General features: G+C 31.9%; 44 protein-coding genes. 21 read left to right on the forward strand and 23 right to left on the reverse strand.

Translation table 11 applies throughout. From position 1 onward, the window contains the following. Positions 1-783 precede the first annotated feature (783 nt). Positions 784-1,410: a CatA-like O-acetyltransferase gene (locus tag VW161_RS03815; protein WP_304085622.1), complete on the reverse strand. Its 627-nt coding sequence runs from the start codon at positions 1,408-1,410 to the stop codon at positions 784-786. A 21-nt stretch (positions 1,411-1,431) separates the two neighbouring features. Beyond that, entirely contained in the window at positions 1,432-1,875 is a 444-nt protein-coding gene (locus VW161_RS03820; RefSeq protein WP_304085620.1) for a universal stress protein, read from the reverse strand. A gap of 270 nt (positions 1,876-2,145) precedes the next feature. Between VW161_RS03820 and VW161_RS03825 the strand changes: the two genes are divergently transcribed. Continuing rightward, on the forward strand, positions 2,146-2,922 hold the full coding sequence (locus VW161_RS03825; protein ID WP_325192723.1) for an alpha/beta fold hydrolase: 777 nt from the start codon (positions 2,146-2,148) through the stop codon (positions 2,920-2,922). Between the two features lie 71 nt (positions 2,923-2,993). Here VW161_RS03825 and VW161_RS03830 read toward each other — a convergent pair whose 3' ends face one another. Then, on the reverse strand, positions 2,994-4,136 hold the full coding sequence (locus tag VW161_RS03830; protein WP_325192724.1) for an amidohydrolase family protein: 1,143 nt from the start codon (positions 4,134-4,136) through the stop codon (positions 2,994-2,996). Between the two features lie 86 nt (positions 4,137-4,222). Here VW161_RS03830 and VW161_RS03835 point away from each other — a divergent pair, with 86 nt between their 5' ends. Next, positions 4,223-4,687, forward strand: a complete 465-nt coding sequence (locus VW161_RS03835; protein WP_325192725.1) for a DUF2124 family protein — start codon at positions 4,223-4,225, stop codon at positions 4,685-4,687. 95 nt (positions 4,688-4,782) lie between these two features. Here VW161_RS03835 and VW161_RS03840 read toward each other — a convergent pair whose 3' ends face one another. From VW161_RS03840 to VW161_RS03850, 3 genes are all read right to left on the reverse strand, one after another. Next, a complete protein-coding gene (locus VW161_RS03840) occupies positions 4,783-5,214 on the reverse strand; it encodes a DUF3021 domain-containing protein (protein ID WP_325192726.1) in 432 nt (143 codons plus the stop codon). 36 nt (positions 5,215-5,250) lie between these two features. After that, positions 5,251-5,715 carry a LytTR family DNA-binding domain-containing protein gene (locus VW161_RS03845; RefSeq protein ID WP_304085612.1) on the reverse strand — a complete coding sequence of 155 codons (465 nt, stop codon included), beginning with the start codon at positions 5,713-5,715 and terminating at the stop codon, positions 5,251-5,253. Between the two features lie 86 nt (positions 5,716-5,801). Next, positions 5,802-6,077 (reverse strand): 2TM domain-containing protein, encoded by a 276-nt coding sequence (locus VW161_RS03850; protein WP_304085610.1) that lies wholly within the window; start codon positions 6,075-6,077, stop codon positions 5,802-5,804. A 378-nt stretch (positions 6,078-6,455) separates the two neighbouring features. Between VW161_RS03850 and VW161_RS03855 the strand changes: the two genes are divergently transcribed. Together VW161_RS03855 and VW161_RS08910 are read left to right on the forward strand one after the other, a co-directional pair. Then, positions 6,456-7,049, forward strand: a complete 594-nt coding sequence (locus VW161_RS03855) for a HEAT repeat domain-containing protein (protein WP_325192727.1) — start codon at positions 6,456-6,458, stop codon at positions 7,047-7,049. 199 nt (positions 7,050-7,248) lie between these two features. After that, the gene (locus VW161_RS08910) at positions 7,249-7,854 is read left to right on the forward strand and encodes a zinc ribbon domain-containing protein (RefSeq protein ID WP_442919853.1); all 606 of its coding nucleotides are present in this window, start codon (positions 7,249-7,251) and stop codon (positions 7,852-7,854) included. A gap of 111 nt (positions 7,855-7,965) precedes the next feature. Here VW161_RS08910 and VW161_RS03865 read toward each other — a convergent pair whose 3' ends face one another. Together VW161_RS03865 and iorA are read right to left on the reverse strand one after the other, a co-directional pair. Next, the gene (locus VW161_RS03865; RefSeq protein WP_304085607.1) at positions 7,966-8,580 is read right to left on the reverse strand and encodes an indolepyruvate oxidoreductase subunit beta; all 615 of its coding nucleotides are present in this window, start codon (positions 8,578-8,580) and stop codon (positions 7,966-7,968) included. Position 8,581: 1 nt separating this feature from the next. Next, on the reverse strand, positions 8,582-10,573 hold the full coding sequence (iorA, locus tag VW161_RS03870; RefSeq protein WP_325192728.1) for an indolepyruvate ferredoxin oxidoreductase subunit alpha: 1,992 nt from the start codon (positions 10,571-10,573) through the stop codon (positions 8,582-8,584). 437 nt (positions 10,574-11,010) lie between these two features. On the opposite strand from iorA, the gene tfrB reads away from it, so the two are divergent. From tfrB to glyS, 4 genes are all read left to right on the forward strand, one after another. After that, positions 11,011-12,522: a fumarate reductase (CoM/CoB) subunit TfrB gene (gene tfrB, locus VW161_RS03875; protein ID WP_304085605.1), complete on the forward strand. Its 1,512-nt coding sequence runs from the start codon at positions 11,011-11,013 to the stop codon at positions 12,520-12,522. A 25-nt stretch (positions 12,523-12,547) separates the two neighbouring features. Then, positions 12,548-13,342: a TrmJ/YjtD family RNA methyltransferase gene (locus tag VW161_RS03880; RefSeq protein WP_304085603.1), complete on the forward strand. Its 795-nt coding sequence runs from the start codon at positions 12,548-12,550 to the stop codon at positions 13,340-13,342. A 99-nt stretch (positions 13,343-13,441) separates the two neighbouring features. Next, on the forward strand, positions 13,442-14,317 hold the full coding sequence (locus tag VW161_RS03885; protein WP_304085601.1) for a DUF362 domain-containing protein: 876 nt from the start codon (positions 13,442-13,444) through the stop codon (positions 14,315-14,317). Between the two features lie 239 nt (positions 14,318-14,556). After that, positions 14,557-16,269, forward strand: coding sequence for a glycine--tRNA ligase (gene glyS, locus VW161_RS03890; RefSeq protein WP_304085600.1), 1,713 nt, complete (start codon positions 14,557-14,559; stop codon positions 16,267-16,269). Positions 16,270-16,460: 191 nt separating this feature from the next. Here the strand turns inward: glyS and VW161_RS03895 are convergent, their stop codons facing one another. Both VW161_RS03895 and VW161_RS03900 read right to left on the reverse strand, forming a co-directional pair. Further along, complete coding sequence (locus VW161_RS03895; protein ID WP_304085598.1) at positions 16,461-17,276, reverse strand: helix-turn-helix transcriptional regulator; 816 nt, start codon at positions 17,274-17,276, stop codon at positions 16,461-16,463. A 15-nt stretch (positions 17,277-17,291) separates the two neighbouring features. Beyond that, entirely contained in the window at positions 17,292-18,095 is an 804-nt protein-coding gene (locus VW161_RS03900; protein WP_304094087.1) for a helix-turn-helix transcriptional regulator, read from the reverse strand. A gap of 461 nt (positions 18,096-18,556) precedes the next feature. Between VW161_RS03900 and VW161_RS03905 the strand changes: the two genes are divergently transcribed. Further along, positions 18,557-19,315, forward strand: a complete 759-nt coding sequence (locus tag VW161_RS03905; RefSeq protein WP_304085594.1) for a TatD family hydrolase — start codon at positions 18,557-18,559, stop codon at positions 19,313-19,315. A gap of 119 nt (positions 19,316-19,434) precedes the next feature. On the opposite strand, the gene VW161_RS03910 is transcribed toward VW161_RS03905, so the two are convergent. The 3 genes from VW161_RS03910 to VW161_RS03920 form a co-directional block, all read right to left on the reverse strand. Next, positions 19,435-19,872 carry a C-GCAxxG-C-C family protein gene (locus VW161_RS03910; protein ID WP_304085592.1) on the reverse strand — a complete coding sequence of 146 codons (438 nt, stop codon included), beginning with the start codon at positions 19,870-19,872 and terminating at the stop codon, positions 19,435-19,437. Positions 19,873-20,023: 151 nt separating this feature from the next. Further along, entirely contained in the window at positions 20,024-20,422 is a 399-nt protein-coding gene (locus VW161_RS03915; RefSeq protein WP_304085590.1) for a cell division protein SepF, read from the reverse strand. Between the two features lie 265 nt (positions 20,423-20,687). Further along, the gene (locus VW161_RS03920) at positions 20,688-21,743 is read right to left on the reverse strand and encodes a DUF1611 domain-containing protein (protein WP_298537866.1); all 1,056 of its coding nucleotides are present in this window, start codon (positions 21,741-21,743) and stop codon (positions 20,688-20,690) included. Positions 21,744-22,223: 480 nt separating this feature from the next. Between VW161_RS03920 and VW161_RS03925 the strand changes: the two genes are divergently transcribed. Then, the gene (locus VW161_RS03925; protein WP_304085588.1) at positions 22,224-22,814 is read left to right on the forward strand and encodes a ZPR1 zinc finger domain-containing protein; all 591 of its coding nucleotides are present in this window, start codon (positions 22,224-22,226) and stop codon (positions 22,812-22,814) included. Positions 22,815-22,969: 155 nt separating this feature from the next. On the opposite strand, the gene VW161_RS03930 is transcribed toward VW161_RS03925, so the two are convergent. From VW161_RS03930 to nadC, 3 genes are all read right to left on the reverse strand, one after another. Beyond that, a complete protein-coding gene (locus tag VW161_RS03930) occupies positions 22,970-23,410 on the reverse strand; it encodes a hypothetical protein (protein WP_298537872.1) in 441 nt (146 codons plus the stop codon). Positions 23,411-24,084: 674 nt separating this feature from the next. Continuing rightward, positions 24,085-24,342, reverse strand: a complete 258-nt coding sequence (locus tag VW161_RS03935; RefSeq protein WP_304085585.1) for a hypothetical protein — start codon at positions 24,340-24,342, stop codon at positions 24,085-24,087. Between the two features lie 155 nt (positions 24,343-24,497). After that, on the reverse strand, positions 24,498-25,328 hold the full coding sequence (gene nadC / locus VW161_RS03940; RefSeq protein ID WP_304085583.1) for a carboxylating nicotinate-nucleotide diphosphorylase: 831 nt from the start codon (positions 25,326-25,328) through the stop codon (positions 24,498-24,500). 204 nt (positions 25,329-25,532) lie between these two features. Between nadC and rnz the strand changes: the two genes are divergently transcribed. From rnz to nadA, 3 genes are all read left to right on the forward strand, one after another. Further along, positions 25,533-26,480: a ribonuclease Z gene (gene rnz / locus VW161_RS03945; protein WP_325192729.1), complete on the forward strand. Its 948-nt coding sequence runs from the start codon at positions 25,533-25,535 to the stop codon at positions 26,478-26,480. 23 nt (positions 26,481-26,503) lie between these two features. After that, positions 26,504-27,280 (forward strand): mechanosensitive ion channel family protein, encoded by a 777-nt coding sequence (locus VW161_RS03950; protein ID WP_304085579.1) that lies wholly within the window; start codon positions 26,504-26,506, stop codon positions 27,278-27,280. A 103-nt stretch (positions 27,281-27,383) separates the two neighbouring features. Next, the gene (gene nadA / locus VW161_RS03955; protein WP_304085577.1) at positions 27,384-28,298 is read left to right on the forward strand and encodes a quinolinate synthase NadA; all 915 of its coding nucleotides are present in this window, start codon (positions 27,384-27,386) and stop codon (positions 28,296-28,298) included. A gap of 140 nt (positions 28,299-28,438) precedes the next feature. Here nadA and VW161_RS03960 read toward each other — a convergent pair whose 3' ends face one another. From VW161_RS03960 to VW161_RS03975, 4 genes are all read right to left on the reverse strand, one after another. Further along, positions 28,439-28,723, reverse strand: coding sequence for a DUF5750 family protein (locus VW161_RS03960; RefSeq protein WP_304085575.1), 285 nt, complete (start codon positions 28,721-28,723; stop codon positions 28,439-28,441). 131 nt (positions 28,724-28,854) lie between these two features. After that, positions 28,855-29,859 (reverse strand): alpha/beta fold hydrolase, encoded by a 1,005-nt coding sequence (locus tag VW161_RS03965; RefSeq protein WP_325192730.1) that lies wholly within the window; start codon positions 29,857-29,859, stop codon positions 28,855-28,857. Between the two features lie 86 nt (positions 29,860-29,945). Beyond that, positions 29,946-30,743, reverse strand: coding sequence for an amidohydrolase family protein (locus VW161_RS03970; protein ID WP_304085571.1), 798 nt, complete (start codon positions 30,741-30,743; stop codon positions 29,946-29,948). Positions 30,744-30,911: 168 nt separating this feature from the next. Beyond that, positions 30,912-32,288 carry an MATE family efflux transporter gene (locus VW161_RS03975; RefSeq protein WP_304094177.1) on the reverse strand — a complete coding sequence of 459 codons (1,377 nt, stop codon included), beginning with the start codon at positions 32,286-32,288 and terminating at the stop codon, positions 30,912-30,914. A 215-nt stretch (positions 32,289-32,503) separates the two neighbouring features. Here VW161_RS03975 and nucS point away from each other — a divergent pair, with 215 nt between their 5' ends. Together nucS and VW161_RS03985 are read left to right on the forward strand one after the other, a co-directional pair. Next, positions 32,504-33,289 (forward strand): endonuclease NucS, encoded by a 786-nt coding sequence (nucS, locus tag VW161_RS03980; RefSeq protein ID WP_325192731.1) that lies wholly within the window; start codon positions 32,504-32,506, stop codon positions 33,287-33,289. Between the two features lie 65 nt (positions 33,290-33,354). Then, complete coding sequence (locus VW161_RS03985; RefSeq protein WP_304085565.1) at positions 33,355-33,924, forward strand: manganese efflux pump MntP; 570 nt, start codon at positions 33,355-33,357, stop codon at positions 33,922-33,924. Positions 33,925-33,979: 55 nt separating this feature from the next. Here the strand turns inward: VW161_RS03985 and VW161_RS03990 are convergent, their stop codons facing one another. Further along, positions 33,980-34,480 carry a hypothetical protein gene (locus VW161_RS03990; protein ID WP_298535243.1) on the reverse strand — a complete coding sequence of 167 codons (501 nt, stop codon included), beginning with the start codon at positions 34,478-34,480 and terminating at the stop codon, positions 33,980-33,982. A gap of 231 nt (positions 34,481-34,711) precedes the next feature. Here VW161_RS03990 and VW161_RS03995 point away from each other — a divergent pair, with 231 nt between their 5' ends. Both VW161_RS03995 and VW161_RS04000 read left to right on the forward strand, forming a co-directional pair. Further along, positions 34,712-35,782 carry a hypothetical protein gene (locus VW161_RS03995; RefSeq protein ID WP_304103209.1) on the forward strand — a complete coding sequence of 357 codons (1,071 nt, stop codon included), beginning with the start codon at positions 34,712-34,714 and terminating at the stop codon, positions 35,780-35,782. A gap of 152 nt (positions 35,783-35,934) precedes the next feature. Beyond that, positions 35,935-36,780 (forward strand): carbon-nitrogen hydrolase family protein, encoded by an 846-nt coding sequence (locus tag VW161_RS04000; protein WP_325192732.1) that lies wholly within the window; start codon positions 35,935-35,937, stop codon positions 36,778-36,780. 157 nt (positions 36,781-36,937) lie between these two features. Here VW161_RS04000 and VW161_RS04005 read toward each other — a convergent pair whose 3' ends face one another. Further along, positions 36,938-37,789 (reverse strand): HEAT repeat domain-containing protein, encoded by an 852-nt coding sequence (locus VW161_RS04005; protein ID WP_304103216.1) that lies wholly within the window; start codon positions 37,787-37,789, stop codon positions 36,938-36,940. A 215-nt stretch (positions 37,790-38,004) separates the two neighbouring features. Between VW161_RS04005 and VW161_RS04010 the strand changes: the two genes are divergently transcribed. The 3 genes from VW161_RS04010 (at position 38,005) to VW161_RS04020 (ending at position 41,965) form a co-directional block, all read left to right on the forward strand. Then, positions 38,005-40,605 (forward strand): ATP-dependent helicase, encoded by a 2,601-nt coding sequence (locus tag VW161_RS04010; protein WP_325192733.1) that lies wholly within the window; start codon positions 38,005-38,007, stop codon positions 40,603-40,605. 194 nt (positions 40,606-40,799) lie between these two features. Continuing rightward, a complete protein-coding gene (locus VW161_RS04015; RefSeq protein ID WP_325192734.1) occupies positions 40,800-41,174 on the forward strand; it encodes a DUF5518 domain-containing protein in 375 nt (124 codons plus the stop codon). 260 nt (positions 41,175-41,434) lie between these two features. After that, complete coding sequence (locus VW161_RS04020; protein WP_304093333.1) at positions 41,435-41,965, forward strand: hypothetical protein; 531 nt, start codon at positions 41,435-41,437, stop codon at positions 41,963-41,965. A gap of 306 nt (positions 41,966-42,271) precedes the next feature. On the opposite strand, the gene VW161_RS04025 is transcribed toward VW161_RS04020, so the two are convergent. Continuing rightward, positions 42,272-43,363: a formate--phosphoribosylaminoimidazolecarboxamide ligase gene (locus VW161_RS04025; protein WP_304085551.1), complete on the reverse strand. Its 1,092-nt coding sequence runs from the start codon at positions 43,361-43,363 to the stop codon at positions 42,272-42,274. A gap of 301 nt (positions 43,364-43,664) precedes the next feature. On the opposite strand from VW161_RS04025, the gene VW161_RS04030 reads away from it, so the two are divergent. Beyond that, a complete protein-coding gene (locus VW161_RS04030; protein WP_304085549.1) occupies positions 43,665-44,216 on the forward strand; it encodes a metallophosphoesterase in 552 nt (183 codons plus the stop codon). Positions 44,217-44,318: the final 102 nt, after the last annotated feature.

The following is a 44,318-nucleotide window of genomic DNA, read 5'->3' on the forward strand; positions in this document are numbered from 1 at the left end:
AAAAAATATGTCAATAATGGTTTTTAAAAAATAATTAAATTCTTAATTATTATCTTACAAACAATACAAACAAATTTCTTTTTAATATAATCTAATCATTAAAAATTAAAATTTGGGCTTTATTTGACTAAAGCATCAGTATTTCTTTTTTAATGTTGATTAAAATTAACTGGTTAATCTTATATAAATCTTTTCATTTTAAATCCAAATTTTAAAGGACATAGATTCATTTAAATCAAATAAAAAAGTAGGATATTTGTTAAAAATAAAATCACCCATTGAAAAATATTTCATTAATGTAAATAATACAAAAATTCAAGTTAAACAAAAAATAAATGATTTTTAACAATTAAAGATAAAAAAGATAGAATATTGGTTTATTAGATAAAATAAGGCCAAAATATAATTATTTTAATCAAAAATAAATAAATTACAAGTTTTAAATAAAAATATGCATAAATCATACCCATTTAATTAAAAAAAGCAAGATTTATAGTTTTTTATATATTCATTAAAAAACTCATAATTCAGCAGGGCAAGTTTCAAAAACTAATGGGAAACTAGAATTATTTAAAATTAATATTAGCACTCTAGAAATAAAATAAAGAAGAATTAATGAGTTTTATTAGAAAATAAGCATATTGAGGAAGCAAAAAAAATACTATGTAAATTTTGTAAAAATCAAGAAATATGCAAGAATGAATTAAATAAAAAAATAATGAACAGATAAGAAAAAAGAAAAAAGAAAAAATCCATATGAAAATCTCATAAATGATGCAAAAATTAAAGCAAACTGTCAAAGTTTTCTTGAACGTTCTTATAGAACTTAGCCAATTCCAACCCATTTACAAATATATGGCTAACTGTTATGGATACAGTCATCTCATAATTCTCATTGACCTTCCCCCAAGTGATTAAAGGTTGGATTGCATTTCCCGCAGCAGTTGCATTGGTGATTGAATCGAAATCAACCCAAGGGATGCATGAAAAATTAGCAATGTTTATCTTATCCCTTTCCCTTGTATCCACATCAAATGCCTTATCAACTCCTTCCAAAACATTAAGCTGATAATCCACAACATAATCATGCCATTTTAGAATGTTATAGAATCTTTGAGGACATTCTATCCTTATTTCCTTAAAGACTGTCTCCTCTTTATCCATTATTGGGCAAACTGCATCCAAGGATTCGAATTCAATGACCTTGCCATCAATGATCCTTCTTCTCATTTGAGGAATATCATTCAATGCATTCATCAATGCTCCAAGTGACATGACAAAAAAGGACAAATCCTGCTCCTTTGATTTAATCCACAAGTTTTCAACATCAATCCTTGCAGACATGGAATATCTTGATGACAAGAAGTTTATGAATGGGTTGTTCTCCAAATCAAAATCTATTTCCTTCATTTAAAACTCCATTAAATGCAATCAATGAACAACTAAGACAGAACATTTTGCAGACTTGACAACCTTTTCAGCTACACTTCCCATCAAGAACTTGTCGATTCCAGTCTTGCCGGAACTTCCAATAACAACAAGGTCTATGTCTTCCTCTTCAATTGTTTCGAGAATTACCCTTGCAGGAGAACCCTCCTTAACCATTGTAGTGATTTTCACATCCATTCCACATTCATCTCTAAGCCTTTCAACTTTCTTAAGGTTCTTTTCATTCTCGTCCTTAAGCAATCTGTTCACTTCAGAAATGGTTTCTGAATCTGGAAGACCTATTGAAAAAGAGTTTTCAATAACACTTAAAGCGATTATTTCAGCATTGTTTGTAGCTGCAATTGATAATGCATGTTTTTCAGAAATGTCTGAATATTTTGAACCATCTGTTGGCAATAAAATCTTTTTATATAACTGTTCACCCATTTTAATCACTTAAAAATAATTAATAAACTTAAATTTAGCTAATAACTAAACTTTTATTCTTAATTGATTTAATTTATATAATGCAATGATAATATATTTTTTGGAAAAATTTAAAATAGTTGTTGATGGAAAGGATTGAAAAGAATTATAAAAAATTATCATTTTCCATGAGGGATTATTTACTCTTAAATAAAAAACAATTAACCCATTTAACTTTAAATTAAAAAATAACAACAATAAATTTATATTTAAAATAATAAACTGTAAATCATGACTAAATTTATTGAAGCAAATGGAATTAAACTTGCATATGATGAATCAGGTTATGAAGATGGCAAAGAGATTATTCTTGTTCATGGACTCTCTTCATCCAAGGAAACAATGTTTCTTATGATAAATGGTCTTACTGACAAATATAAAGTATATACAATTGATTGCAGAGGCCATGGAGAAAGCGATAGAATGGGAGACTATACACTTGAAGACCTTGCAAATGACCTTGTAGCCTTTACAAATGAGCTTGGATTAGAAAAGCCAATTGCCATAGGATATTCCATGGGTTCCTTTATTGTGCTTAGAGCGAGCCAAATTTCAGATGCCTTTGAAAAGATCATCCTTATCGGAACAAAAGGGGACAGCTCAGATCCAGCAATAACAAATCTTCTTAAAGAGAATGGATTGACTGTTGAAAACGTTACAAAAGAGGAATACGGCAAAATCATGAGGGCAAACATATTTGCACCTACAACAAAGATTCCTGAAAACATGAAAACAATGAGGCCTCAAGGAAAGGAACTTAGCGTAGAGGACAGAGTTGCTGAAACAAAGGCAATTGCAGATTTTGACAACCTAAAGGAAATCGATAATGTGAATGCAGAAGCATTGGTGATATCTGCAGAATACGATAAGATAGTTCCCCCTGAAAGAGGCCGTGAAGTGGCAGATGCACTAAATTGCAGATTTGAATTATTAAAAGATGCTGGACATATGATGATGGTGGAAAAACCTAAAGAAATAGAAGATTTGATAAAGGATTTCATAGGATAAAAAATAAAAAAAAATAGAAAATCAAAAATAGAAATGATAATTCAAGATGAAATTATCTTGAAAAACATTATTTAAAAAATATTAATGATATCATCCACTTCAGTTCTATTTATTAAACTTAGATATGGATTGTTTGACTTTTGATTTATAATCATTAATTCAGCATTTTGTCCTTCTTCAATGCATGATTTATTGATTTTACCACTGATTGAATCTGTTATACATACATTGGTTGTTGCCATTTTCAATACTTCAACAGGCGCTATGTAATTCTTAGAGAAACCCTTCATTATCTTTAATGTAAATTCCATTTCCCTAAATAGATTAGGCCTATTTATCATTATATTGTCACTTCCAATCAATGGCTTAACTCCAGTTTTCAAAACTTCAAAAAGTGGAATGATTCCAACACTCAATGCACCATTTGACCTTGGACATATAGTGAGAGAGCTATTTGATTTGGAAAGAAGATCAATGTCATTATTTTTTGGATTGGTCATATGGACAACCTGATTGAATCCCGCTTCAAATGCTCTTTGCGGTTCAGTTTTACTTGTCTTTTCCAAAGATACAAATTGGTTATTTTCATTTTCAGCTACATGAATTGAAGATATCTTTCCTGCTGCTTCACATTTTTCACAGATTATTTCAGCAACTGTTGTATCAATTTCACCAAACCCACTTAATCCAATCCCATCTGCATGCTTCAGAAGCTTTCTGATAGCCACTTTCACCTGATGGTAATCAGGATCTTCACCATAAAAGGAGCTATCTCTTCCAAGAATGATTGGAGTTATTGGGATGTCCTTGGATGCCTCCTTGATAAGCTTGACACCTTCAAGACCACCTTCACGATAGTCTATGAAATGGCTGATTCCAAGATTGTACATATCCCACATTGATTCTCTCATTGCTTCAATGAGCTCATCATCACTTGCAGATTCCAATGCAAGATGTTTTATTCCATGAGGAGGCTTTACAACTTCATCAAGACTTAAGCCATCACCCTCGTCCTTTATGATGGAATCTCCAATATGTGTATGTGCATTTATGAAACTTGGGCATACAATCTTATTTGATGAGTCTATGATTTCTCCTTCTTCCGCATCCTTGGAGATTTCAATGATATTATTTTCATCATCAATGACAATGTTCTCCTTTACAGGACTTAAATCAGTGCCTTTTAGGATTAATCCATTTGCTATAGTTTTCATTATTAATAATTTTAAAATAAGTTTTATATATTTTTATTTGAAAATGATTAATTAAGAATACTTAATTATTTAAAGGATGTGAAATCATGGAAACAATTAGTGAATTTAAAGGATTGAATGGGAACATTGTAGCATTTAAGGAAGCTGTTGGTGATGTTGAAAAGGTCACTTTTTTAGGTACTCATGGTGTCTGCACTCCTTTTGCAGCATTATTCTCATATGCAATAAGAGATAAGGAATCTCATTTCATTAGTGGGACTGACATCGATAAATGCCATCAGTTTGAATTCAAACCATATGGAATGCAACTTAATGAAGAAATATCTGACCCTCATGGTTCTGATGCAGTAGTCTTATTAGGTGGACTTACCATGCCTAAAGCCAATACCGATGTGGATGATTTAAATAAAACCATTGCAGAAATCCTAAAGGATGATGGGAAAATCATTGGTGTTGGATACATGGACATGTTTACCAAAGCAGGTTGGCTCGACAAGGTTGACTTTGACTGCATTGTAGATGGAACATTAACTGGAGTTACCAAAAAATAGAATTAAAATAGAAAAAACAATTAAAATTAATACAAAATAATAAAAAAAAGTTAAAAAAAGAAAAAATAAAAAAGAATTATCTAATTTATAGTTATCTATCTATTGGATAATTCCAATTTTTTATTTATATCTCTTGCTTGAAGAGAGTAATAGACAAAAAATCCTGCCCAGAATAATGCAGCAAAGATGCATGCTATTACAATCCAAGTAATTATTGGACCGATTCCTAAGCTGATTGGCATCCATTTCAAGTAAACCGCCACAGCAAACAATACACCCATACCAATTACCATCTGAAATATGACTTGAAGTGAAGATGGAACCTCTTCCTTATCATAAATCAATCCGCTTAAGGAAAATGCCCATCCAACCACTATGGATCCAAAGAATGCATTTATTATTTCCAAACCGCTGAATGATACATTACGAGGACCTGCAATATAAGACCCCAATACCATTACAAGCATTACAACGAAGCATCCTACAAACGCTCCCATTGATAATCTTTCTATTAAATTCAATTTCATATAACCACCTTTACAAATAAGCATAATCAATAAATATCATAAGTTAAGAGCTTCCTTAAAATCGGATAAGTATTTCCTTGAAATATTATCCTTCAATCCGTTCTTAAGCTCAATAAACATCATTCCCCTTAAGGAAGGAGCCACTCTTTTTATCTTTCTCAAATTGACAAGTGTGGTCTTTGAAACCCTTACGAAATTAGAGTCAAGATTCTCTTCAATCTGATAGAGAGGCCTTTTGACCAAATAATCCTTATCCTCTGTATAGGCCTTGGCCTGCTTTTCCTCAACTCTGATCATGAAGATGTCTTCAAAGTCCAAAAGAACAATATCCTGTCCCTTCTTAACAGCCAATATTGAATTGTCACCAATTCCTTCCTCTTCGTATTCCTCTTCATTTTCCAAAAGAACCATTGCCTTTTGAATATTGTCAGTCAATGCATCTGTATAGATTTCTGCATAAGGCTCCTCAAGGTCTTTTGAAACAAACAAATTCACTTTCATAAAATTACCAAACAATTTTTTTAAAATAACTATAATCAATTTAAAATATTGTTTTTAAATAAAATAAACATTTTTAAAATCCATGATTATTTTCTCATCTTTTCCATTTCCTTTTCTATCATTTGATCTCTGTATTTTTCATCAAATTTCTCAAAGAAAACAAAGGTTTTAAGATAATGGGATACTAAACCGATTCCCCAGAAAAGGGTTACCCAATAAAACCACCATTCACCACGAGAAAACAAGACATTTATAATGATAAGAATTATGTTTACTGCAATGAAACTGTATAAATGGTGATAAAATCCCATTTTTTCATCCACTCTTTTTTCTGCTCTACTATATAATTCACTTTCAGACATAAAATCACACTTAATTATAATTTGTTTTTTTTAAATTTCTAAAATGATTAATGAAATTCCATTCGTTTTTAGATAATACTAGTTAGATTATCATTATATAAATGAATACTTATCCAAATTAACAAGATGCAAAAATTGCATGCTGAAATGCAAATAATGAAGATGAAATGAAAATTGAAAAATGCAAAATGCAAAAACGTGACACTGAATGCAAATAATGAAGATGAAAAAATAGATATTCTTAAATATATTCGTTAAGAGAATTTTATTAGTAATTATGAGTGAAAATTAATAGATTTTAATAAGTCCAATCAATGAAGTTTTATAAAGAAGAGTAATAATATGTCAACCCATGCAGATAAAGAGATTTAAAAAGAATTGAGAACCATTACAAAGGATAAGGAAAGCTGGAAAGCAAATGTAGATTTTGTTGCACTTAAATTAAATGAGGATTATTCTGTTGCTGTAAAGGCAAAGGCATTATGGCTTCTTGGAGAAACGGGTTTGAAATATCCTGAAGAAATAGAACCACATATCAATGACATTGCAGGTTACCTTGAAAATGATGAATCCGAATTGAGGGAAAGGTCAGCCAATGCAATTGGAAGGATAGGAAGAGCTGACAAAGATTTGATAATCGATTATATTGACACATTGATGAAACTGAAATATGACAAAACCGAAAATGTCAGACATGCATTTATTTGGACTTGTGAAAACATAGCTGCCAATGCTCCAGAACTGTTTTGTGAAAAGCTTGACATATTTTATGAAATGATTACAGACAGCCATGAAAAGCTTAGGATAGAAGCTCCTGAAATGTTTAGAGTGGTTGGAAAAAGAAACCCCAATTGCGTAAAGCCTTACTTGGAGAAACTGGAATACATTGCAGAAAATGATGAAAACCAAACCGTCCACATTCACAGTGCCGGTGCAATTAGAATTACCAAAAAGGCATTGGAAGAAATTTAAAATATTTTATAAAAGAATTATTAGAAGTATTTAAATTTTTTAGAATTGATTTGGAATGAGTTAAAAATTTAATTAAAAAATTGATTAAAAAATTGATTTAAAAAATTTAATATATTATTAAAACATACTAATATTACTATAAAATTTAATTATTTTTTCTTATTTTTTTAAAAATTTTATAAACTTATAATTTGGCAATTTGCATCTAATCGACTTGAATGGAGGTGTTAGGATAGAAACTAATAATATAAGATATTTTTACAGAAATATTGTAAAGTCAGGTAAGAAATATCGTATCAAATATAACAATAAGGATTACGGAGAATTCAGTAAACTATCCGATGCACTCTATGAAAGGGATTGCTTGTTTTATTGCAAGTTTGACTATGATCTTCTTGTGGAATGCGACTTGCCGAACAAGTATGAAAATATGGATCTTCCCCCATTTCCTGAAAGTCGCCCAAGGGGACGTATTGAAGGAAACCTGAAATTTAAAAAAGACCTTGAAGGGGAAATCGTATTCAACCATAAGGAACGTAAGTTCTGTGTTATAAGAGGGGAAGAAAATTACGGCCAATATGATACTATGGTTGAAGCTTATTTTGTAAAAAAGACACTAATGGAACATGATTGGGATAGAGCTTGTCTCATTCAAAACAGGAAAATCAGAGAAGACATTTTCCTTAATCAGAAAGTCAAGTCAACTAAGCCACAGCTTCCCAAATATTGTCCACAATGCGGTAATAGAGTTAAGGAAGAAGACACAGTATGTAAAATATGCGGTATAAAATTACATGGAAAATAAGAATTATTTATAAAATAATTTTTAAAAAAAAGTTTAAATAAAAATAAAAAAGAAATAGTTGGAAACTCCCAACTAATAAAAAGATTTTTGTCAAGGTTTTATAGCCGAAGGCTATAAAAGCTTGTCTTTAATTGCATTATAACCATTTTCAATAGCTTTTAAATTCATATCATGGAATTTAGGAGCTAAATTGTTTTTCATTGCAGTTTCGACGGTTTCCTTTGAAAGTGGGAAATCATCATTTGCAACACATGCACCTAAAAGCACCATATTCAATGATAAGATGCTTCCAGCATCTATTGCAAGCCCATTTCCTTCAATTGGATAAACTGAATCAAAATTATCCTTAAGATTCTTTACAATATCATCAAGTTCAGGATAGGTCTCTCCAGTTTGAGTTAAGGTTGAAGGCACAATAGGGAAAGTATTAAAGATTAAAGTTGTGTCCTTGTTTGCCTTATTCAATCCCCTTAAGACTTCAATAGGTTCAAATGCAAGAATCAAGTCTGCCTTGGATTCCTCTACAATTGAGGATTTGAAATTTCCCATCTTAAGTTCAGTTGACACAGATCCTCCCCTTTGGCTCATACCATGAATCTCACTCATCACAACATCATAACCTTCAAGCATTGCAGCTTCACCAATGATTACAGATGTCTTAATAATTCCTTGACCGCCTACACCGGAAATGTAAATACTGTAATTGTTATTATCATTATTATCCATCTTAATCACCTTTCTTTACTCCAATAGCTTTATTTGGACAAACTTGTATACAAACTGTACATGATTTACAAAGTGCCTCATCAACAACTACATTATCGTTTAGATAAGAGATTGCAGGACATGCAAGAGTATTTACACAAGTAAGACATTTGACACAATTGTCCTTGATTACCATAGGCGCCTTTTTCTTTTGTCCCTTGATTAATGTACATGGGTATCTTGCAATTACAACAGCAACACCATCGTATTCAAGAGCTTCCTTGTAAATGTCAACAGTCTTCTTTATGTTATGTGGATTTACAATCTTAAGGAACTTGACTCCAATTGCCTCTACAATATCTTCAATGGAAACAGCTGGAGCTTCATCTCCCATTCCATCAACTGGAATACCGGGGTTTGGCTGACCTCCTGTCATTGCAGTGATTCTGTTATCTAAAATTGTAAGCACAAACTTGTTCTTATTGTGAACTGCATTAACAAGAGGAGATAATCCGCTGTGGAAGAATGTTGAATCTCCAATGAAACTCATAACATGCTGATTGGTTGCAATTGAGAAACCGCAACCGTCACCTACAGATGACCCCATTGCAAGCAAGTAGTCTGCAGTTTCATATGGAGGGGATATTCCTAAAGTGTAACATCCAATGTCAGAAGCGAATATCATATCCTCTTTAGCATAGCCAAGTTCTTCATAAGCCTTTACAGCAGCATAATAAGCAGACCTATGGGAACAGCCCGCACATAATGTTGGAGCTCTTGTTGGAATGTTTTCAATCAAATCATTCAAACCATCAGTAAATTCCATCTTGTCTACGATTTCTATTAAATCTCCGTCAAGCTCTTTGCCATTTTCTGATTTGTACTCTTCCTTAAACTCAGCATCATCAGCCAAATCAGAAACAACCTTATTGATGGATTCCTTTACAATGTCTGGATTGTATTCATGAACCATTGGGAAAGTTCCATCGAACTTGCCGTAAACAGGACAATCCAAATTATTCTCACCAAGAACAGCAAGGACATCCCTTTCAAGTACAGGATCAACTTCCTCTACAATAAAGATTCCTTCCAAGTTTTTGCAGAAGTCATAAATCAAATCTTTTGGAGTAGGATAAGACAATGCTATTTTAAGTATATCCATACCTAAATTCTCTTGGGAAACTACATCATAAGCATAGTTGAAAGCACCTCCAGATGAAATAATACCATATTTACCTTGAAGTGATCCATTTTCAAAAGAATAAACCTCATTAACTGGACTTTCATTAGCTGTCTCTTCCATTCTTCCCATTTTTTCTGCAAGTCTTTCATGCATTGCAAGAGCATTTGCAGGAACAGGAACAAATTCCCTTGGATTTTTAACGAAATATCCTCTTAACCAATGTCCATCAGATTCAGTTTCCTTGGTTGTGGATTTAGGTTTTTCAATCTCACCGCATTCCACAATTCCTCTCATATGAGATACACGAGTGCTTGTTCTGAGAATCACTGGAATTCCAAACTGTTCAGACAAGTCAAATCCATAAACCATCATGTCCTTAATTTCCTGAGGGGAAGATGGTTCTAAAATCGGAATGGAAGAAAGCCTTGAATAGTTTCTTGTATCCTGTTCATTCTGTGAAGAGAAAAGTGAAGGGTCATCCGCTACAAGGATAATCATTCCTCCCTTAACACCAGAGTAAGCAGTTGTCATGAATGAGTCAGCAGCTACATTCAATCCTACATGCTTCATGAAAGTAAATGATCTAAGGCCACTTGCAGCTGCAGTAGCTGCCACTTCCATAGCCACTTTTTCATTTGCAGAAAATTCAAAGTACATTTCTGCATTTTTAGCAACAACAGATAAAATATTTCCTATTTCTGAAGAAGGAGTCCCAGGGTAAGTTGCTGCAACTGATACGCCAGCTTCAATAGCTCCTCTAACAGCAGCTTCATTACCTAAAAGGAAAAGCTTATCTCCTTTTTCACTAGTTACTAATTGATCATAAGCCATATAAATTCACCACACACGAGACCAATCAATTAATATCATTCTCTAAAATAACGATGAAAAATCATAAATCGATTAATCTCTAAAGTTTTAATTAAATTGTAAATATAAGATAATAATTAAAATTCGCTAAAATATCATAAAATTTTATAAAATTTCATAAATTATCATAATAAGATATTAGTTTCTTTATATATTTAATACATGGCATTTTTAAGAAATTTTAGAGTGGTTGCTAAGGATTAGATAAAAGAATTGTGACATAAAAAATGTGAGATTAAAAAATACTAAACTTTATAATTAAATAAATAAAAATATATAAAATGATTTATTATTTTATTATATAAAAATAAATAAATGCAATTTAAGGAAAAATATAAAATTAATTTAAAAATCATATTGATAAAATAATTATTTGATAGTTTTAAAAAGGGATTGCTATGATTACCGTTTATGTAAAAAGATTCAACAGAGAAACTGATGAGGAAGCTCATATTGAATCTTATGAAATTGAAGAATATCCTGGAATGAAAGTGCTTGATGCATTGGAAGAGATCAACAGAAAATATGATGCTGACATAAGCTTTAGAAGCTCATGCCTTGCAGGACAATGCGGTTCCTGCGGAGTGAAAATCAATGGAAACGGTGCACTTGCATGTAAGGCAGAAATTAGTGATAATGTATTGATTGAACCATTGGATTTCCCAGTCATAAAGGATTTGATTGTGGATAGAAGTTCAGCTGATGAAAAGGTAAAGCAATTGCAGTTAAGCTTGGATTGTGACAGCGAAACTTCCCATGAAAAGCTTAAGCCTGAAGACATCAAGGATACCAAAAAGGTTAGAAGCTGCATTGAATGTTATACCTGTTTATCCAGTTGTCCGGTGGTAAAGCACTTCAATGAAGAATTCCTCGGACCTTACTACTTAAGATACATCTCCAAGTTTGACTTTGATCCAAGAGATGAATATGACAGATTGATAGAAGCTCTTGACAGCGGAATGTATTCCTGTACAAGCTGTGGAAAATGTGGGGAAATCTGTCCTAAAAACATCAACAGCTTTGGGGATGCAATCGAAAAACTCAGAGCAATGGCTTATGCTGGAAATCTTGGACCTCTTGATGCTCATAAGGTCTTCAAGGATAATGTTGTAGCAAGCGGAAGAAGCGTGAGCAAACCTGAAGAGCCATTCATTGAAACAATCCATAAGAAATGGGATGAAGAAGGCAAATATTATACTGATGATAATGAAGATAAGGAAAAAGTTGCATTATTCACAGGATGTATGGTGGATTACAGAGCCCAAGAGGTAGGATATGCACTACTTGATGTATTAAAGGCAAACAACATTGAGATAGACATTCCAGAAGGACAAGTCTGTTGCGGTTCACCTCTTTTAAGGACAGGCCAAGTTGATGTAGTCCAAGAGCTTGTAGACAAGAACAAGGAGATCTTCAAGGATTATGATAAAGTTATCACTATCTGTGCAGGTTGTGGGGCAACCCTCAAAAATGACCATCCTAAATACGGTTCAAATCTCAATGTTCAAGATATCAGTGAGTTCCTCATTGACAAGCTTGATACAAGCAAAATGAAGGAAGTGGATACCAAAGTGACTTGGCATGATCCGTGCCATTTGTCAAGGGGGCAAGGCATTAGAGAAGAGCCAAGAAAAATCATTGAAATGATTCCTGGAGTTGAATTTGAAGAACTTGAACTTCCTAACCAATGCTGTGGTGCAGGTGGAGGAATCAAATCTGGAAAACCTGAAATCGCTTTAGGGCTTGCTAAAGACAAAGCAGAGATGGTTAAAGCAACAGGTGCAGATTATGTTACTACAATCTGTCCATTCTGTCAAATCAACATCCAAGACGGTTTGAACGAAATTGGTCTTGAAAACGTAAAAATATTAAATCTTATTCAATTGCTTAAAATGGCTTATGACGAATAGGCAATAAAATCAACAGAAGATTATCATGAAAAACAAAAACAAATCAAGCGATAGAGGCAAAGTTAAGGAAATAGTTGAGGATGAAGAAACTAAACGCCTAAAGGAAAACATTTATATTGTTTTTGTAGAATGTGAATCTCCTGGAAATGTTGGATTTTTAGCAAGAACCATGGGTAACTTCGGACTCCATAAATTAGTTCTAATCAACCCATGCACCCTTAAGGATGAAGCTTATTATCAAGCTATGCATGCAAGGGAAACTGTTGAAAATGCATTGATTTATGATACCGTTGAAGACTTTGTAAAAGACAATGAAATTGACTTTATTGTCGGTTCAACAGGAGCCCCTGGGGGAAGTTATAACCTCTCAAGGATTCCAATAAAACCGGAAGAACTTGGAAAGTCAATGAACTACAACGATAAGATAGCCATTCTCTTTGGAAGGGAAGGAAACGGATTGACCAATGCAGAAATAGAAATGTGTGACATCACTGTAAGCATTCCAACTGACCCAAGTTATCCTATAATGAACATTTCACATGCCGCTGCAGTTATCATTTATGAAGTCTTTAAAAACAGAAACAATTATCCAGTTGAAGGATTGGAAGAAAGCACTGCACTTGAAAAGGAATATTTGTTAAGTGATATGGAAAAGCTAATCAGCACATTATCCATTCCCGATCATAAAAAGAAAAACGGATTGAAAGTGTTCAGGAATATCATCAATCGAGCTTTCATTACTGGAAGAGAGGCACATACATTAAAAGGCATTTTAAGACGATTGAATAAAAAGATAGAAGAAGAAAACAATGATAAATAATAAAAAAAATTTATACTTTAAAAATTATCAAAAAATTTAAATATTAATGAATTATATCTATATTAGACTTATAAAATAAAAAATTCAAGGTACTAAACTATGGACGATAAAGACAGAAGAAAAGGATATTATGAAGATGTAACTACATTTTTAGTTGGGCACACATTCCATACACGATTTTTCCTTTCTAGAATGACAAGAAGATCAAGGATATTTAAAAAAATCATTGATAAAATCCTTTTCGAAGATGATGAAGTTTATGTCCTTCCAAACAAAAATGCCGTCAATAAGACCATCACTACAAACATTGAAGTCAACCAAAGCTTCCAAAAAGATGACTCTGAATTTGTGCCGAGCCAAATAATCAAGGAAGTTATAAAAGAAGCTGAAGATATTGTCATTATGCACAAATGCCTTTGCAGAACTTCTGCAAATTGTGAGGATTACCCTCAAGACTTCGGTTGTATTTTCATTGGCCCTGCAAGCAGGAAAATAGCTTCAAAATACGGTAGAAGCGCAACTGTTGAAGAGGCCTTAGCACATGTTGACAAGGCAGATGAATTAGGATTAAGCCATGTTATCGGTAGAAACAAAATAGATGGCGTTTGGATGAATGTAAGGCCAAAGGAAAAACTCTTGACAATTTGCCATTGCTGCCCTTGCTGTTGCCTATGGAAAGTTCTTCCAGACTTGGATGATGACATCAGCAATAAGGTGATGAGGCTTGAAGACGTTGAAGTGCATACAGTAAGCTATAACTGTAAGATGTGCAGAAAATGTTTAGATGATGACGTTTGCTTTGGAAATGCAATCTATATTGAAGATGGAAAAATAAGCATTGATCAAGACAAATGTGTTGGTTGTGGGCACTGTGTTCAAACATGCAAGTTCGATGCTATTGAATTGAATTACAGCCAAAAATCTATTGATTCTGTATTAAATAGAATTGGAGAATTAGTTGATTATAAAAAATAATTAACTAATACTTTTTAATTACTTTTTTTAATTTAACTTATTTTTTTAATGATGGAATTTAATTTTATAAAAACTTATAATAATAATTAAAAAGAAAAATTAAAATGTTAAATTATTAAGTTAAATTATTTGATTATAATAACTTATTTCAATAATATTCTAATTAAATATTCTAATTAAATATTCTAATTAATTATTCTAATTAATTTAAAAAATTATTTTATTATGGAGAAATATTAATGAATCATGAAAAAATGTTTAATATTGCACGTAAAAGAGGTTTCTTATGGCCATCTTTTGAGATTTACTCAGGAGTGTCTGGATTTACAGATTATGGACCTCTTGGAGCAAGCTTAAAGAATAACATCATGCAAAAGTGGAGAAAGCAATACATTGCAGGAGAAGGTTTCCACGAAATTGAAGGACCTACAGTAATGCCTAAAGAAGTATTGAAGGCATCAGGTCACGTTGACAACTTCACTGATCCTATGACCAAATGTCTCTCTTGCGGTGAAGTGTTTAGAGCAGACCACATCATTGAAGAGGCAATCGGCGAAGATGTTGAAAGCTTGGAAAATAGCCAAATGGATGAAATCGTGAAGGAAAGCAATATCAAATGTCCAAGCTGTGGTGGAGACTTGGCAAACATCTGGAACTACAATCTAATGTTCAAGACTGAAATCGGAGCAAAAGGTGACAAAGTAGGATACATGAGACCTGAAACTGCTCAAGGAATTTTCATTCTATTCAAAAGATTATCCAGATTCTTTAAAAACAAGCTCCCATTCGGTGCTGTGCAACTTGGAAAAGCATACAGAAATGAAATCTCACCAAGACAAGGAGTTATTCGTTTAAGAGAATTCACTCAAGCTGAAGCGGAAATATTCCTAGACCCTGAAGACAAGACTCATCCTAAATTCAGCCAAATAGCTGATGAAATATTATACTTATCCTCTCAAGATGTTCAAATGAATGATAAGGAAACCTTGGAAATCACTGCTCAAGAAGCTTTAGACCAAGGTGTCGTGTCCTCTGAAACATTGATCTATCAATTATATCTTGCAAGAAAATTCTTGAAGGAATTAGGAATTCCTGATGAAGTATTGAGATTCAGACAACACTTGCCTGGAGAAATGGCTCACTATGCACTTGACTGCTGGGACGTTGAATGCTTGACTGACCAATACGGTTGGGTTGAAATCATCGGTATTGCAGACAGAGGAAACTATGACCTAACTGCACACAGCCAGTTCAGTAATGAGGAATTAAGCATTTACATGGAATACGATGAACCTAAACTCGTCTCAAAAACTATCGTAAAGCCTAACTTAAAGCTATTCGGACCTGCATTCAAAGGAGATTCTCCAAAAATAAAAACTTACATTGAAAACTTATCAGATGATGAAGTCTTGGCACTTAAGGAACAAATCGAAAGTGAAGGAAAATTCATCCTTGAACTTGACAGCACATTCGAGATTCTTGAAGAGCACTTGATCTTTGAAGATATTGAAGAGGAAGTTAAAGGGGAAAGAATCATTCCTCATGTAATTGAACCTTCATTCGGTATCGACCGTATCCTTTACTGCACATTATTGCATTCATTTAAGACTGAAGAAGACGGATTTGAAAAGGAATACTTCAAGTTTGCAAAAGAGATTGCACCAATTCAAGTAAGTGTCTTCCCATTGATGAACAAGGAAGGTCTCGGTGAAATAGCAATTGACATCACTCACAAACTTCGTGAAGCGGGTTTCACTGTAGACAATGACACTTCAGGAACCATTGGAAAAAGATATGCTCGTGCAGATGAAGTAGGTGTTCCAATAGCTATTACAGTAGACTTTGATACAAAAGAAGACAATACTGTTACAATAAGAGATAGGGACACTGAAGAACAAGAAAGAGTAAAAATAGAAGATTTAAAAGAAGTTATTGAAGCAAAACTTCAATAAACTTTTAAATTTCTTTAACTTTTTTTATTTTTTTAATAACTTACGCTTTTTATTAACTTGTATACTTTTTACTATTTTTTTACTGTTTTTTACTATTTTTTACTGTTTTTTACTATTTTTTAGCTTTTTAAAATTAATAATTTAACTTTAAATTGCACTAAGAAAACTACTTTTTTTAACCTATTTTAGCCTTAAAGCACTCTAACTGACTTTTCAAAAAACTTTTCAAATAATGTCTTTGCCCACTTTATACCCTCAGAATGCTCATTGAGAATAAAGCATGAATTGTCAAAAAGTCCGTCCTTAAAGAAGAGACTCAAGGACATGAAATCATCACAGATTGTCAAGAACACCTTTAAGTCATAATCCACCTTTCTAATGATAACCTGTCCCTTTTTAGAGAAATCAGCTAAATCCCCATAATACTTTGAGTTCCTTAAGGAAGTGAGAACCTCATCATTTGTAATCAGAAGCAAATTATCCCCATTTTCCAGATTTTCCAAGATGATCTCCAAATGTTCCTCTAGGAATATAGGCAGAATGATTTCCATATTTCCGCAATTGCTCAACAATTCCAGATACTTTGTGAATGACTTTGACAGGTTATGCTCATCAGATTCTACAAAAACAGAATCCTTAAGCAAATAGGTGTTTCTAAAGGAGTCACTTGGAATTGATTCGATTGAATGATTGAGCCAAAAATCCCTATTGATTTCGAAAATATACAAATCCATAAAAAGTTTCTTCAAGCTTGCAGAACATAGGACACCTTTAGAGGATAATGAATACCTTTTGAAATTCTTTTTGATTAGATTAATGCGTTCCAACTCCTTCAATCCATGCAATATTGAAGCAGAAGGCTTATCCAATTCCTCCCTAAAGTCATTTAAGTCATATGCCATATCAGACAACAGTAACAAAAGCAAAGGCCTCATTTTAGAAGCCAATAAAAAGCGAACAGTAATGAAATCATCGTATCTATTTCGTGAATCCTCTTTATCAAACATAAAATCACCTGAAAATCAATCCAAAATCAAAGGCAATGCATTTTCATCATATGAGTCAAAAATAGTCAATCCCCAACTAATTGCCCTTTTCCTATTGGAGAGCAATAATCTGTTTTGGTCATAAGTTCCATCTAGCTTAAACAATCCCACTGTAACGAATTCATGTGAAATTGCAAGAGCAATCTTAACATCCTCATTAAAGTATTTTATGGAAAAATTGCCATCATAAATTCCTTTTTTAACAACATCCTTTCCAATATCCCCAATAAAACCATCCAAGATGTCTTTAGAAACTATCAATTCAACCTTGATTCCCTTTAAGACCAATCTTCTAATCAATTTAGGATATTCTGGGTGAAGGTATGGGAAAATGACTTTCAAGTTTTTAGAATTTTTAAATAATCGCTTGAACTCTTTATGTGTCCTATAAATATCCATTGAATTGCATCTAATCAATTCAGAGCCCTCCAAAGAAGATAGTCTATTTAAATCATCAAGGGACAAAGATGAGATATCATGATCTAACCAAAAATCTGAATTATTGGTAATTGTTGAGATCACATCCCTAAAATCCAGCAATATTGTTATGTAAATCAACCCTAAATTTGTCAATTGAAAGCTGTTATGAATCTTCTCTACGTATCCCTCATCACACAACTTATGAATATTGCTTGAAATTGAGCTGTAGCTCAATAGAGACTTCCTATTTATATCCCTTATTTTCAAAGGCCCATCCAATAAATCCACCAAGACTTTTATCCTAATATCAGAATTATTTAAAAATTTCAACTCTTCTCCAACAACTGAGAAATAATACATATTACCACCATTTATAGATTATCAAACCAATTGATAAACTAAACAAACCATAATTTTAAAAAAATGTAAAATTATTTATTGCCCAATAAAACTAAGCAAATAAGAACAAGAACAAAACAAACAAAAATGCAAAGCCCCTAACTCAAAACATCCCTACATTAAATAAATAACGTGAAAAAGTTATAAATTTAATCATAAAATCTGTTAACGGATAGTTAACTCAATTTATTATTTTAATAAACACATATATAAACATGCTAGAAAAACATGAACAACAATTACAAGATGACATCAATATTGATGTCAAACTGTAAATTTTTTTAAAAATATTGAATCTAAAAGTATTTTAGAAAAAATAATATATAAAACAAATCAAATAATAATTAGAAAGTGATTTTTTAATATAAACATGAAAAATATCTAATTGCTAAATTCCAAAGAAAAAAAATAATGGTGAAAATATGATTGATACACATATGCATGCTGATTCAAGAAGCAGTGAAGACTTTGAAAAGATGTTCATTAGCGGAATAGACACCGCAATTACCTGCTCATACTACCCATATAAAATTGATAATGACCCTAAAATACTTTTAAACCACTTGAATAGAATCCTAAACTTTGAACCCGGAAGAGCCGGAGAATATGGTCTTGACTTAAGGGTTGCACTGGGAATTCATCCAGTTAATGCATTGGAGGATAATGACATCATATTTGAAGCATTAGAGACTTGGATAGAAAACAAGGAAATTATAGCGATTGGAGAAATAGGATTGGATGAAAATACTGATTTGGAAAAGGAAGTCTTTAAAAAGCAATTGGAATTGGCAGATAGAACAGAATCAAAAGTAATCATCCACACTCCAAGAAGAAATAAGCTTGAAGTCCTAAAGGACATTAAGGAAATCGTGCTTGAAAGAATCAACCCAAAACTTGTTGTCATTGATCATATAAATCTTAACACCATTGAAGAGATAATTGATGAGGAATTCACCATAGGATTGACTGTACAGCCTCAAAAGATGGAAGTCGAAGAGGCGATTGAAATATTGGACAAATACGGCTTTGATAAATTCCTATTGAATAGTGATATTAGCAATAAGCCATCTAATCCACTTTCTGTTCCAAAAACAGTAAGAACACTAAAAAGATTAGGATATGATAAAAAAGAGATTGATAAGGTAGCATTTGAAAATGCTAAAAAGTTCTTTAATATTTAAATTAAAAAAATTATCATAAATCAAAAGTTTTTTCAATATTTAAATAGCAAAATAAATAAATAAATAAATAAAAAAAAAAAAAAAATAAAAAAATCTTAATGAATGGAATAACTTAATAATTATTCCTTAATTAATTTTTCTGCAATCAATGTAGCAGACTCCACCATTTTAGGGCATAATTCAGTAAAAAGCTTATTTTCCACTGCATATTCCACTCCTTCTTTAGTTTTTATATCGCATCCCAATAATTCATTGCATATATAAGAACCATTTTTAGATTCAAATTCCTCTAGGAATTTAACGCAAACATCATCAGACTTTAGTTTGCTATCGGCATCCCCGACTTCACTTTGACCATACTTTAATCCTAAAGCCATTAATGCACCAGTGCATGCTCCACAAACCTCACCTTTACGCATTCCGCTTCCAAAGCATCCACCAATTTTAAGTGCCTGTTTTTCATCAATTCCAAATTCTTTAGAAAAACTTGCAAAAACAGCCTGTGCACAATTGAAATTCAATCCGAATAATTCCGCTGATCTTTCCACATGACTCATAATACCACCCTAAAAGTAAAATTGAAAATAATAAATTAAAAAAATTAAATAATTGATAAAAATTATAAAAAAAGATTTAAAATAGTTGAAAAAAATTAAAAAAATAGAAAAAGAAAAGTAAATAGGAAAAACAATATGAGTATTGTCCCAATTAATCTTTTCTAACTAATTTAACTCTGGATGGAGTTACAATAATTAGATTTTTGTCTTCAGATTGTGAAAGCAAGATTGCTTCTGCACCATATTGGTGTCTTAAAATCTTTAAGATTTCTCCAGCTTGTCTGAAGTCTTTTTGACTTTGTTTTTCAAGGAATTTTAAATCAAGAATTACAGGATTGTTTTCTTCAACGATTTGGTCAAAGATGTAATCCATATCATCAACGGATTTTGGTCTGATTAAAACGATTTCATAAAAAGTTTGTTCTGGAGAAATGCTAGTGAATTCCTCTTCAAAAAATTCATCTTCTCCATAATCGCTAATTCCGTATGCACTGCCAAAGTCATCTTCTTCAAAACCAAGGCTTTTCTTTAAATTATCAGTAAAACTCATTTTGATCTTCCATTAAATTCGATAAATAAAATTGATTAAATTAATTTTAAATAAATTTAAAAAAATTTTAAAAATTTTATAATATTCTATAAAAAATTTGTTTATTAATTTAAAAGTTTAATAAATTAAACTTTGTTACATTAAAGTATATATTTTTTTATAGATATAAAAGTTATTATTTTTTTAAGAAAAATGGATTTAAAAAATAGAATTCAAAAAAGATTTAAAAGAATAATAAAAAAGAAATAGAATAAATGACTAAAAATTAATTTTTATCCAAATATTCTAAGATTGCATCCAATATTTTTGCTGCTCCACCAGAATACATATCTGCTGCAGGCAAGCCGTATTTTTCTTCAAAGCTTTCTAAAGTCATGTCTTCATCAGCATTTCTTAAGTTAATGGATAATCCGACGACTTTAGTGGTAGGTACAACAGCTTCAATAGCTTTTACCTCATAATCGATACCCCTTGGTTCACGATATGGGTGGTTTGGTCTGTGACCTACAACAACTGCATCAGGGTCTGCACCGATTAGGATACATGCAGACAATCCTCTTGGGTGAGGGTTTCCATCTTCAGTTAAGCTTGATTGCCCTTCGATAAAGATAATGTCCGGTTGGTCATTTTCCTCAACATACTTGATTGAACTTAAGATAGCTGAAGGAATGTCCATTGCAGATAAGCTTCCTGCTCTGAAGTTGAATGCAGTAGGCTGTTCCAATCCCATTTCATCAGTGGAAATGATTGAAGCTTTCATTCCTCTTTTCATAGCTTCAATTCCTAAGGATTTGGTAGTGGTTCTTTTACCGCATTCTTGGGAAGTACCTCCAACAAAGATAACAGGTGCCTTTGCTTCATATGAGATTTTAGGCAATACTTCACAGCATTTTTCAGGTGCTACACCACATATTTTACGTACAACATCCAATCTTGGACTAATCTCTTTAATGCAAACATCATTTTGTTCAGCAAGTTTTAATAAAGATTCATTTTCAGATAAAGATAAAGATCTAAATGAAACAACTGCATTCTTACCATTTGCCAATGCTTGAACTGCATATTTTAAAGCGGTTCCTTCAGCTCCAATAGGCAACATGATTGCTACAGTATTTGCTTCAGTAGATTCAAATAAATCTGATAAGTTTGATGCCACTTCAAGACCACAGAAAGGTTTTCCTTGTTTTGCAGGGTTATCATCAAGGAATCCTACTGTTTCAATCCCTTCGAGGTTAGAGAACTTTTCTCCTCCACCTCCACATCCTACTATAATATAAGGATTTAATTCTTGAAGATCTTCAACAGAATTTATAGAATACAAGTGATCACTCCTCTTTTAAAAATTGTGTAATTTTGATAAAAATATAATATGATAAATTGTTAAACATTGAATTTTTTCAAATAAAATATATTAAATACTAATGCAATAAATAATACAATATCCAACATTATAGAATTTATCCTAATGTATTTATATATTTATTATTATTAATAAATATTAGCATAAAACTTATTAAATTAATATTTTTGATAAATTTTCATTAGGATGCTGAATTTAAGTAAAATTCATTAAAAATTATAAGTATTAAAAAAATAAAAATATTATAGAAAATTAAAAAATATTATAGAAAATAAAAAAATATTGAAAATTAATTAGTTTTTAAAATATAGTTAACTATATCTACATCAATGAAATCTAAAATAGATAGTTAATATCAACTATTCAAATTATACGATTTAGACTTAATAATTATCAATAGCTATTGCACAAGTATGAAAATTAATAAAGGAGAGAATTAATATGAACACAGATGATGTTACAACTGGAAAAAGTGCAGAAATGAAAATGGATTGTCCAGTATGTGGAGGAAAAGGAACTGCAACTTACACTACTCAAACTCATGAACTTGCTTATTTTGGAGAGGTTGTTGAATCAACCATACAATGTGAAAAATGTGGATTCAGACATAATGATGTTTTGGCAACTGAACAGAAAGACCCTGCCAAACATAGTTTGCTAATTACCAAAAAATCTTTGGACTCAAGAGTGGTCAGATCCCAGTCAGCTACAGTTTCACTTCCAGAAGTTGGAATCAAAGTTGAACCTGGTCCAAAGTCTGAAGGATACATCTCAAATGTTGAAGGAGTTATTGTAAGATTCATAGAAGCAACTGAAAGGGCATTGAATATGTTTACAGATGAAACCTCTCAAAAAAATGGAAAGATTGTTCTTGAAAACCTGCACAAGATTTTAGATGGTAAGCTTGAAACTCTCTTGCTTATCGAAGATCCATTCGGACAAAGCAAAATCATGGATGTTCGTGCAAAGACTGAGCCATTAACTGATGAGGAACTTAAAAATCTGAAAACAGGTTATACTGTAATTGATTAATTATTTAAAAATAGTGAAAATTTTAAAAGATTAAATAATTTGAAAAATTAAAATTTTAAAAAAATTAAATAATTAAAAAAAGTAGTTAAAATTGAATTGATATAAATATTAAAAATAAAATTATTAAAAATAAAAAAATAAGAAAATTAGAAGATTTATTCTTCTATTTCTTCTTCATCTTCTTCTTGTTTTGTCATAGATAATGGAGTGAACTCATCTTCCTCTACGACATCTTTTAATTTGAGAGTCTTTTGAACATCCATAGCTAATGCATCACAATCTGCTTTAATAGCGTTTAAGTGTAATAAAATTCTTTCTTTTTCTTGGTTGATTCTTTTGATGTTAGTGTATGGATAGGTTGACTCTTTAAGCATTTCGTACTCAATGGTTGTGTATGGGTACTCATTGAGTTGTTCACAAACTTGCTTGAGGATGTCTCCTAAAAACTTGTTCATTTCCACTTTTACTCTTTCCCTGATCATTTTGTCATCATCAAGGTTTTGTTTCATTAAACGAACAACTTCTGCTTTAGCGAAAGGTAAGTATTCATCTTCCTCTTCTTCGATTTCAACATTATTGATTTCTTCTTCAGCCATAATAACGTCTCCATAGTAAATATTATAAATTTTATTAATAATTGATTACAACTGAATTATTAACTGGCTAATGCAATAATTAGTTCATAAAAATTTATCATAAGTATGAAAATTACAATAAAAATTTTAATATTAATAAAATTTATCTAAATTTTAAATAAATCATAAAAGCAAGTGAAATGTAAATTTAGATAAGAAATTATTTTTATTTTTTAATAAAAATTGATTTAGAATCTAAAAAATCCCTTTGCTTATCTAGATGTAATAATATATTTGTTTAAAGGAATATATAAAGGTATCGCATTATTTTAATTTTATGATTATTTTTTCATATAGTTTACTCTATAACCATATGAATAATTATAGCAAAAGTCAATAATTTTGATAGCTTATAAAAATTGAAAAATCCCTTTTTTAAAATTATGAATTATGTGAAAAATATAAAAATTATTAATTGAAAAATCAATGAAAATTGTTGTAAAAAATAGGAATAATATACTATTCCTGAAACAAAGTGAAATATGAAAAAAATATAAAAAATATTAAAAATTTAAAAATTTAAAAATTTAAAAATTTAAAAAACAGCAAAAAATTGGGAATGAAATTGATGTGAAAATAATAATAAAAATAATAAATAAGAAATAAATAAAATTTTATTTTAAAAACCAATAATTTTAGTCAGCACAAGGATCCAGATTGAATGCATACCTGTATTCTTGGTTTACAATATTGGAACCTTCAAATCTTCCATCGATAATGCTTGAAATCTTTTCGATTGAATCAAGTGAAAGCTCTTTTCCTTCTGCTATTGGGAAGAAGAAAGTGATTACATCATCAGTTATGAGATAATTCAATTCAAAATCTTCCTTTTCAAATTCACCTTTAAATACTTCAGTGAGTTTTTCTTCTATACTCTTTTCAAGATTTGCCATAATTTCACCTCATATTAAAAGTTATATTTATATTAAGCAATAAGGCATATAAACTTATCCATAAGCCAATAAGCCGAAAAGGTTTTTATCCAATAAAACAAAAATTTAAAAAATTATCAAATTCCAATATGACTAAAGGAAATAAATCCATCAAACTAATCCATATCCAAGCTGAAATTCAAGCTGCTTGCCTGATGAGTAATTGAACCTAATGAAATGATGTCAACATCCAATGGAGCATAATCCAATATGTTGTCTTCAGTGATTCCACCGGAAATCTCAATCAATACATCTTTTCTCAAATCATTTTCCTCTAAAGCATTTAAGGTATCTTGAGCTTCATCTGGAGACATATTGTCAAACATTACAATGTCTGCACCATTTTCACAGGCAATTATTGCATCTTCAGTTGATTCCACTTCAATTTCAATCTTTTTGGAAAAGCTATTGTTCTCTTTAGCCAATTCGAGAGCCTTTTTGACTGAATCGACAACAGCAATATGATTGTCCTTAATCAAAATCATGTCATCCAATGCAGATCTGTGAGGGTCTCCACCACCAATGGAAATAGCTAGCTTATCATACTTTTGAAGTGCAGGCGCAGTCTTACGGGTTCCTGCAACCCTTATCTTAGGATTCACATCATGAACCTTTTTGACTATCCTGTTTGTTATTGTTGCAACACCAGACATTCTCATAAGCAAATTAAGTGCAGTACGCTCCAAAAGAAGAATCTTTCGAGCATTTCCTTCAAGCTCTAAAAGGACATCCCCTTTGGAAATTGCATCCCCATCCTTTTTAGAGGAGATGATTTCAATGCCATAGTCTGAAAACATTTCCTTTATGATTTCAATTCCTGCAAGGATTCCATCATCTTTAGTAATCAATTTAGCATAAAATATCTTATTTTCTGGAATTAATGCATTTGAAGTGATATCTCCAAAACCTTCATCTTCTCTAAGCATGTATTTTATAATTTCATCCATTTTTACACCAAAATTATTGAAAACAATTATAAAAAATCAAATATCAATTACAATAATATATGTTTTAAACTATTAATATATTTTATATATTTAAATCAATTATATATATGTAGATTAACAAAATATAAATTATAAGACAAAAGAATTATTTAATCTGGTTAATTCTATCTTAGAATAGCTGAAAAATTTAATTTAAGTGATTTTATGGAAATTACATTTTTAGGAACCTCATCTGCAGTGCCTTCAAAATATAGGAACCATGCAGGAATCATTTTGAAATACTTTAAGGACACACTGCTCTTTGATTGTGGGGAAGGAACACAAAGGCAATTGACTTACGCTAAAATAAGTCCCATGAAAATAGACAAGATATTCATCAGCCACTATCATGGAGACCATATCCTCGGTTTGGCAGGACTCATTCAATCCATGGGATTTAGAGGAAGAGAAAATGATTTGGACATCTATGGGCCTAAAGGATTGGAAAAGATTATAGGCGTGATTTCCAACTATGGATTTTTCCAGATAAACTTTAGAATCAATATTCATGAAATCGATGAAGGAGTGGTTGTGGAAACTGATGAATACATCATCAAGTCAATCATTGCTGAACACAACATTCCGAATATAGCTTATTCAATTTATGAAAAGAAAAAGCCTCGCTTCTTAAGAGAAAAGGCTATTGAACTTGGTGTTCCCGTAGGCCCTGCCTTTGGAAAGCTTCATAGCGGCCAGGAAGTTGAAGTGGATGGAAAGATCATCAAGCCAGAACAGGTATTGGGACCTCCAAGAGCTGGAAAGAAAGTCACTTACTCTGGAGATACAAGGCCTTGTGAAAATCTTATTGAACTTGCTAAAGAAAGCGATGTCTTGATTCATGAAGCAACATATGAATATGCAGACCAGGACAAGGCAATTGAAAATTGCCATTCCACATCAAAGGGAGCTGCAGAAATAGCTAAAGAGGCAAATGTTAAGCTATTGGTCTTGACTCACATAAGCACAAGGTATACAAGTGATTTAAACATAAAAAATGAAGCAAAAGAAATATTTGAAAATACCATTGTGGCTAATGACTTTACTGAAATAAACATTGGCAAAGACAAGACATCAATAAATTTCAAGAACATACTTACTGTAAACAATGATTAAAAAGACTGGAAGAGGAAGATAAAATGAAATACACAACCCAAATATTGAACGCATTGCTTCATCTCTTTCATTTAGAGAATATCATATATATTCTACTGATTATAATAGGTGGATTTATATGTATAAAAGTGGGAGATAAAATTCTTACAAAACTCGAGCAGAAATTCGATTTGAATCTCACCGCCCATTACCTATTTAAGGACATAGTGAAATACACAGTGATTATTGTAGCCATTGCATGGATATTGCATGTTCTCGGAATCAATTTAGAAAGCATTTTAATCAGTTTAGGTGTTGTAGGTATTGCAATAGGTTTTGCATCACAGGATATTGTTTCTAACTTCATTTCCGGAGTTTTTGTAATCAGCGATAAAAGAATCAAAGTTGGAGAGGTAATTGAAGTCAATAACTTTAAGGGAACCATCAAGAAAGTCGGATTTAGAAATACAATAATGATAAATCAAGACAACTTTGAGATAACAATCCCTAACTCTGTCTTGAGCAAAAACATCTACAAGATGTATAAGCCAACTGAAGACCACAGGCTAAGAATCATAGCGACTTTGCCTCATGGAATGAATATCCCAGAATTCAAAGAAGCGCTTGATAAGATCATGTATGAATACAATTGGGTCATAAGTGGCAAAACCACAATCTTTTCAAAGGACTATACGGAATGGGGCCCTAAAGTTGAGGTAAGCTATTGGATTACAGAATATAAATACACTGATTGCGGTAAAGTGACAATATTGGAAAATATCAATAGACTGATTGATGAGTATAAAAAACAGGAAAAATAGATAAACTATAGAAAATAACAATAGTTAATTTTTTAAGTAAGAAGAATAAAGATAATATAAACAACTAAATTATTTAATAATCCCATTGTAAAGAGGGTTAAAAATGAATGAATTACAGAAAGAAATTATTCAATTGAAAGAAGAAAAGAATGCGATTATCCTCGCACATAACTACCAACCAAAAGAAATCCAGGAAATAGCTGATTTCCTTGGAGACTCTTTAGAATTATGTAATAAGGCTGCAGAAGTGGAAGACAGAGATATCATTGTCTTCTGCGGAGTAGACTTTATGGCAGAAACTGCATATATGCTAAACCCGGATAAGAAAGTTCTAATCCCAGATATTGATGCAGAATGTCCTATGGCACATATGCTTACTGGAGAAGAAGTCAGAGAAGCAAAAGAAAAATATCCTGATGCAGCAGTCTGCTTATATGTAAACAGTCTTGGTGAAGCAAAAGCGGAATCAGACATTCTATGTACTTCTGGAAATGTCAAAAAGGTTGTAGCAAGTTTAGAAGAGGATACAATTCTCTTTGGACCAGACACCAATCTTGGAGAATACGTACAGCCATTTACTGACAAAAAGATCATTCCAATTCCAGGTGACGGCCACTGTTATGTTCACAAGCTATTCCACAAGGAAGATATTGAAGATGCAAGGAAAAAATATCCTAACATAGAAATCTTAATTCACCCTGAATCCAACAAAGAGGTTCAAGAACTTGCAGATCATGTCTTAAGTACTGGTGGAATGCTAGCCCATGTAAGGGATAGCCCAGATAAGGAATTTGTCATTGGAACTGAAGTTGACATGATTACAAGACTCAAATCAGAATGTCCAGACAAAACATACTACCCATTGCTTGAAGGAGCTATTTGTAAAACCATGAAACTCCACACATTGGAAAAAGTAAGGGACTGCCTAATCAATGAAGAACCTAAAATTATTGTCCCTGAAGAAATAGCTGAAAAATCAACCAATGCTGTAGAAAGAATGCTGGAAGCATCTAAATAAAAATAGTAAATAAACATCAGATAAAAAGAATATTTCTTTTTATCATTTTCTCTTTTTTTATAGAATCTAAAATTTTAATAAAAACTAACAAATAAAAAAAAAAACTTTTTTTAAATAATTAAAACTTTTATGGTTAGAACTTAATTCATGTCTTCCAAGAAGCTTGCAATGAAATAAGTCATTTCAATCTCTTCCCTTTTAATGAAATCTTCAAGTTTAAAATGTGCATCATCTGAAGCAAATGGGAAGAATTTTCTAGAATAGAATATATTTAAGAGCAAATCACCATCTTCCACAATGGTTTCCCCTTCCAAGTTATTCAATAAAAAATCCAATTCCTTTTCAGTTAAATCAGACACCCTATAAGTTACATAGTGCATTTGATCTTCAGTTTCGCCATAATCCTCAACTTTAACGCTTAACATATTTATCCCTTTTAATCTCTTAATTAAATTATGTTTTTTTAAATTATAATATTTTTCTAAATAAAAATTTAAATAAATTCTAAATAAAAATTAAATAAATCAATGAAAAATCAGTAAAATCAAATAATTGATTAATTATTCCTAAATTCCTTTATGAACTCTTCCAAATCATCTTTTACCTTAAACAATTCATTAGAGCCAACATGACCCATGCAAGAGTCAAAAATAAGCAATTTGTTATCCTTAATCATTTTGCTCATTGGAATCGCATCAAGATTTGGTGGGAAATATTGGTCCTGATTGATAGCTATAATCAATACTTTAGCAGTTATATTTTCCAACTGGTCTGTCAAATCATAATCGAGAGAAGAGTTATTCATATAAATCAAATCATTAGGATCTTCCTCTAAGCTTTCCTCTGCAAATTCCGCCATAGCAAGGCCAATTTCCTCATTTGTCATGTTGTTTCTGTATTCCTCTCTTGACAATCCATAGCAATACATTGCATCTGATGAAAGCTTTAAGCTTCTCTTCAATGAGTCTGAAAGCGGCAAATCATAAGCTCCATCATTATAATCAGGATCTGATTCCAAAATGTTATTCATGATCTTGCTTAATGCAAAGTTATGTCCACCTACCTTAAAGCTGCTTACAAGAGAAATGATGAAATCAACTGAATCCTGATAAACGCATCCCCAAGTCAAGACTTCAAAACCACCCATTGAGTTTCCAATTAGCCCTTTCACATGAGTGATTCCGAATTTCTCTTCAATGAACTGCTTTTGGAAGTTTACCATATCTTCAATATCATACTCTGGAAACCTATTCATAAGACCAGTTGTTGAGGGACTTGCAGAACCTGGACAGCCAAGAGCACTGACTGAAATGAAGAAGAATTTATCTGTATCAAATATCTCTCCACTGCCCATATCTTCAGAAATGCGTCTTGCAGAGTAACAGCTGCCACTTGAACCGTGGAAGTAAATTAAAGCATTTGAAATGATTCCATTTTCATCATACTGTGGAGTTCCAAAGGTAATGTATTCAACTTTTGCATCCTTCAAGACTTCTCCATTATTGAATTTAAACTCATCTAAAGTAAAATACTCTGCTTCAATAGCTTCTACATCAAACATGATATCAACCATAAAAATTAGAAAAATAAGAAAAAGTAAGAATGAAAATAGCAACTTAACAAAATATTATCGTTTAGCGCTTATTTTTATTTTAAACCTAAAAGTTTAGCTGCATTTTCATAAAGAATTAAATTTCGCTCTTCTTCAGTTAAATCAATTTTATTGAACATTTCCATCTCACTTGTTGATTCCCACATCGGAAAATCAGTTGCCCATAAGACCTTATCTGCACCGTATGCATGAATCAAATCCTTTGCAGTTTCAGGAGACAATGCATATAAGCTTGAACTGCAATCTACAAAGAGATTAGGAGTTCCTGCTAATTCTTCTGTTGCCTTTTCCCACATGCTCCATCCTGCAAAATGAGCGCCAATAACTGTGAGATCTGGAAACTTCTCAAGGAAAGGCTTTAAATGTTCAGGATTTGAATAATCATATCTGAAATCGCCGCAATGAATCATGATTGGCAATCCTCTTTCATTGACTGCCTCTCCCATCTTAAATGCCTTTTCCTCATTTAAGGCAAATTGCTGGAAATCAGGATGAACTTTCACACCTTTAAGGCCAAGTTCAATAATGTAATCCAAGTCACCATCAATGTCTTCACTATCAGGATGCAATGTCCCAAAACCTGTAAAAAGGTCTGGATGGGATTTGACCTCAAAACTGATGAATTCATTGATTGATTGAACCTGCTTTGGAGTTGTTGCCACTGAATGGATAAGATAATGAACAACACCAACCTTATTTCCGTCTTCAATCAAGTCATTTACAGTCCCATTTAAAGACATGTGAAGGTCATAAAAATCACGAATCCCCTTTACAGCTTTTGCTGCAATCTTATCTGGATAAATGTGACAATGAGAATTAATTACTTTTTGCATATTAAATTAACCACCTAATAAAATTATAAAATATTTTTCTATTAATTAATTTGTATAAAATCATTTAAAAAAGTTTATATTACCAGATTAAGTATTTTAAATAAAATAAATGACTTTTAAAGAATACAAATCAAAAAAAAGAAAAAAAATGAATTTGAAAAGTTAAAGCTAAATGTCACTTCCTTTAACTTTTCCATTAATCAATCTGTCCACATAGAGTTCAATGTATCCATAAGCTATTACAGAACCAAGGAAACCGCCTAAAAGCATACCGTAATAAATTCCACGCTCTCCCATATTGAATACAAATCCTAAAAGATATGCGAATATCAATACAAGTACAAATTCCCTGAATGTGGTTAAAATAAAGGAAGTTGTTCCTTTTCCAAGCCCTTGGAATACATTTCCAGCACTTGCACCGAATGGAACATACAATATGAATAGGCACATCAATTGTATGAATGAAGCAATCAACGGTTCAAGATGTGAGCTTGCCTCTGAATATGAGAATATGAATGCCACCTGATTTGCAAATACAAAGAGCAATATGCAAACTATAATGGATGAGATTAGACCTAGCTTAACGGAATATCTGCAAGCAGTTCTAATGTTTTCATACTTTTTAGCACCATATGCAACACCAGCAACGGTAATTGCAGCAGTTCCAACACCAATAGCTGGAAGCAAACCTAAGGATATGATTCTCCATCCTGCAGTATAAACTGCCACTGCAACTGAACCTGAAACCAAAGTGAGCATATAATTGACTGTAACTGCAAGAGCTGCCATGATCAATTGTTCCAAGCTTGCTGGAATTCCTACAACTAGAATATCCTTATACATTTTAAAATTATTATGGAAATCTTTCTTGTTATATGATAAGTATGTATCTTTCTTAATGAAAATCCAGTATAACATCATTAGAATAGCAAATAGAGGAGATAAACCTGTTGCAAGAGCTGCACCTGAAACTCCCCAACCAAATGTGTAAATGAATATTGGATCTAAGACCATATTGATAATAGCTACAATAGCAATAGGCAAAGTGGCTCTTTTTACATCTCCTTCTGCCCTAAATGCCCCTCCAAAAATAGGAGGGATTAAAATTGGAGCAGTGAAAGCGAATACAATTATGCCATAATCCATAGCATATTTCAATACATCACTTGCACCCATTATCTTTAATAGGGATTCTAAAGATAAAAGGAAAAATACTGTAAGAATCAATGAAACAATTACACTTAAAATAGCAGAGTGCATAGCTGCATTATTTGCCTCATCTCTTTTTTCAGCACCAATATAACGAGAAATAAGAGATGTTGCACCAGCACCTATACCATTTCCAAATCCTACAAGCACCATAAACAATGGAGTTACATATCCAAGTGCTGCCAAAGGAGCAGGTCCTAATCCTGCTACCCAAATACTATCCACAATATTGTTTAAGAAAATTAAAAACATACTTGCTATCATAGGCCAAGCAAGCTTATTAATAGCTTTCTTAGGGTCTCCGGTAATCATTTCAACATTTTCATTCATTTCCATAATAATCATTTCCTAACTATTATAAATATATACATAGTCCTATATAAAATTTTAAGGATATTACTAATTTTTAAGGATATTGCTAATTTTGAAAAATTCATAAAAAAGTAATAAATTGATTAAATTTATAAAAAATAAAAACAAATATTGATTATTGAAAATAAAACAAACTATTTGATAAAAATTTACTATTTATAAAACTTAAAACTGATAAAATGAAATACAAAATTTTAGAAAATCCTAATTATGAAGAGACTTATGATCTTATTGAGGAAGGCTTTAGGAAAAAGGCAACCATACTTCTTTTTGCATGCTGTAGAGTCAGCTATGAAGGCCGTGCATTAAGTGAACTTGATTATGGTGAAAGAATAATCATGATGAAGCCAGACGGATGCTTCCTGATTCATCAGGACAATAAAGTGGATCCAGTCAATTGGCAACCTCCTAAATCAAGACCAAGAGCTTACATCAAAGATGAAATACTATTTTTGGAAAGTCATAGGCGCAGCCCTCCTGAAAGATTGGAAGTTGAGGTAAGAAAAGTCCATTACGCTAACTATAACCTAATTGAAGATTATGAAGAGCTTGAAAGAGCAGGCTATGAAAAGGATATGGGTGACATGATTTGGGAAAAGCCTCACATAATTGAGGAAGGATTCCGTCCAAGCGTAAGGGAATATGCAACAGAGCACGGATTCATTGACATTCTTGGAAATGATAGTGAAGGAAACCTAATGATTTTAGAATTGAAGGCCCGTAAGGCAGGAATAGCTGCAGTAAAACAAATCAGAAGATACTTGTCTGACTTTGAAAATAGGGAAAACAAGGAAATCAAAGGCGAAACTGGAGAAAAGCAGAAAATCAGAGGATTGCTTGTAGCGCCTTCAATAGGTGATGATGCACTTGAGCTTCTTGAAGAGGAAGGAATCGAATTTGTAGCTGTAGAACCTCCAAGAGAACTTAAAAAGGATAAAAAAGTTACTTTAGATGCTTTCGGATAAAAATGAATAAATAAATTTGATACTATAAAACTTTCAAAACATCAATTAAACACGTACTGATTATTATGGATTTTATTTCAACATTACTCATTGCAATTGCATTGGCAATGGATGCATTCAGCGTTTCACTTACAAAAGGATTCACATTGAAGAAAATTACCAAAAGCCAAGTCTTGTGGTTTGCAATATTCTTTGGAGGATTCCAGGCATTGATGCCTGTTTTAGGTTGGTTAGGTGGAATTCAGCTGGAATGGCTCATAACTACCTTTGCCCCTTGGATAGCATTTATCCTTCTTCTTTTGATTGGATCAAATATGATAAAGGAAAGTTTCTCCAGCGATGAAGAAGAGGATTCATCCGATAAATTTTCATTTAAGGAATTGACATTGCTTGCAATAGCTACAAGCATAGATGCATTTGCAGTTGGAATAACCTATGCAGTATTAAAAACAGATATCCTGATTCCAGTAATCATGATTGGGGTCACTGCATTCATATTTACAATAATCGGACTCTATTTAGGTAAAAAAATAGGATATTACTTTGGAGACAAGTTCGAAATACTTGGAGGAGTTATCTTAATCTTGCTTGGTGTAAAAATACTCCTCGAAGGATTAGGAATATTGATTTTATAAAAATAGTTAAATGAGCTTTAGAATATTAAAGCTCAAAATCTTTTTTTAATAATAATTAGAGATCTAAAACGAATTTTTGTCCGCTTTCTTTCTTAAGACGTTCAATCTCTTCCTTTTGATGCCTTATAGCATAATCATTATAAGGCTTAGGAGATAATGTATGTCCATCATACTCCAATTTATAAATAACATACTCATCAGTATCTAAAGAAATAGTGTCCTCAGCGGATTTTAATTCAATAGCATTCAATTCTTCCATAATTGATTGATACTCTTTTTCTTCCTGTTGAATGAGCTCATCCAAATCCCTTTTTTGCATGGATTGATTAAGCTGCATGCCTAATCCAATCATTCCATTGACTTCCTTTCCACCAATCTCAAATACAGACACTCTTATATGTTCCATTTGCTTAAGCATATGATCCAAAGTTGGTTGAGTTACAGGTTTTTCTCTTGCAGTTCCAATGATGTTTATTTCATAATCATTTTCCCAATCCTCAATTTTATAAACTGCATAATTGATATTGTCACATTTAATTTCTTTTTCTTCAGCCATATTATCACATTATTCTTAAAGATTATTAAAAGATTATTTTTAAAAATTTTCAATTAAATATTAATTTCTAATTACTAAATAAAATAATTTACCTTAATTTCTTAAAAATATCCTTAAAATATGTTAAATTTTAAATATAAGATTAAATATAAAGATTAATATTAGTATATATTATAATATATTAAAGAATTTTTATAAGTATTTTTAATCTATTGAGTAGGAGGTTAAAATTTGGTAAAATATTGTCAAGAGTGTGGAAATGCAAGTTATGACAGTGCACCAGTTTGTGGTAACTGTGGTGCTAAACTTCCTCCAAAATCTGAAGCAAATGCTAGACATCCTAAGTTAGAAGGAAAATTCAAACCAGGAGTAATCACTAGCACAAATGATTCAATATTCTCCGGCAGTTCATCTAGCTTTGGAAAAGGATTATCTAGCAAGTTAGGAAGCTTCGATTTAAGTAAATTTAGTAGTGTTTCTAGAGAGAAAGAACAAAAAAGTCACACTCAAGCTCAAAGTACTAAACCTTCATTCAGCAAAACTGCAACTGAAGGATTCAAGCAAAAAGATAAGGGAATCAAAGACCCTGCTAAGAAATTCAGTTCTGCAAAAACTGAAAAGATCACTAGGGAAATTAAAAAGGAAATCCCTAAGAAAGATAAAATTAAAATTCCTAAAAAAGAGAAGAAAGCTGAACCTAAAGTCACTAAAAAATCAGACGGCGGTTCCAACCTAAACATTAGAAAAATTGCAATTGTTGCAATACTTGCAATAATCATTCTATTGATTGCAGGAATTGGACTTAATGGACTACAAAACCAAACCACTGATGAAGTTAAGAACTATTCAGATGGAATAATCAGTTTTGATTACTCTGGAAACTGGTCCATGTACAACAATACCGATGGAAACAGCAATTCCAGCGATATTGCATTTAAAACTAAAGACAACACATTAATTGGATTCACTACAATTCAAAGTGATGACATTACCTATGAAAAGATCATAAGTGACATTAACGCAACATCACAATCCTTAAATGGGGAGGTCTTAGATGCTGAAACTGTTGATATAGGTGGAATTCCATCCTTGAGAATGACAATCAGCACTGCAGACCAAGGATATTCAAGATACTACTGTACCTTACGTGATGGAGTGTACTACAGCTTTGTCATAAACAATGGAAAATCAAGTAATCAAGACATAAGCGCTTTGAATACAACTGAAATCCAAAATATGATTAATAGTATTAGTTTTCAAACAACAGAAATTGATGCAGCAGACGGTGCAGAAATAGCTTAAAACTAATCTATTAATTTTTTTATTTTTAACTTCCGCTTAAAAATAAATATTTTTTCTTTTTTATTTTTCTTAATTTTTTTATTTTTTAATTTTATAATTTTTAAATATTAACCTATTTTTAATTTTTATCATTAACTATCGAGGAAACAAACATGAATTCAATCAAAATAGCTCTTTGTCAAATGAATGTGGTGGACAATAAGGAAAAGAATATAGAAAAAGCCATTCAAATGATTAAGGAATCAAAAGAGCAAGGAGCAGATTTGGCTGTTCTTCCTGAAATGTTTAACTGCCCATATGAAAATGAGAAATTCATAGAATATGCTGAAGAACTGGAGAATAGTCAAACCTTAAAGGAAATAGCTAAGATTGCAAAAGAAGAGAACATTCATGTTTTGGCAGGATCCATACCTGAACTTGAAAGAGATGATGAAAATGAAACAGAATCAATATACAACACTGCAGTTTTCTTTGACAATGATGGGAAACAATTAGGAAAGCATAGGAAAATGCACCTATTTGACATTGATGTTAAAGGAAAAATCTATTTCAAGGAATCAGACACATTAAGTGCAGGAAATGAATTCACAATTATAAAGACAGATTCGGCAAGATTTGGAATCGGAATCTGCTATGACATAAGATTTGTGGAGCTGTCAAGAATCATGGCATTGAATGGTGTTGAAATACTAATTTTCCCAGGGGCTTTCAATTTGACAACAGGCCCTACACATTGGGAACTCTTATTTAGATCAAGAGCATTGGACAATCAAGTTTATGCAATTGGAGTTGCACCAGCACTTGATGAGAATGCAAGCTATAACTCATATGGACATTCCATAGCAGTAAATCCATGGGGAGAAGTGATTGAAGAATTGGATTACAGTGAAGAATTAAAAATCGTTGTAATAGATTTGGATGAAATAAAAAGGATAAGAGAAGAGATTCCTGTTTTAAAGAACAGAAGAACTGATTTATACGAAATAAAGAAAAAATAGATAAGATAAAATATGTTCATGAAATAAACATGAAATTTCATGAAAAATAAAAATTATAAAAATAGGCACTAATTTTAAAAAAAATATTAAAAAAGAGAAAACAAATTAATAAAAATAATAAAAATAATTAAAATTTATCTTAATTTATTTTTTAATTTTATTTTAATTTTGCTAATCTCTTTTCAAAGTAAGCTAATTTTTTCTCAGTATCAGCAAACACTTCACATGCTGTTTCCAAGACTCTTACTTCATTGTCATAATCATTTTCCTTTCTATAGAGAACACATAATCTTTTATATGGAGCATCTTTTGGCTGTTTTGATTCAACATACCTTTCATATTCCTTAATTGCCTTTTTAAGATTTGCCGCTTCCATTTCCTTAATGGTGCTCATAGGAATGACTTTAACAATAGCTTTTCCAGAGGCCTTTGCCTTTTTCCTTTTTTCAGCTTTTTTAATTGCCTTATTACAGGATTTCTTGAAGTCCTTGTCATCCTCATTCTTTCTTGCCTGTTTGATGAGCTTAATGGATTCATCACTTCCTAAATCTCCTAAAGCTTGAACTGCAGCTAACTTTACACCCCAATCCTCATCTTCAAGACATTTTGCAATGCTATCCAATTCATCTTCAGCTTGAAGTTCACCTAAAGCCCTTACAGCAACTTTTCTAACACCGAAATCCTCATCATCAAGGGATTCTACGAAATAAGGAATTACCTTTGCATCTTCAGTTTCCTTAAGCGCAAACGCTAAAAATCGTTTATCCTTTCCTTCTGCATTTGCAAACTCTTCAATCAATTTATCTACAGCCACATCTCCCATATTACCTAAGATTTCTGCAGCTTTAAAACGCACTTGAGCATTTTCATCTTTAGTAGCTTGAATCAAATGATCGATAATAGATTCATCATTCACCTTTTCCAAACTTGCTATAGCTGATTTTCTAGTCGCTACATCTTCATCCTTCAATGCTTCAATAGCTTCTTCAATTGATAAATTTCCTACCATAATAAATCCTCATAAAACTAAAATAATTAAAATAATCAATGAATTAAAATTAATTTCTAAACTTAATTCTTAATTTAATAATATTTAAGTTAAAACTAATATTTAAATTAATTTGAATAAGTAAAAACTAAACTATAAAATAAATAAATTACATAAATAAATGGTAACTATTTTAAAATAACACAACACACCAATAAGATTTAAAGATTGATAATATGATAAAAAAACAAACTAAAAGCTATTCAAAAAAGGAAATCTATAATAATCTCCACCCTTATGTGAAGCAGTGGTTTGAGAATATCTTTGAAGACTTTACACCTGCACAAAAACAAGCGATTCCTGAAATTCATAAAGGGAACAACATACTTGTTTCATCACCAACAGGATCTGGAAAGACATTGACTGCATTCCTATCGGTCATTAATGAACTGACTGAACTTGCAGATAAAGGGGAACTTGAAGATAAGGTTTATTGCATTTACATATCTCCTCTAAAGGCATTGGACAATGACATTGAAAGAAACCTTGACCAGCCCCTTAGGGAAATAGAGAAAATAGCTAAAAAGCCATTAGGAATCAGAAAGGCAGTTAGAACTGGAGACACCACCCAATATCAAAGGACAAAGATGTTGAAGTCCCCCCCACATATTCTGATTACAACACCTGAAACATTATCAATCCTCCTTGTCGCGCCTAAATTCCGGGAAAAATTATCACATGTAAAGTATGTGATTGTTGATGAGATCCATTCATTGGCTGAAAACAAGAGGGGAGTTCACTTAAGCCTATCATTAGAGAGATTGCAGCATCTAATTGGGGGATTTACAAGGATTGGATTATCCGCTACAGTAAGCCCTCTTGAAGAAGTTGCAAGATTCCTTGTAGGATATGAATACGGAGTGGAAAGGGATTGTATCCTAGTTGATATCAATTATCTGAAGGAACTGGATATAGAAGTTATCTCTCCAGTTGACGATATTGTAATAGCTGATGATGAGGATACGAGAATGGCAACTTATGCCCTAATCGATGACTTAGTGATGGAACATAAGACAACCTTGATATTTACAAATACCCGTAGCGCTACAGAACGCTATGTTTACAACCTCAAAAAGCTTTACGGAGAACATTTCAATAGCAACAACATTATGGCACACCACTCTTCCCTATCAAAGGAATCAAGATTGGAAACTGAAGAAAAACTAAAGAGAGGTGAGCTTAGGGCTGTTGTATCCTCAACTTCACTTGAACTTGGAATAGATATAGGTTACATTGACCTTGTAATACTTATCAACTCACCGAAATCAGTTTCAAGGGCTCTTCAAAGAATCGGTAGAAGCGGCCACAGATTGCATGAAAAGTCCAAGGGAAGAATAATCGTTACAGATAGAGATGAACTTGTAGAATGTTCTGTTCTCTTGAAAAATGCTAAGGAAGGAAAAATTGACAACATAAAAATCCCTAAGGACTGCTTGGATGTGCTTTCACAACATATCTATGGAATGGGAATAGAAAACCCTTGGGACATCGATTATGCCTACGATGTGATTAGAAAAAGCTATTGCTATAAGGATCTGGAAAGGGATGACTATGAAGATGTCCTAAGCTATTTGGCAGGAGAGTATGTGGAACTTGAAGAGCGTTACGTTTATGCTAAAATCTGGATAGACTATAAGGAAAACACCTTTGGAAAAAGGGGAAAATTAGCAAGGATGCTTTATTCCACAAACATTGGAACCATACCTGACCATTCTGCAGTAATCGTGAAATGTGATGGGGAGCCAATAGGTAAGGTTGAAGAGGACTTTATGGAAAAGCTTAAAAAAGGTGACAGCTTTGTTCTTGGCGGAAGAACATACAAATTCAATTATGGAAAGGGAATGACCATAAATGTCTCTCCAGCATCAGGACCTCCTACAATCCCTTCATGGTATTCTGAGCAATTGCCTCTTGCATTTGACCTTGCAGTAGACATCCAGAGATTTAGATACATTCTTGAAAGCAAGTTCCAGTATGGAAGATCTAAAGAGGAAATAATGGAATTCCTTCATGAATACCTTTATGTTGATGAGTTTGCAGCAAACTCAATCTATGAATACTTCAATGAACAGTTCCTCTATGCCCAAATACCTCACAAACAAAAGCTTCTTGTTGAGTATTACACAGGATTTGGAGGAAGAAAATTCGTTGTTTTCCATAGCTTGTTTGGAAGGAAGACAAATGATGCGCTTGCAAGGGCAGTGGCTTATGTGGCAAGTGACAGAAACAAGAGGAACATTACAATCTCAATTACAGACAATGGATTCTATTTAAGCTCAGAGGGCAAGATGGGAGCATTGGAAGCATTGGAAAGATTGAATCCTAACAACTTTGAAAACATACTGATAAGGTCACTTGACAAAACCGAAACATTGGCAAGCAGATTCAGGCATTGCGCTGGAAGATCCCTCATGACCTTAAGAAGATACAAAGGGCATGAAAAGTCTGTAGGAAGGCAGCAAGTTAGAGGAAAAATATTGCTCAAGTACATTCAGGAAATGGACAATAATTTCCCAATACTCAAGGAATCCAGAAGGGAAGCCACTGAAGATTATATGGACATTAAAAATGCTAAAAGGGTCATTTCATGGATTTCAAGTGGTGAAATGGAAATCAAGACAATAAATACAATAATCCCAAGCCCATTTGCATTTAATCTTGTATCACAAGGATACTTGGAAGTCCTAAAGCAGAACGATAAATCAGAATTTACCAAAAGGATGCATAGGGCAGTTATAGAAAAGATAAAAGAGCAAATGGGAAATGATTATTATTAGTCAACTAATAATTAATTAAAATTAAAATTAAAAATAAACTAAAATAAATTCTATAAACTAAAATAAAGTAAAATAAATTAAAATAAATTAAAAAGCAAAGTTTAAATACTTGATAACTAAACTTAAATACGTGAAAATTATAATAAAAAAGAGATTATTATAATTAAAGAATTAATCTAAAATGAGGTGATAAAATGGCTAAAATGAGTTCAGTTCTAATAGGATTTCTATTGACATTAGTCGTTTACTTATTCTTTGGACGTTATGAATTCTGGGGTCTTTTAATCGTGGGATTCATTGTCGGATACATAGCTCACGAAGGAATATTCGGAGGAATGTGGAATGCGGCACTTGCAGGAGCATTCGGAACAATTGTGGCATCAATCCTATTCATACTGCTTGTTACCGTAGGTGGAACCGCATTGATGGGACCTCTTGGAGGGCTTACTGGATTCACCGTTTCTGGAGTTTCAAGCTTATTTGTGATTATCTACAATATAATCAAATATATGATCACTATGGGAATAACTGGTGCTCTCGGTGGAGCTTTAACTAAACAGAAAAATTAAATTTTTTAAATTTTTCTCTTTCTTTTCTTTTTTTATTTTATCATTGCAATTTACTTATTTTATTAACTATTCTTCCTTTTAAACATTTTTCACTTTTATTATTTCGATTTTATCAATTTATACTGATTTTTTAAAAAAAATATTAAAATTTAAATTATATGAGAAATAAAAATTTAATTTAGAAAAATAAATAGACAATATTAATTTTTAATAAATTAAAATTATGATATGAATATAGTCTTAAAGTTTTAGGTGATTTAATGGTAGATGCAGAAAAGGCAAAACAACCTAAAGTAAAAAAGAATAGAAATTCTAATTTACCTGACATAAATTTAAAATCATTGATTTTCGGTGCAGCAGCATATGCATTTTTCCCACTTGTTGCAACCCAATATGGAATAGATCTTTTAATGGCATTTGCAGCTATTGGTCCTCTTTATATTGGTTATGAAGCAAAATCCTACCTTAAAGGTGTTCTTTTAGGTATTGTTGGTGCAACACCACTATTATACTTGACATTTGCAGGATTTTTAGGAGCATACACGCCAACTGAAATGGGAGACTTGATTACAAGTGTTGCAGTCCTTGGACTTGGTGCATTGATGGCATTCTTCGGAGCTTACCTTTACCAAGAAAGAGCAAAAGCTAAAGAGGAATATGACATTGCAAAAGGCAGCAAAGGAACTAAAAATGTTCCTATCAAACAAAAAGAGAAAAAATTCGAAGATACGGGTAATGTCAAAAAGAACATTACTAACTTATTCCTTCCAAAAGGCAGAAGGAAAAAATAATTTTTATTTTAATTAGAATCCCATTTGGGATTCTAAAATCTTTTTTTATAAAATATTTTTTTATAATTTTTTAAACTCAATAAATAGCTATTTTTTAATTTAAAGACTTAGACTAAAATACATATTCTAATTTTATAAAATATTAAAAAATAGCAGAAATATTAGAATAATTAATGAATAATTGAATATTAATAAAAAAAGAGTAAAAAAGTTATAAAAGTTAAAAAAAGAAATAAAAACTTTAAAAAAATAGTTGAAAAAAGTTTTAATCAAACTTTTTCTAAATGTTTTTTCTAAGTTGGAAGATTATGTAATAATCTTTTCAAATCCGCCGTTTTCGAGTGCCATTTTAATTTCACGTGCAACTCTTCTTCCCATACTCATACCTTCACCATATTTGAGGTAACTGTATGCGGAACCTTCCATAAAGGTGTTTGTACCACCATCAGTTCTTGCACTTGTTTCAAATACAACAACTTCAAGGTTATCGTTTACAAGAGTTTGGATACAGAATGGACCGTTTAAACCAGGTTTTACTAATTCTGCAGCACTTTTAACTAATTTGTCACCGATTTCAAATGCTTGTGGAAGCAATGATTCTCTCATTACAACTGGGTGGTTACCGGTTACAACGTAAGATGGGCTAATGTCAATGGATAATTGATCTTTAGCAGGCATTCTTACAAATCCGTCAATACTGGATTCATATCTGCTGTCCATACCCATAAGTTCCACTTCATCATTCAATGCGGAGTAGAAGTAGTGGATACAGTAGTTACAACCAGATACATACTCTTCAATGTGAGCTTGAGCCACATCTTCATCTTCAATCCATCCACGTTCTTTCATTGCATCGATTTTTTCATTAAATTCTTCAGGAGATGAAGCTACAAAGTATCCTCTTCCACCTCTTGCTCCAGGGAATTTAACCATTACAGCACGGTCAATTTCAGCAGGGTCATCATATTTCATTGGGATTCTGATTTTACCGTTTACGAGCAATTGTCTTTCCAAGTCTCTTTCAGCTTCCCATCTTAAGATGTCTCTGTTACCAAACATAGGTACATTGAACTTATCTTCAACATTATCTAAACCTGCGTATGCTACAAAGGATCCGTGAGGAATAACAATTGCGTTCATGTCTCTTAATCTTTGTTGAACATCTTCGTTTACAATGTCTTCGAATTTATCTACGATGATATATTCATCTGCAACATCAAAACGTTGATAAGGTACTTCTCTACCCTTTGCACAAACAATAGCAGTTCTAAATCCTTCTTGTTTAGCACCATTAAGAATATGTAAAGAGGTGTGACTACCTAAAGTTGCGATAGTGATATTGTCTTTATCATACCCTTCTAAAATCTCCAATATTTTTTCTTTACTAACTTTTCCCATTTTTAATCTCCTGAACTAATATTTTTCAGAAATCAACTTAAAGATAAAAATTATTTATCAATAATTATATTATATTTTTATAAACTTATAAAGTTTTATTATTAAATTTTTATTCATATATTATGAAACTAAAAAATGCAAAGAAAATCAAAAATGAATGAATTAAGACAGTGATTTTCTAAGCAATTTTCTAATAAACTATATAATCAATATAAAACAAAGTAATTATTGTTAGATGAAAACAATTAATAACTAATTCATTTCAAATTGTTTTGAATTCATAATTATTGAATGTGAAAATATGTTAATTGGATTAATATCAGACACCCATATTCCAGATAGAAGAATTAAGCTTCCCCAAAAGGTTTTGGAAACCTTTGAAGGTGTTGACTTGATTATTCATGCAGGGGACATAACCAGCCAAAACGTTATAGATGAATTGGAAGCAATAGCGCCTGTAGTTGCTGTTGAAGGAAATATGGACAGGGTTCATGGGGAGATTGATCTCCCACCTTCTGAAATCATAGAAGCGGAAGGCCATAAGATTGGAGTAATACATGGAGAAGTTTATCCAAGAGGAGACACACAACAATTATATTACCATGCATTGCAATTGGAAGTGGATATCCTTGTAAGCGGACATTCACATGTTGCACAGCTTGAAAAGATTAAAAATGTCATTTTAGTCAATCCTGGAAGTCCGACAAACCCAAGATTATCTGACCCGTCAGTGGCATTGATGGAAATAAACGGCAATGACATAAGCATAGAATTCATTCAAACTGGAAGGCCAGTTTGTTCAGCATTAAATTTCTTTGAAGAAAAGGCAAATAAGGAAAATAAAGATAAATAAAGATAAAAAGGCAAATAAGGAAAATAAAGATAAATAAAGATAATTAAGATGAATTAATCGAAAAAAGAAAAAATAGAACCAATAAATAAGAGAATCAATAAA

This window comes from Methanobrevibacter ruminantium, from assembly GCF_016294135.1.
In the GTDB taxonomy this organism is placed as follows: Archaea; Methanobacteriota; Methanobacteria; order Methanobacteriales; family Methanobacteriaceae; genus Methanobrevibacter; species Methanobrevibacter ruminantium_A.

Bases quoted from the DNA above. Each gene is read 5' to 3' on its own strand.
- VW161_RS03815 (WP_304085622.1), bottom strand. From the start codon at position 1,410: ATGAAGGAAATAGATTTTGATTTGGAGAACAACCCATTCATAAACTTC.
- VW161_RS03820 (WP_304085620.1), bottom strand. From the start codon at position 1,875: ATGGGTGAACAGTTATATAAAAAGATTTTATTGCCAACAGATGGTTCA.
- VW161_RS03825 (WP_325192723.1), top strand. From the start codon at position 2,146: ATGACTAAATTTATTGAAGCAAATGGAATTAAACTTGCATATGATGAA.
- VW161_RS03830 (WP_325192724.1), bottom strand. From the start codon at position 4,136: ATGAAAACTATAGCAAATGGATTAATCCTAAAAGGCACTGATTTAAGT.
- VW161_RS03835 (WP_325192725.1), top strand. From the start codon at position 4,223: ATGGAAACAATTAGTGAATTTAAAGGATTGAATGGGAACATTGTAGCA.
- VW161_RS03840 (WP_325192726.1), bottom strand. From the start codon at position 5,214: ATGAAATTGAATTTAATAGAAAGATTATCAATGGGAGCGTTTGTAGGA.
- VW161_RS03845 (WP_304085612.1), bottom strand. From the start codon at position 5,715: ATGAAAGTGAATTTGTTTGTTTCAAAAGACCTTGAGGAGCCTTATGCA.
- VW161_RS03850 (WP_304085610.1), bottom strand. From the start codon at position 6,077: ATGTCTGAAAGTGAATTATATAGTAGAGCAGAAAAAAGAGTGGATGAA.
- VW161_RS03865 (WP_304085607.1), bottom strand. From the start codon at position 8,580: ATGGATAATAATGATAATAACAATTACAGTATTTACATTTCCGGTGTA.
- iorA (WP_325192728.1), bottom strand. From the start codon at position 10,573: ATGGCTTATGATCAATTAGTAACTAGTGAAAAAGGAGATAAGCTTTTC.
- tfrB (WP_304085605.1), top strand. From the start codon at position 11,011: ATGATTACCGTTTATGTAAAAAGATTCAACAGAGAAACTGATGAGGAA.
- VW161_RS03880 (WP_304085603.1), top strand. From the start codon at position 12,548: ATGAAAAACAAAAACAAATCAAGCGATAGAGGCAAAGTTAAGGAAATA.
- VW161_RS03885 (WP_304085601.1), top strand. From the start codon at position 13,442: ATGGACGATAAAGACAGAAGAAAAGGATATTATGAAGATGTAACTACA.
- glyS (WP_304085600.1), top strand. From the start codon at position 14,557: ATGAATCATGAAAAAATGTTTAATATTGCACGTAAAAGAGGTTTCTTA.
- VW161_RS03895 (WP_304085598.1), bottom strand. From the start codon at position 17,276: ATGTTTGATAAAGAGGATTCACGAAATAGATACGATGATTTCATTACT.
- VW161_RS03900 (WP_304094087.1), bottom strand. From the start codon at position 18,095: ATGTATTATTTCTCAGTTGTTGGAGAAGAGTTGAAATTTTTAAATAAT.
- VW161_RS03905 (WP_304085594.1), top strand. From the start codon at position 18,557: ATGATTGATACACATATGCATGCTGATTCAAGAAGCAGTGAAGACTTT.
- VW161_RS03910 (WP_304085592.1), bottom strand. From the start codon at position 19,872: ATGAGTCATGTGGAAAGATCAGCGGAATTATTCGGATTGAATTTCAAT.
- VW161_RS03915 (WP_304085590.1), bottom strand. From the start codon at position 20,422: ATGAGTTTTACTGATAATTTAAAGAAAAGCCTTGGTTTTGAAGAAGAT.
- VW161_RS03925 (WP_304085588.1), top strand. From the start codon at position 22,224: ATGAACACAGATGATGTTACAACTGGAAAAAGTGCAGAAATGAAAATG.
- VW161_RS03930 (WP_298537872.1), bottom strand. From the start codon at position 23,410: ATGGCTGAAGAAGAAATCAATAATGTTGAAATCGAAGAAGAGGAAGAT.
- VW161_RS03935 (WP_304085585.1), bottom strand. From the start codon at position 24,342: ATGGCAAATCTTGAAAAGAGTATAGAAGAAAAACTCACTGAAGTATTT.
- nadC (WP_304085583.1), bottom strand. From the start codon at position 25,328: ATGGATGAAATTATAAAATACATGCTTAGAGAAGATGAAGGTTTTGGA.
- rnz (WP_325192729.1), top strand. From the start codon at position 25,533: ATGGAAATTACATTTTTAGGAACCTCATCTGCAGTGCCTTCAAAATAT.
- VW161_RS03950 (WP_304085579.1), top strand. From the start codon at position 26,504: ATGAAATACACAACCCAAATATTGAACGCATTGCTTCATCTCTTTCAT.
- nadA (WP_304085577.1), top strand. From the start codon at position 27,384: ATGAATGAATTACAGAAAGAAATTATTCAATTGAAAGAAGAAAAGAAT.
- VW161_RS03960 (WP_304085575.1), bottom strand. From the start codon at position 28,723: ATGTTAAGCGTTAAAGTTGAGGATTATGGCGAAACTGAAGATCAAATG.
- VW161_RS03965 (WP_325192730.1), bottom strand. From the start codon at position 29,859: ATGTTTGATGTAGAAGCTATTGAAGCAGAGTATTTTACTTTAGATGAG.
- VW161_RS03970 (WP_304085571.1), bottom strand. From the start codon at position 30,743: ATGCAAAAAGTAATTAATTCTCATTGTCACATTTATCCAGATAAGATT.
- VW161_RS03975 (WP_304094177.1), bottom strand. From the start codon at position 32,288: ATGGAAATGAATGAAAATGTTGAAATGATTACCGGAGACCCTAAGAAA.
- nucS (WP_325192731.1), top strand. From the start codon at position 32,504: ATGAAATACAAAATTTTAGAAAATCCTAATTATGAAGAGACTTATGAT.
- VW161_RS03985 (WP_304085565.1), top strand. From the start codon at position 33,355: ATGGATTTTATTTCAACATTACTCATTGCAATTGCATTGGCAATGGAT.
- VW161_RS03990 (WP_298535243.1), bottom strand. From the start codon at position 34,480: ATGGCTGAAGAAAAAGAAATTAAATGTGACAATATCAATTATGCAGTT.
- VW161_RS04000 (WP_325192732.1), top strand. From the start codon at position 35,935: ATGAATTCAATCAAAATAGCTCTTTGTCAAATGAATGTGGTGGACAAT.
- VW161_RS04005 (WP_304103216.1), bottom strand. From the start codon at position 37,789: ATGGTAGGAAATTTATCAATTGAAGAAGCTATTGAAGCATTGAAGGAT.
- VW161_RS04010 (WP_325192733.1), top strand. From the start codon at position 38,005: ATGATAAAAAAACAAACTAAAAGCTATTCAAAAAAGGAAATCTATAAT.
- VW161_RS04015 (WP_325192734.1), top strand. From the start codon at position 40,800: ATGGCTAAAATGAGTTCAGTTCTAATAGGATTTCTATTGACATTAGTC.
- VW161_RS04020 (WP_304093333.1), top strand. From the start codon at position 41,435: ATGGTAGATGCAGAAAAGGCAAAACAACCTAAAGTAAAAAAGAATAGA.
- VW161_RS04025 (WP_304085551.1), bottom strand. From the start codon at position 43,363: ATGGGAAAAGTTAGTAAAGAAAAAATATTGGAGATTTTAGAAGGGTAT.
- VW161_RS04030 (WP_304085549.1), top strand. From the start codon at position 43,665: ATGTTAATTGGATTAATATCAGACACCCATATTCCAGATAGAAGAATT.